This is a genomic window from Pseudomonas sp. EA_105y_Pfl2_R69 (assembly GCF_963970915.1).
In the GTDB taxonomy this organism is placed as follows: Bacteria; Pseudomonadota; Gammaproteobacteria; order Pseudomonadales; family Pseudomonadaceae; genus Aquipseudomonas.
In genome coordinates, this window is the sequence record NZ_CAXAOO010000002.1 from 1 (window position 1) to 56,335 (window position 56,335).

Annotated in this window: 50 protein-coding genes and 2 pseudogenes (1 of these 52 cut by a window edge); 20 read left to right on the plus strand and 32 right to left on the minus strand. The window is 63.1% G+C overall.

Annotated features, from left to right (window positions below; all coding sequences use genetic code 11):
* The 9 genes and pseudogenes from AACY13_RS05870 to AACY13_RS05910 all read right to left on the minus strand — a co-directional run.
* Nucleotides 1-456: pseudogene (locus AACY13_RS05870) on the minus strand (NAD(P)(+) transhydrogenase (Re/Si-specific) subunit alpha); the annotation flags it as partial.
* A gap of 91 nt (nucleotides 457-547) precedes the next feature.
* Nucleotides 548-1,894: a DUF1329 domain-containing protein gene (locus AACY13_RS05875; RefSeq protein ID WP_339460035.1), complete on the minus strand. Its 1,347-nt coding sequence runs from the start codon at nucleotides 1,892-1,894 to the stop codon at nucleotides 548-550.
* A gap of 21 nt (nucleotides 1,895-1,915) precedes the next feature.
* The gene (locus AACY13_RS05880; RefSeq protein WP_339460036.1) at nucleotides 1,916-3,736 is read right to left on the minus strand and encodes a DUF1302 domain-containing protein; all 1,821 of its coding nucleotides are present in this window, start codon (nucleotides 3,734-3,736) and stop codon (nucleotides 1,916-1,918) included.
* Between the two features lie 66 nt (nucleotides 3,737-3,802).
* Nucleotides 3,803-4,543: a TetR/AcrR family transcriptional regulator gene (locus tag AACY13_RS05885; RefSeq protein WP_339460038.1), complete on the minus strand. Its 741-nt coding sequence runs from the start codon at nucleotides 4,541-4,543 to the stop codon at nucleotides 3,803-3,805.
* Nucleotides 4,540-5,274, minus strand: coding sequence for an SGNH/GDSL hydrolase family protein (locus AACY13_RS05890; protein WP_339460039.1), 735 nt, complete (start codon nucleotides 5,272-5,274; stop codon nucleotides 4,540-4,542). The genes AACY13_RS05885 and AACY13_RS05890 overlap by 4 nt, the downstream gene beginning before the upstream one ends.
* Before the next feature lie 124 nt (nucleotides 5,275-5,398).
* On the minus strand, nucleotides 5,399-7,075 hold the full coding sequence (locus AACY13_RS05895) for an AMP-binding protein (protein WP_339460041.1): 1,677 nt from the start codon (nucleotides 7,073-7,075) through the stop codon (nucleotides 5,399-5,401).
* Between the two features lie 72 nt (nucleotides 7,076-7,147).
* Nucleotides 7,148-8,311: an FAD-binding oxidoreductase gene (locus AACY13_RS05900; protein WP_339460043.1), complete on the minus strand. Its 1,164-nt coding sequence runs from the start codon at nucleotides 8,309-8,311 to the stop codon at nucleotides 7,148-7,150.
* Complete coding sequence (locus AACY13_RS05905) at nucleotides 8,304-9,824, minus strand: phytoene desaturase family protein (protein WP_339460044.1); 1,521 nt, start codon at nucleotides 9,822-9,824, stop codon at nucleotides 8,304-8,306. The genes AACY13_RS05900 and AACY13_RS05905 overlap by 8 nt, the downstream gene beginning before the upstream one ends.
* 49 nt (nucleotides 9,825-9,873) lie before the next feature.
* Nucleotides 9,874-10,710: an enoyl-CoA hydratase-related protein gene (locus AACY13_RS05910; RefSeq protein ID WP_339460046.1), complete on the minus strand. Its 837-nt coding sequence runs from the start codon at nucleotides 10,708-10,710 to the stop codon at nucleotides 9,874-9,876.
* A 302-nt stretch (nucleotides 10,711-11,012) separates the two neighbouring features.
* Here AACY13_RS05910 and AACY13_RS05915 point away from each other — a divergent pair, with 302 nt between their 5' ends.
* The 4 genes and pseudogenes from AACY13_RS05915 (at nucleotide 11,013) to AACY13_RS05930 (ending at nucleotide 13,471) form a co-directional block, all read left to right on the plus strand.
* Nucleotides 11,013-11,642, plus strand: a complete 630-nt coding sequence (locus AACY13_RS05915) for a TetR/AcrR family transcriptional regulator (protein WP_339460047.1) — start codon at nucleotides 11,013-11,015, stop codon at nucleotides 11,640-11,642.
* 168 nt (nucleotides 11,643-11,810) lie between these two features.
* Nucleotides 11,811-12,164 (plus strand): annotated as a pseudogene (locus AACY13_RS05920) (radical SAM protein); the annotation flags it as partial.
* Between the two features lie 125 nt (nucleotides 12,165-12,289).
* Entirely contained in the window at nucleotides 12,290-12,892 is a 603-nt protein-coding gene (locus tag AACY13_RS05925) for a DUF4823 domain-containing protein (RefSeq protein WP_339460049.1), read from the plus strand.
* Between the two features lie 9 nt (nucleotides 12,893-12,901).
* On the plus strand, nucleotides 12,902-13,471 hold the full coding sequence (locus AACY13_RS05930; protein WP_339460051.1) for a DUF1285 domain-containing protein: 570 nt from the start codon (nucleotides 12,902-12,904) through the stop codon (nucleotides 13,469-13,471).
* Nucleotides 13,472-13,540: 69 nt separating this feature from the next.
* On the opposite strand, the gene AACY13_RS05935 is transcribed toward AACY13_RS05930, so the two are convergent.
* Nucleotides 13,541-15,205, minus strand: a complete 1,665-nt coding sequence (locus tag AACY13_RS05935; RefSeq protein WP_339460053.1) for an electron transfer flavoprotein-ubiquinone oxidoreductase — start codon at nucleotides 15,203-15,205, stop codon at nucleotides 13,541-13,543.
* 320 nt (nucleotides 15,206-15,525) lie between these two features.
* On the opposite strand from AACY13_RS05935, the gene AACY13_RS05940 reads away from it, so the two are divergent.
* Together AACY13_RS05940 and AACY13_RS05945 are read left to right on the plus strand one after the other, a co-directional pair.
* Complete coding sequence (locus tag AACY13_RS05940; protein WP_339460055.1) at nucleotides 15,526-16,275, plus strand: electron transfer flavoprotein subunit beta/FixA family protein; 750 nt, start codon at nucleotides 15,526-15,528, stop codon at nucleotides 16,273-16,275.
* Nucleotides 16,276-17,205 (plus strand): electron transfer flavoprotein subunit alpha/FixB family protein, encoded by a 930-nt coding sequence (locus AACY13_RS05945; RefSeq protein ID WP_339460056.1) that lies wholly within the window; start codon nucleotides 16,276-16,278, stop codon nucleotides 17,203-17,205. It begins immediately after the preceding gene.
* A gap of 117 nt (nucleotides 17,206-17,322) precedes the next feature.
* Here the strand turns inward: AACY13_RS05945 and AACY13_RS05950 are convergent, their stop codons facing one another.
* Entirely contained in the window at nucleotides 17,323-18,252 is a 930-nt protein-coding gene (locus tag AACY13_RS05950) for an alpha/beta fold hydrolase (RefSeq protein WP_339460057.1), read from the minus strand.
* A 111-nt stretch (nucleotides 18,253-18,363) separates the two neighbouring features.
* Between AACY13_RS05950 and AACY13_RS05955 the strand changes: the two genes are divergently transcribed.
* The 8 genes from AACY13_RS05955 (at nucleotide 18,364) to AACY13_RS05990 (ending at nucleotide 25,849) form a co-directional block, all read left to right on the plus strand.
* Nucleotides 18,364-19,191, plus strand: a complete 828-nt coding sequence (locus AACY13_RS05955) for a substrate-binding periplasmic protein (protein WP_339460058.1) — start codon at nucleotides 18,364-18,366, stop codon at nucleotides 19,189-19,191.
* 9 nt (nucleotides 19,192-19,200) lie between these two features.
* Nucleotides 19,201-19,554, plus strand: coding sequence for a DUF4398 domain-containing protein (locus tag AACY13_RS05960; protein ID WP_339460059.1), 354 nt, complete (start codon nucleotides 19,201-19,203; stop codon nucleotides 19,552-19,554).
* Entirely contained in the window at nucleotides 19,554-20,366 is an 813-nt protein-coding gene (locus AACY13_RS05965; RefSeq protein ID WP_339460060.1) for an OmpA family protein, read from the plus strand. The genes AACY13_RS05960 and AACY13_RS05965 overlap by 1 nt, the downstream gene beginning before the upstream one ends.
* Before the next feature lie 232 nt (nucleotides 20,367-20,598).
* The gene (locus AACY13_RS05970; RefSeq protein ID WP_339460061.1) at nucleotides 20,599-22,038 is read left to right on the plus strand and encodes an aminotransferase-like domain-containing protein; all 1,440 of its coding nucleotides are present in this window, start codon (nucleotides 20,599-20,601) and stop codon (nucleotides 22,036-22,038) included.
* Between the two features lie 78 nt (nucleotides 22,039-22,116).
* Nucleotides 22,117-23,865: a vWA domain-containing protein gene (locus AACY13_RS05975; protein ID WP_339460062.1), complete on the plus strand. Its 1,749-nt coding sequence runs from the start codon at nucleotides 22,117-22,119 to the stop codon at nucleotides 23,863-23,865.
* Nucleotides 23,862-24,443, plus strand: coding sequence for an RNA polymerase sigma factor (locus AACY13_RS05980; protein ID WP_339460063.1), 582 nt, complete (start codon nucleotides 23,862-23,864; stop codon nucleotides 24,441-24,443). The genes AACY13_RS05975 and AACY13_RS05980 overlap by 4 nt, the downstream gene beginning before the upstream one ends.
* Entirely contained in the window at nucleotides 24,440-25,198 is a 759-nt protein-coding gene (locus tag AACY13_RS05985; RefSeq protein WP_339460064.1) for a hypothetical protein, read from the plus strand. The genes AACY13_RS05980 and AACY13_RS05985 overlap by 4 nt, the downstream gene beginning before the upstream one ends.
* Nucleotides 25,199-25,597: 399 nt before the next feature.
* A complete protein-coding gene (locus AACY13_RS05990; protein WP_339460066.1) occupies nucleotides 25,598-25,849 on the plus strand; it encodes a hypothetical protein in 252 nt (83 codons plus the stop codon).
* A gap of 27 nt (nucleotides 25,850-25,876) precedes the next feature.
* Here AACY13_RS05990 and AACY13_RS05995 read toward each other — a convergent pair whose 3' ends face one another.
* From AACY13_RS05995 to AACY13_RS06030, 8 genes are all read right to left on the minus strand, one after another.
* Nucleotides 25,877-27,703: a long-chain-acyl-CoA synthetase gene (locus AACY13_RS05995; RefSeq protein ID WP_339460068.1), complete on the minus strand. Its 1,827-nt coding sequence runs from the start codon at nucleotides 27,701-27,703 to the stop codon at nucleotides 25,877-25,879.
* A gap of 132 nt (nucleotides 27,704-27,835) precedes the next feature.
* A complete protein-coding gene (locus tag AACY13_RS06000) occupies nucleotides 27,836-28,660 on the minus strand; it encodes an SDR family oxidoreductase (protein ID WP_339460070.1) in 825 nt (274 codons plus the stop codon).
* 93 nt (nucleotides 28,661-28,753) lie between these two features.
* A complete protein-coding gene (locus AACY13_RS06005; protein WP_339460071.1) occupies nucleotides 28,754-30,745 on the minus strand; it encodes an acetyl/propionyl/methylcrotonyl-CoA carboxylase subunit alpha in 1,992 nt (663 codons plus the stop codon).
* 54 nt (nucleotides 30,746-30,799) lie between these two features.
* Nucleotides 30,800-31,600, minus strand: coding sequence for an enoyl-CoA hydratase/isomerase family protein (locus AACY13_RS06010; protein WP_339460072.1), 801 nt, complete (start codon nucleotides 31,598-31,600; stop codon nucleotides 30,800-30,802).
* A gap of 189 nt (nucleotides 31,601-31,789) precedes the next feature.
* A complete protein-coding gene (gene atuD / locus AACY13_RS06015) occupies nucleotides 31,790-32,947 on the minus strand; it encodes a citronellyl-CoA dehydrogenase (RefSeq protein WP_339460073.1) in 1,158 nt (385 codons plus the stop codon).
* A 70-nt stretch (nucleotides 32,948-33,017) separates the two neighbouring features.
* Nucleotides 33,018-34,634: a geranyl-CoA carboxylase subunit beta gene (gene atuC / locus AACY13_RS06020; protein WP_339460074.1), complete on the minus strand. Its 1,617-nt coding sequence runs from the start codon at nucleotides 34,632-34,634 to the stop codon at nucleotides 33,018-33,020.
* Between the two features lie 4 nt (nucleotides 34,635-34,638).
* Nucleotides 34,639-35,508: an SDR family oxidoreductase gene (locus tag AACY13_RS06025; RefSeq protein WP_339460075.1), complete on the minus strand. Its 870-nt coding sequence runs from the start codon at nucleotides 35,506-35,508 to the stop codon at nucleotides 34,639-34,641.
* 2 nt (nucleotides 35,509-35,510) lie between these two features.
* Complete coding sequence (locus AACY13_RS06030) at nucleotides 35,511-37,310, minus strand: acyclic terpene utilization AtuA family protein (protein ID WP_339460076.1); 1,800 nt, start codon at nucleotides 37,308-37,310, stop codon at nucleotides 35,511-35,513.
* A 215-nt stretch (nucleotides 37,311-37,525) separates the two neighbouring features.
* Here AACY13_RS06030 and AACY13_RS06035 point away from each other — a divergent pair, with 215 nt between their 5' ends.
* The 3 genes from AACY13_RS06035 to AACY13_RS06045 all read left to right on the plus strand — a co-directional run bounded on the left by AACY13_RS06035 (nucleotide 37,526) and on the right by AACY13_RS06045 (nucleotide 39,927).
* Nucleotides 37,526-38,149, plus strand: a complete 624-nt coding sequence (locus AACY13_RS06035) for a TetR/AcrR family transcriptional regulator (protein WP_339460078.1) — start codon at nucleotides 37,526-37,528, stop codon at nucleotides 38,147-38,149.
* 106 nt (nucleotides 38,150-38,255) lie between these two features.
* Nucleotides 38,256-39,035 (plus strand): substrate-binding periplasmic protein, encoded by a 780-nt coding sequence (locus AACY13_RS06040; protein WP_339460080.1) that lies wholly within the window; start codon nucleotides 38,256-38,258, stop codon nucleotides 39,033-39,035.
* 67 nt (nucleotides 39,036-39,102) lie between these two features.
* A complete protein-coding gene (locus AACY13_RS06045) occupies nucleotides 39,103-39,927 on the plus strand; it encodes a substrate-binding periplasmic protein (RefSeq protein WP_339460081.1) in 825 nt (274 codons plus the stop codon).
* A gap of 43 nt (nucleotides 39,928-39,970) precedes the next feature.
* Here AACY13_RS06045 and AACY13_RS06050 read toward each other — a convergent pair whose 3' ends face one another.
* From AACY13_RS06050 to AACY13_RS06080, 7 genes are all read right to left on the minus strand, one after another.
* On the minus strand, nucleotides 39,971-41,371 hold the full coding sequence (locus AACY13_RS06050) for a hypothetical protein (protein WP_339460083.1): 1,401 nt from the start codon (nucleotides 41,369-41,371) through the stop codon (nucleotides 39,971-39,973).
* Nucleotides 41,346-41,522, minus strand: a complete 177-nt coding sequence (locus AACY13_RS06055; RefSeq protein WP_339460085.1) for a DUF2897 family protein — start codon at nucleotides 41,520-41,522, stop codon at nucleotides 41,346-41,348. The genes AACY13_RS06050 and AACY13_RS06055 overlap by 26 nt, the downstream gene beginning before the upstream one ends.
* A gap of 214 nt (nucleotides 41,523-41,736) precedes the next feature.
* The gene (locus AACY13_RS06060) at nucleotides 41,737-43,083 is read right to left on the minus strand and encodes a class II 3-deoxy-7-phosphoheptulonate synthase (protein ID WP_339460086.1); all 1,347 of its coding nucleotides are present in this window, start codon (nucleotides 43,081-43,083) and stop codon (nucleotides 41,737-41,739) included.
* A 98-nt stretch (nucleotides 43,084-43,181) separates the two neighbouring features.
* Nucleotides 43,182-43,910 (minus strand): sulfite exporter TauE/SafE family protein, encoded by a 729-nt coding sequence (locus AACY13_RS06065; RefSeq protein ID WP_339460088.1) that lies wholly within the window; start codon nucleotides 43,908-43,910, stop codon nucleotides 43,182-43,184.
* Nucleotides 43,910-44,692, minus strand: coding sequence for an SDR family NAD(P)-dependent oxidoreductase (locus tag AACY13_RS06070; RefSeq protein WP_339460089.1), 783 nt, complete (start codon nucleotides 44,690-44,692; stop codon nucleotides 43,910-43,912). The genes AACY13_RS06065 and AACY13_RS06070 overlap by 1 nt, the downstream gene beginning before the upstream one ends.
* The gene (locus AACY13_RS06075; RefSeq protein WP_339460091.1) at nucleotides 44,692-45,627 is read right to left on the minus strand and encodes a bile acid:sodium symporter family protein; all 936 of its coding nucleotides are present in this window, start codon (nucleotides 45,625-45,627) and stop codon (nucleotides 44,692-44,694) included. Before AACY13_RS06075 ends, AACY13_RS06070 begins: the two co-directional genes overlap by 1 nt.
* Entirely contained in the window at nucleotides 45,627-46,970 is a 1,344-nt protein-coding gene (locus AACY13_RS06080) for a flavin-containing monooxygenase (protein ID WP_339460092.1), read from the minus strand. Before AACY13_RS06080 ends, AACY13_RS06075 begins: the two co-directional genes overlap by 1 nt.
* 162 nt (nucleotides 46,971-47,132) lie before the next feature.
* Here AACY13_RS06080 and AACY13_RS06085 point away from each other — a divergent pair, with 162 nt between their 5' ends.
* Complete coding sequence (locus AACY13_RS06085; protein WP_339460093.1) at nucleotides 47,133-47,906, plus strand: spermidine synthase; 774 nt, start codon at nucleotides 47,133-47,135, stop codon at nucleotides 47,904-47,906.
* A gap of 389 nt (nucleotides 47,907-48,295) precedes the next feature.
* Here AACY13_RS06085 and AACY13_RS06090 read toward each other — a convergent pair whose 3' ends face one another.
* Complete coding sequence (locus tag AACY13_RS06090; RefSeq protein WP_339460094.1) at nucleotides 48,296-49,087, minus strand: crotonase/enoyl-CoA hydratase family protein; 792 nt, start codon at nucleotides 49,085-49,087, stop codon at nucleotides 48,296-48,298.
* 346 nt (nucleotides 49,088-49,433) lie between these two features.
* Between AACY13_RS06090 and AACY13_RS06095 the strand changes: the two genes are divergently transcribed.
* Complete coding sequence (locus AACY13_RS06095; RefSeq protein ID WP_339460095.1) at nucleotides 49,434-51,149, plus strand: DEAD/DEAH box helicase; 1,716 nt, start codon at nucleotides 49,434-49,436, stop codon at nucleotides 51,147-51,149.
* Between the two features lie 132 nt (nucleotides 51,150-51,281).
* Here AACY13_RS06095 and AACY13_RS06100 read toward each other — a convergent pair whose 3' ends face one another.
* Nucleotides 51,282-52,049, minus strand: a complete 768-nt coding sequence (locus AACY13_RS06100) for a DODA-type extradiol aromatic ring-opening family dioxygenase (RefSeq protein WP_339460097.1) — start codon at nucleotides 52,047-52,049, stop codon at nucleotides 51,282-51,284.
* A gap of 177 nt (nucleotides 52,050-52,226) precedes the next feature.
* Between AACY13_RS06100 and AACY13_RS06105 the strand changes: the two genes are divergently transcribed.
* Nucleotides 52,227-52,883 carry a thiopurine S-methyltransferase gene (locus AACY13_RS06105; protein WP_339460098.1) on the plus strand — a complete coding sequence of 219 codons (657 nt, stop codon included), beginning with the start codon at nucleotides 52,227-52,229 and terminating at the stop codon, nucleotides 52,881-52,883.
* A gap of 52 nt (nucleotides 52,884-52,935) precedes the next feature.
* On the opposite strand, the gene htpX is transcribed toward AACY13_RS06105, so the two are convergent.
* From htpX to AACY13_RS06125, 4 genes are all read right to left on the minus strand, one after another.
* The gene (gene htpX / locus AACY13_RS06110) at nucleotides 52,936-53,808 is read right to left on the minus strand and encodes a protease HtpX (RefSeq protein WP_339460099.1); all 873 of its coding nucleotides are present in this window, start codon (nucleotides 53,806-53,808) and stop codon (nucleotides 52,936-52,938) included.
* A 144-nt stretch (nucleotides 53,809-53,952) separates the two neighbouring features.
* A complete protein-coding gene (locus AACY13_RS06115) occupies nucleotides 53,953-54,405 on the minus strand; it encodes a hypothetical protein (protein ID WP_339460101.1) in 453 nt (150 codons plus the stop codon).
* Nucleotides 54,405-55,148 (minus strand): SDR family NAD(P)-dependent oxidoreductase, encoded by a 744-nt coding sequence (locus tag AACY13_RS06120; RefSeq protein ID WP_339460102.1) that lies wholly within the window; start codon nucleotides 55,146-55,148, stop codon nucleotides 54,405-54,407. The genes AACY13_RS06115 and AACY13_RS06120 overlap by 1 nt, the downstream gene beginning before the upstream one ends.
* Nucleotides 55,149-55,160: 12 nt before the next feature.
* Nucleotides 55,161-56,335: the 3' portion of a pyridoxal phosphate-dependent aminotransferase gene (locus tag AACY13_RS06125; protein ID WP_339460104.1), read on the minus strand. The gene runs 37 nt beyond the window's last position; 1,175 of the gene's 1,212 nt are visible here — the last part of the coding sequence; its start codon lies off the right edge, out of view; it ends in the stop codon at nucleotides 55,161-55,163.

The window sequence follows — 56,335 nt, forward strand, 5'->3', positions numbered from 1 at the left end:
CATAAAGCGCGGATAGTGGTGGGCGGCCAGCAGCACCGCCTTGTAGCCGGCGATATTGGCCTGCGAACTGAGCACGTCCAGGCTCTGCGCCCGGGAAGTACGCGGCGCGGCTTCCAGGGCGAAGGCGGTGATGCCCTGGGCATTCAGGCGGGCGATGGTCTCGTTGCTGAACGGATTGAGCATGCCGACCAACACCGCGCCGGCCTTCATATGGCTCAGCTCGGCATCGCTCGGGGCCACGACCTTTAATACCAGGTCGGCACCAAGGGCGGCGGCATCGCTGCCGATACTGGCCCCTACGGCTTCATAGGCGCTGTCCGGGATGCTGGCGCTGACGCCGGCACCGCTTTGAACGGTGACCTGATGGCCTTGGCCGATCAGCTTCTTGATGGTCTCGGGGGTCGCGGCAACGCGCGTCTCGCCGACATGGGTTTCGAGAGGAACACTGATGTGCAATTGCAGTCTCCAGTGATGTTCTAATTAGCGACGCGGCTCTATGGGGGGCGCGTCGCAGAGGGTTAGCTCCAAATGGTGGGAATCGACCCAATCAGCGCACGCCCGATTGGCGCAGGGCCGCCGGTGTGAAACTGGCCTCGGCTGGTTTGAAGTCGAACTCCCAGGCTTGCCGCTCCTCGTTCTTCAGACCCAGCGCCAGGTAGCGGCCCGACAGCAGGTCGTACAGCGCCTCGAAGGTGAACCAGGGGAGTTGCTGGTGGTAGTAGTACTGCGGGTGGCCCTCGGCCACACGCCACAAGGCACCCCGTCCGTCGTAGTGGTCGACCGTGGCGATCAACCAACTGTCCTCATCGATATAGAAGTCGCGCTTGGCATAGATATGCCGGGCTCCAGGTTTCAGGGTGGCGGTCACATGCCAGACCCGGTGCAGCTCGTAGCGCGCCAGGTCCTGATTGATGTGGCCGGCCTGGATGATCTCGTCGTATTTCAGCGTCGGCGAGTCGAGGCGATAGCTGTTATAGGGGATGTAGATTTCCTTCTTGCCATGCAATTGCCAGTCATAGCGGTCCGGCGCACCGTTGAACATGTCGAAGTTATCGGCGGTGCGCATGCCATCGGCGGCGGTGCCGGGGCCGTCGTAAGCTACCTGTGGGGCACGGCGTACCCGGCGCTGGCCGGCGTTGTACTGCCAGGCCTGGCGCGGTTCCTTCACCTGGTTCAGGGTTTCATGGATGAGCAGGACATTGCCGGCCAGGCGCGAGGGCGCGATTACCCGCTGCTTGAGGAAGAACAGCAGGTTGCCCGACTCGCGCATCTCATGGAATGGCAGGATCTCGTCCTGGAACTGCACCAGGCTGTAGGCACCGTTCTGCTGAGGAGTGACTTGGATAAAGCTGCGGCGGGCACTCACCGCATAGTGAGTTAGGTGGTTCCATATCACCTCGAGTCCCTCCTGCGGGATGGGGAAGGGAATGCCCAGATGGTAGTTCTCCAGACCGTTGCCACTTGCCGCCAGGGTTACTCGGGTGGCGTTGTCGCTGGTCGCGCCAAGCCAGTTGGCCGGCAGGTTGGCGGAGCGATGGGTCTTGTAGACCGGCATCCGGTAGCTGTCCGGGTAACGCTTGAGCAACGCCAACTGGCCGGGGGTCAACCTGTCCTTGTACTGCTCTGCGTTCTGAGCGGTGATGATGAACAGTGGCTGCTCGCTGGCGAAGGGATCGGCCAGGAAACCCTTGGCGTCGATGGTGCCGGTATCCTTTGGTAGGCCACCGGTCCAGGCGGGAATGCTGCCGTCGGCATTGCCGGCCTGCTCGGCACCCATAGGGGTCAACGTGGCACCGAGCCTGGCCGCCTCGCCAGGGGGCACCGCTGCGTAGGCTGGTATAACAAGTAGGCCGAGTAACAGGGGCAGGATGTGCAGGGAAGCTTTGATGTTCATTTTGTCGTGTCTCCCGATTGCCTAGAAATTCACGCCGAAGCTGAGCGCGATGAAGTCGCGATCGACCTGGGTGTTGTAATCGCCGCCGAAGAAGTTGGTGTAGGAGAGGCTGGCGGTGTAGGTGTTCTGGTAGTCTGCGTCGAGGCCGAGGCTGACGGCCTTGCTACCCTCGTTGAACACCGGGCCGTAGCCATCCACGTCGTGGGACCAGGCGATGTTCGGCTTGAGGTTGATGCCGGCGAGGGCGTTGCTGTAGTCGAGGATGCCGCGCACCCGGTAGCCCCAAGACGACGAGGTCAGGAAGCCGTGGTGCCCATACATCCGAGCTGCCAGCGCGTTGGAGGCCTGGCTGCCGTAGGGCGAGCCGTAGATGGAGTCGCGGCCGTAGCGCAGCTCACTCTGGTTTTCCAGCCCGCCGACGCGGGTGTAGCCGAGCTCGCCCAACAGGATCAGTCGCTCGGCACCTAGCACCTGGTCGAAGAAGTGGGTGAGGGTGCTCTGCAACTGGGTGACTTCCTTGCGGTTGTAGCCCCGGTTTTCCGCGCCGGCAAGGGCCAGAGCCGCATTCAGCCCCACCGCACCACCGCCGGCCGCCTGCGCCGCCAGGGCCGGACTGGCCAGCCTGCCGGTCATGTCGGTGGTGTTGAGCTGCAGCGGCATGTTCGGCCGATAGCTGATCTCGCCCTGCCAGGCGGTGCCGGTGGGCAGCGTGGTGGAGAAGCTCAGGCCGAACAGGCGGATGTCCTCGGGGTACTCCAGGTAGTAGTTGCCACGCCCGAGCAGAGTCGGCGCGGTCAGCGTCGGTGCCCCCGCCCCGGTGAGGGCGGTGAGGATGTCCGCGGTGCCGGCGTTCTGGTAGCTCACGTTGGGCGTGCGGCTGTGGTAGTTGATGAAGTAGCCAGCATATTCCGTCGAGTCGCCGAGCCAACGTAGGGCGATGCCGAACTGCCCCGAGTCGCGCGCATCGCGGTCGGCACCGCGCGGAACCATCAGCCCCTCCGGCGTCAGGCTTACGCCTCGACCGGCGAGAATCCCCGCGCCGGGGCCACCCGTCAACGCGGTAAGGGAGGCGGCGTCGAGTACGTGGTAGTTGCTGTCGCAACCGTCGGCCAGCACATCGTTCGGAGCGAAGAAGGTGCCGCAGTTGTCGATGATGGTCTGGTCCCACTCCAGTTGGTAGAAGGCCTCGGCGGACAACCTGTCGGTGATACTCTGTGACAGGTAAAGCATGTTCACCGGGATCAGGCCTTCCTTGATCTCCGCCCCCGGGCGGCGGAAGGCGGCTACATCGATCGGATTGATGGCGTTGATGCCGTTCCGAACGAAGGTGCTCTCGCCCCAGCTCACCACCTGCTTGCCGAGGCGTACGGTGCCCGGTAGTTCACCGAGGGTGTAGTTGTGGTAGACGAAGGCATCGAGCAGCTCGTAGCCGGACGACTTGGCACCCTCCTTGCGATTGTGGTCGCCGATGTTCTTGTGCGGATGGCTCTCGTCCTTCAGCTCGAAGTCATACCAATACTTGCCGCGAAGGAAGACGCCGCTGTTGCCGTATTTGAGTTCGAGGTCATGGATGCCCTTGAAGATCTTCGAGAAGGTCTCGCCACGCTTGAAGTTGAGGCGGCCATCGTCGCCGGTCTGGGTGAAGCCGGTGCCTCCGTTGGCGGTACCGATCATGTCCTTGTCCGGCTTGGCTGTGGACCAACTGGCCCCGATAGACAGGGATGAATCGAATTGCCCTTCGATCTCGCCAATCTGGAAGCCAGCGGCAAAAGCCGGTGAGCTCGCTAGGCCTATGGCGAGGGGCAGTGCTGCTAAGCACCAGAGCGTTGTTGTTTTTGTCATTCACGCTACTCCATGGATTATTGTGGTGGGATCACGGTCTGCGGCGTTCACTCGTACGGCGCAGGCCTACAGGGTTGCTCGGGACCGACCTCCTTCCCGGAGGCTGGCCCGGGGGGGCGCTGGTTGGAAAACGTTGATATTTGCACTGCTAAGATTTGGGCGTAGAAAAGGGCTGCAGGTGTGCCTAGTCGCCACGCCGACATGACGCAACTTGCCAGGCGGCAGCACACAGGCCAGCAGGTCCTCCACTAGCGCCATCAGTTCTTCTCGCGGTGCCCCTTCCCGCGCCTGGCTGGAAAGTACCGGCAGGAATAGGCTCAGTAGGCGGGCTAGGCGCAGTGGGTCGACAGCCGTCGACAACTCGCCGCCGAGCAGCCCTCGATCAAGGCAGGCCAGCAGTGCCTGCAGTGTCTCCGCGCGCTGCTCGGCAAGCAGGCGCTCGGTGCTAGTACCGTTCAGCTCGCGCTCGGCTAGGCAGGACTCGACCAGGCAGCCCCTGGGCTTACCGTCCGCTGTGTAACGCAGCACCACCTGACGAAAGAACCGCCGCACGGCGTGGAGGCCGCCGTCCTGCAGCAGTTGCCGGCTGGGTAGCAGCTCCTCGCGCAGGTAGATATCGAGGGCACGCCGGAACAGGCGTTCCTTGGAGCCAAAGGCGGCATACAGGCTCGGCGAGCAGATACCGCCCATGGCCGATTTGAGTCTGGTCAGCGTGGCCCCGGCATAGCCGTACCGCCAGAACTCGAGCATGGCCTGGTGCGCGGCCCAGTCGGGATCGAATCGGCGAAAACGGCCACGACGGATCATTGTTGCTGTCCCCTGCAAGGCTTCCCGGACGGGGGTCTAGCACGCAGGAGGGCCGCAACCTCATCGGCCCACATCGAGTAGATTGACGGCCCTGGATGGAAGCCGTCCTGCGCCATCCGTTCGCCGAGCAAGGGGTATTCGGTGTCCAGCAGGACGGTGCCGGTGCGCCGCCGGGTCAATTCGGCGAGATGTTGGTTGAAGCGCTCCGCCCGTTCCCCCAAGTACCAGCGCAATGGCTGTGGGAGGGAGGGAAACGCATGCAACGGTGGAATCCGGGACAGCACCACTTGGCGAGCCTCGAACTTCCATTGCAGCAGGTCGACAAGGCGCGCCATGGAGGCAATCCAGGCCTTGGCGGAGACACTGCCGGTGACGTCGTTGACACCCACGGACACCAGAACGACATCGAAGTGCTCGGCCGCACTTCTCTCGAGCAGTTGCACCACTTCCCGGGTATCGAGCCCGGACTGGGCAAGTAGCCTCCAGGACACCGTGAAGTCACCAGACAATCGCGTTGCCAGCTTGCCGGCCAGGGCATCGTCCTGGCTCGCTACACCCACGCCCGCGGCGGCGGAATCGCCGAGGATCAGCAGGCGTAGGCAAGGGCCTGTGCCACTGATGCCTGCCCGCTCGCCGGCAGGTTCCGGCAGCCTAGGCGTGAGCCAGCGGGTATATAACCCTTGGGCCAGGATCAGGGGGGCCAGAGTCATCTTGGACAGGGTTTCGATCATGATGCAGCTCCTACGGCCCAGGGTGCCAGGGCACCCTCTCCTGAATAAAAAGAACGGGATGGAGTGGGATATCCCGCCGGCCATTTCACGCTCGGGTTCATATGGCCTAAAAGCAGTTGCACCCTCAGCCTTCCGCGCGCAACTCCGCACGGAGGATCTTGCCGATGGGTGACTTGGGCAGTTGTTCGCGGAAGACGATCTGCTTCGGCACCTTGTAGGCGGTCAGTCGCTCACGGCAGTGGCGGATAATTGCCTCGCCATCCAGCCCGGGCCGCCGCAACGCGACGAAGGCGCGTATGGCCTCGCCGGTGGCCTCGTCCGCCACACCGATCACCGCCACCTCGCTCACGTCCGGGTGTTCGGCGATGACGTCTTCCACCTCGTTGGGATAGACGTTGAAGCCCGAGACCAGGATCATGTCCTTCTTGCGGTCGACGATGCGGATGTACCCCTGCTCGTCCATCACCGCGATGTCCCCGGTGCAGAACCAGCCATCCGCAAAGGCATCGGCAGTCTCGTCCGGGCGGTTCAGGTAGCGTTCGACGATATGCGGGCCACGTACCAGCAATTCACCAGGCGTTCCCGTCGGGAGCTCGTGTCCATCGGCGTCCGCTATGCGCACCTCGCTCCCTGGCATGGGCAGACCGACGGTGCCTGGCCGCGATGTCGGTCCTGGTGGGTTGAATGACACGAAGCAGCTTGTTTCGGTCAGCCCGTAGCCCTCCAGAATCGGGCCGACCACCGCCTGCCAGCGCTCGGCGGTACTCGGCCGCAACGAGGTGCCACCGGAAACGGCCAGCTTGAGCTTGGGTGGATTGGCCTGCAGCCAAGGTTCCGCCAGCAGGCCGGCATAGAGCGTGTCCACCCCCGTCATCCAGCGTACCGGGAACTTGTCGAACACCGGGAACACGTTGGACAGCGGGCGAGGGCTGGGCACCAGCAGGTTGCGCCCACCGCGGCGGAAGAACAGCAGGAAGTTAAAGTTGAAGGCGAAGATGTGGTACAGCGGCGGCACGGTGGCGATCACCTCGCCGGGCTCGATGTGCATGTCATGGGCATTGATGTAGTCCTCGGCCATGCGCAGTACAGCGCGCAGATTGGCATGACTTAACACCGCGCCCTTGCTGCGCCCCGTGGTGCCACCGGTGTACTGGTAGAGCGCCACAGGATGGGGCTGGACCTGCACAGGGGCATGTCCGCATCCGATGGACAACGCTTCGCTGAAACGTCGGTGGGTGATGCTCGGGGTGAGATCGCCACCGCTGTCGGCAGCCAATTTCTGTTGAATGGATGTACCAACTGCTGGCGGGAAGAAGTCACCCAGGCTTGTGGTGACCAACCGTACACCACGTTCGGCGATAACCGCTTCAGCACGGCCGACGAATAGGTCGCAAGCCACGAGTAGCTTGGCACCGCTGTCGCTCAGTTGCGCTTCCAGTTCGCGAGCGGTGTACAGCGGGTTAACGTTGGTGACAATAAGACCCGCTTTCCATGCACCCAGCACAGCAAGGGGATAGTGCAGGCTATTGGGTAGCTGAATCGCTACCACATCGCCATGTACCAATCCTTGGTCCACCAGCAGGTAGGCGGCAAAGGCATCCGACAGCTCGTCCACCTCGGCGAAAGACAGGTCTGCGTGTAGGCCACTGGGCAACACAATGGTGAAGGCCGGTGTCTCAGCGAACTGCTTGGCCCCCTGCCGGGCAAAGTCGGCGATGTTTCCCATCAGTTCCTGGGGGTCGACGCGGTAGCCACGCAGGCTTGGCGGATAGCTCTGTTCCCAGAGATTAGTCGTGGTCATGGCTAGTGCTCCTTTGTTCTTATTCTGCAGGTATTGCTCGCTCCGCCCGACGATCCCAGGCGGCAACGGCGGCTAGAGCTGGATTTCGATATCCCCGGTGGGGAACGCTACGCAGGAATAAATCCAGCCGAAGTCCCGGTCGGACTTGCGCAGATGGGCCTCCTGCGGATTGAATACGGCACCGGAGACCAGCTTGACCCGGCACAGGCTGCACTCGCCCGAGCGGCAGGCGTTCTCGGTGCCGTAGCCATTGCGCTCCAGGGCATTGAGCAGCGGTTCGCCGACACGGCTCCGGAAGCTGCCGCGCCCACGTACCGTCACGGTGACCTCGTCGTCCAGTGAGACCCCCTCGGGCCATCCCTTCTGCTCGTTCGGTGCCTTGGGCGCACCATTGGCCTCTACGCGGATTCGACGGCGCTTGACGCCCAACGCGGTGAGCAGTTCGACGCAACTATCGTTGAACGGGGTTGGGCCACAGACGTAGAACATCTTGTCGCCGATCTTGTCGAGCAACTGTTCGAGCACCGCCTGCGTCAGACGTCCGGTGTAGCCCTGGTACCCAGTGGGGGGGCGGGAGATCACCTCGCTCAGGGAGAAACTCTCGTGACGCATGGCCAGCCCACGGAACTCCTCGTCGAAGATCACGTCATCGATGTAGCTGTTCACGTAGATGAGGTGGAAGCGATGCGGCAGGCCACGGTCGAGGATGTCCAGCAGGATGCTGCGTGCGGGTGCGCCACCCGAGCCGCCAGCGAGGAACACCAGGTCTTCGCCGTGGAACAGTGGGTTGTGATGGAAGGTGCCCATCGGGCCAGAGCTAAGGAAGTGCTGCCCTACCGCTACGCGATCAAGCAAATAATTCGAGACAAAACCATCCTTTGCCCGCTTTACGGTGAGGTCGTAATAGACCCGCTGAGAGGGTGATGACGAGATGGCGTAAGGCCGTGCCGTCGACACACCATTGATCTCGGTGAACAGGTTGATGTACTGCCCGGCTTGGAATGGCGGCAAGGCACTACGGTCGGCGGCGACCAAGCGCAGCGTTTTGGTGGTGGGCGTTTCTTCAAGCACTTTGGCGACTTCCAGCTTCAGTCGCTTGGGATGCAATTGGACGACGGTGCTCGCCACTTCACCTTTTACCTCATAGAAGTCGGTGCCGCTTTTCTCCAAAGCTTCCTTAACTTGCCAAGCTTCCCGGAAACCGGCCACTTCGTTCAGCAGGTTCTGTTCAGACATGCTCCACCTCTTTGACTTTTAACTGTTTGAGCACCGCCCGGGCGGTGGACTCACCGGCCATATAGGTTGGCTGGAAACCGCCCGCAGAAGTCCAGGAACCGGCGATGTAGAGCCCCGGCACGCCGTCCAGACGCTCGCGCAGCAGAACGGAGTCCTGAGCGCTCTGCTGGAAGCCATAAATAGCCCCACCGGGACTGTTGAGGTAACGCATCATGGTCAGCGGCGTGCCCACCTCAACTTCTTCGATGTGCTGGCGTACCTTGGGGTAGACCCTCTCGATCAGAGTGATGAGCTTCTCGGCAAACTCGTATTTGGTACGGGCGTAGTGCTCGGGTGCCACCGACTTCCACGCATCGCCGTACTGCAGGCAAATCAGCATCACCTGGCTCTTGCCGGGTGGCGCAGCGCTTGGGTCTTCGAAGTTGTAGCAAGTGAGCATCCCGCCTAGCGGGGTCTGCAGCGTCCCCATGCGGTCATGGATCTGATCCTCGTCCATGGTCTCGTAAATGAAACTGGAGGCCGCAGTCACACCCAGCTCCTGCGGCGTGCAGTCCAAACCCAGGTAGATGACGAAGGCCGAGGTGCCCATGCGTCGAGATTTGAAGTCTTGCTGAACCTTAAACGGCGGCTGGTCGAGGTCGAGCAGCTCGTTGAAGGTGATCAGCGGGCTGGCGTTGGACACCACCGCGTCACAGGAAACGATCTCGCCGCCCTCCAGGCGCACGCCGCTGATCCGGCCATCCCTTGTGAGGATCTTCTCGACGCCACAGTTGAAACGCACCTCGCCACCGGCCTCGCTGAACGACTCCACCAGTGCGCTGGACATGGCCTGGGAACCACCCTTGATATGCCAGGGCTTGAACTCTGCATAGGCATAGAGCATTGCGGCCAGATCGGGGAACGGCAGCATGCTCGGCGGCACCCCGAGGTAGAGCCAGTAGGTACCCAGCACACTTTTCAGCTTGGTATCGCTGAAGAACTCGTCCAGCACATCCTTCACCGAACGGAAGCCGTACTCCACGAAGTACGGGCACATCGACTTCAGCATGGCCTCGCTGTTCGACCGGTGCGCCTGCGGCAGGGTCATGAAGCTTTCCAGGGTAATCTTCTCGCAGAGCACCAGAAAGTGCTCAATGGCGTCCTGTTCCACCGGGAACAGCTCCTGCAGAGTGCGACGCAGCCCGGACCAACTGGCCGGCAGGATGACATCGATTTCTCCGGGCACCACCAGGCGGTACAGCTCGTGCTCCTGGACGAACTCGACCTTGTCCATCACCCCCAGCTTGTCGAACAGCTTGCGCATGACGAACGGCTTGTCCTCTGTGCCCATGCCGCTGAGCTGGTGCAGGGCAACCTCGAACTCGAAATCGCCGCGTACGAAGGAGGTGGCACAACCACCGGGGATATTGTGGCGCTCCAGCAACAGCGTCCGGCAGCCACCACGCTGCAAGGCAGTCGCGGCGGTCAGCCCGGCGTTGCCGGCACCGATCACGACGGCGTCGTAGTGCTTCATATATATACCTCGAACTTATCAGCGATAAGATTTAGTCAAAAAAACACCCTTAAAGGGCCTGTCCCAGCTCAAGCAAGTCGGCAAACTGCGCTGGCGTTCCGGATGCCCGGGCCTGCACAGAGCGCAGAATGTCTTCTCCGCTGAGGATGGCGCTTTGCAGCAGCACGGTGTGCTGCAGCGATTCGTAGACACCATGGTCGCGGCTATAGAGCATTGCTCGCTTGATTGAGCTGATAGCCACCGGTGGCCGTTCGGCAATGCGCCGAGCCATAGCAAAGGCACCCTCAAGCAATGCCTCGTTGCTCGAGAAAACTTTGGCCAGTAGACCCAAACGATATGCCTGAGCGGCATCCAGCGAGTCGCCGGTCAATGCCAGGTAACGCGCCACGCCTGCGGGGATCAGGCGCGGTAGCCGTTGCAGCACACCCAGGTCGGCCATCATGCCTATGTTGGTTTCTTCGATACGGAACTTCGCCTGCTCAGAGGCGACACATAAATCGCAGGCGGTGATCAGGTCAAAACCAGCACCTACGCAGGCACCTTGGACTGCCGCGATTATCGGGAAGCGGGCGCGCTCCAGCGCATTCACCGCGTCCTGCATTTTCTCCAAGCCGGCTTGCATGGCCTCACGCTCGATGGCGCTGGTCGCATGGAACTCTTGGGACGACGCGAATATCTGCAGATCCAGGCCGCCACAGAAGACCTTACCCTGTGCCGAGCACACCATCACCCGCACCTTGCCCGAGCGGCTCAAGCGATCAATCACTGCCGGCAGCTCACTCCAAAATCCCAGGGTCAGACTGTTGGCTTTATCGGGCCGACTCAATTGCAGGTGGGCAATTCCGCCCTCTACGGAAACATTGAAACACTCGTGGGATGAGTCCATGGTCGATTCTCTTGGCTGGCAGTGGAGGTCAGGCGAACCACTTTATGGGAAAGCCGATCATGGGCTTCACCAGGCTCGTATGAGTGGGAGGTTGGGTCAGTTCAGGCGTTGTTGTGGTCATTAACTTGCTCTTGGTGAGGCCATGCGCATCGGCTCGAAAATTATTGCCGTAGGGTCGCCCCTTTCGGCCTCGTTTCAGCTTGAGGTTATATGTGCATCTTATCACTGTCAAGATACTTTGCTATGATAAGATCAAGGCGAAGTCACACCCGTCCGAACAGCCCTCAGGGGACAATCGAAGCATGACCAGAACCACTAGCCGTACACGCGAGACCTACCATGTAGGCAATCTGGCCCCTCAATTACTCAGCGCTGCGCGGGAAATGCTCGAGGAAGTTGGGCCCACCAAGCTCTCGCTCCGGGCTGTTTCGGAGCGGGTCGGGGTCAGCTCGACCGCCGCCTATCATCACTATGCCAACAGGGCAGAGCTGATCGGCCAACTGGCTGCTCAGGGGTTTCGAGAGCTGGGCAAGGTTCTCGCGGCCAGGGGCGACCACAGCGGCGGCATGCAGAAATTACGCAACGCCAGCCTGGCTTACTTCAGCTTCGCCCGCGGCAACCCTGCGCTTTACCAGCTCATGTTCGGCCCGGAGTTTGCCGACTGCGAAATGATGCCTGAGCTGCGCCATGCAAGAGATGACGCCTTCGGCGAGCTGAAGCAAATCATTGCAGAACTGCTGGCGCGGGATATTGAAAGCGTTGAGGTTCGCCGTGCATCCCTATCTAGCTGGTCGTACATACACGGTCTGGCTTCGCTGGTCATTCACCGCGTGTTGCACTTCCCGTCGGGCATAAGCGATGAGCGATTTGTGGACAGCACGATGGAGGGGTTCGAGCACCTGTTCAAGGCCACTAGCAGCGCGCCTTCCTAGGCATGGCCTAAAGTAGACCCTTGCGTTTTCTGGTCATCTTGCTATCAGGCGCTGTGACCTGATTGATCAGCTTTCTGATTGCAGTTGCTGTGTTGCTGTTGCCGCGAGCGAGCTGATCGTTCATCAGCGAATTTTTGAGCGTGCTGAATGAGTTGGGACGGTACTCGGGGGGCGCTGCTGAGCGAACAGCACGCGGATAATTCGGCGCGCCTGATGAACGCGGCGCAGCCGGAGTTCCTCTCGACCCTGGTGGTCAGCTTTCCCCAAGGCGAGGCGCGTTTCCGCGAAGGCTTTGCCGATTTCCAATCGCTCGGCCAGCATGAGCTGTTCGTCGAAGTCGAACGCCTGCTGCAAGGGCTGGAACTGCGCGATACGGTGTTTCGCAGCGATCATGCCTCCAACTACCTGGTGCTCAAGGGTACTCTTGGCGCAGACAAGCAGCGCCTGCTGGCTCAGGTGCGCCGGGCCATTGAGCAGCCGCAGGAGGCGCGCTTGCGCCAGGAGTGGCAGCGCGGGCTTTAGGGGGGCGTTGCCGTAGCGTGGCCGCGCATGAAGCGGCAACAGGCCACTATGAGTGGCAGCTGGCGTGAAATCTGCATCTGGGCGCTATCCGCCGGTTTTCCGTCACCGGCCGCTGGAGAAACCTGATGCGTAGTCTGTTGCTGATAATGGGTGTGTTGCTGCTTGGCGGCTGTATGAAGGCCAGTGACCTGGCGGATGAGGCGATCTATCAATTGCGCGATGTCGGTGTGCTTGACCACAGCCAGACGCGCCGGGCCAGTCCTTGGCGTTTGCAGACCGACTCCTTTATCTATATTGCCCAGGGTCACTTCACCCCACCGGGCGGTGCCAACCCGCGGCCCAATGTGGTGGCCGAGGAAGCCTACAAGGGCTTTGTCGAGTATTTCCCCATGGTCCGCCGTGCCCTCGGGCCGTTAGGCCTGGAAGAAGCCCTGGAGCAGGCCCGCGAGGCGGGCGCGCATTATCTGCTCTATAACCGTTTTGCCTATGCCGATGACCGCATCGGCACGGTGGAGGAGTGGGAGGATCAGGAGGCGCTGGACCGTCTGGGCACCGATCGCGGGGTGATTCAGTTGATGCTGATCGAAACCAATACCCGTTATATGGTCGATACGGCGCGGATTCGTAGCCGCGGTGGCTTGCTGACGCTTTATGATGCCAAGCCGGAAGAGCTGATCGGTCCCGCGCTGCGGGACTATGCACGGCGTTTGCTGGGTTTGAGCGATTGAGGAAGGCTGATGAGTGATACGGGCAAGGCCGGCGACCTGCTGGCGCAGATTCCCAAGACCGCGGACAAGGGCTTGCCGCCGGTGCACCTGTGGCATCCGGAGTTTTGCGGCGATATCGACATGCGTATCGCCCGCGACGGCACCTGGTTCTATATGGGCACGCCGATCGGGCGCAAACCCATGGTCAGGTTGTTCTCCACCATCATCCGTCGCGATGGCGATAAGTATGTGCTGGTGACCCCGGTGGAGATGGTCGGTATCCAGGTCGATGACGCACCCTTCGTGGCGGTCACCTTGCAGGTGGAAGGTGAAGGCGAGGCTCAGGTGCTGCGCTTTATCACCAATGTCGAGGACGAGGTCGTGGCAGGTGGTGAGCACCCGCTGCGGGTCGAGCTCGACGCCCTGACCGATGAGCCCGCGCCCTATGTGCATGTGCGAAGCAATCTTGAGGCCCTGATCCACCGCAATGTGTTCTACCAGTTGGTCGAGCTGGCGGTGCCGCGCGAGATCGATGGCCAGACCTGGCTCGGGGTGTGGAGCAGTGGAGAGTTTTTCCCGATTGGCCCGCAGCCAGACTGAGTTTCTCCCCGGTTACGGTTGAGTTCAGCGTAATAAAAAAGGCTCCCAAGGGAGCCTTTGTTTTGCGTCTTACATATTGGGGTAGTTAGGCCCGCCGGTGCCTTCAGGTGCCACCCAGTTGATGTTCTGGGCTGGATCCTTGATGTCACAGGTCTTGCAGTGCACGCAGTTTTGCGCGTTGATCTGGAACTTCTTCTCGCCGTCTTCCTGGGTCACTACCTCATACACGCCGGCCGGGCAGTAGCGCTGCGCCGGTTCGTCGTACATCGGTAGGTTTTTGCCCAGCGGAATGCTCGGGTCGGTGAGCTTCAGGTGGCAGGGTTGTTCCTCTTCATGGTTGGTGTTGGAGAGGAATACCGAGCTGAGCTTGTCGAAGCTGAGTTTGCCGTCCGGTTTCGGGTAGCTGATCTTCTGCGCCTCTGCCGCCAGCTTCAGGCAGGCGTAATCCGGCTTGGTGTCGTGCAGAGTGAAGGGGAGCTTGCCGCCGAAGATGTTCTGGTCCAGCCAGTTGAAGCCGGCACCCATCAGTGGGCCGAATTTATGCATCGCTGGGGCGAAGTTGCGTGTGCTGAACAGCTCGTCATACAGCCAGCTGGCCTTGAACGCGTCGACATAGCCGGTCAGCTGATCGCCGCCTTCCTTGCCTGCAAACAGCGCGTCGGCCACGGCCTCGGCGGCGAGCATGCCGGACTTCATGGCGGTGTGGCTGCCCTTGATCTTGGCCACGTTCATAGTGCCGAGGTCGCAACCGATCAGAGCGCCGCCGTTGAAGACCATCTTCGGCAGCGAGTTGATGCCGCCTTTGGCCAGGGCGCGGGCCCCATAGGCGACGCGCTTGCCGCCTTCCAGGTACTGGGCAATCACCGGGTGGTGCTTGTAACGCTGGAATTCATCGAACGGCGACAGGTGCGGGTTGCTGTACGACAGGTCGACGATCAGGCCAACCACCACCTGGTTGTTTTCCAGATGATAGAGGAAGGAGCCGCCAGTGTTTTCGCTCGCAACGATATCCAGCGGCCAGCCGGCGGTGTGCACCACCAGGCCTTGCTCGTGCTTGGCAGGGTCGATGTCCCAGATTTCCTTGATGCCGATGCCGTAATGCTGGGCGTCGGCTTCGGAGTCGAGGTCGAATTTCTTGATCAGCTGCTTGCCGATATGGCCGCGGCAGCCTTCAGCGAACAGGGTGTACTTGGCTCGCAGTTCCATGCCCGGGGTGTAGTAACCCTCTTTCGGGTTGCCTTCGCGATCGACGCCGAGGTCGCCGGTGAGAATGCCGTAGACCGAGCCTTCTTCGTTGATCAGCGCTTCCTGGGCGGCGAAGCCTGGGTAGATTTCTACGCCGAGGTTTTCCGCCTGTTGGGCCAGCCAGCGGCACAGGTTGCCCAGGGAAATGATGTAGTTGCCATGGTTGTGCATGGTCTTTGGCACGAAGAAGTCCGGAACCTTGCTGGCCTTCTCGGCATTGGTGAGCACGTAGATATCGTCGCGCTTGACCGGAGTGTTCAGTGGCGCGCCGAGTTCCTTCCAGTCGGGAAACAGCTCGTTCAGGGCGCGGGGTTCGAACACCGCACCGGAAAGAATATGCGCACCGACTTCGGAGCCTTTCTCGACCACGCAGACGCTGATTTCTTTGCTGGCTTCGGCGGCTTTCTGCTTCAGTCGGCAGGCGGCGGACAAACCAGCAGGGCCGGCGCCGACGATGACGACGTCGAATTCCATAAATTCGCGTTCCACAGGCTATCTCCTACTCAGGACTCTCTAGTTTTATTTGACTGGCAGGCTCGTTCCATGAGCGATGCTGGCGCATTATATCCAGACCCTTCGGATGGGCCAATACAAACGTTTGTTTGAATTTTCTGTAGGGCTGTTAGAATCTTACTACATCGCAGACGATTGGCCGGTCCGTTGTATTGACCAGTTCGGGTCGTGCGGTCAAGATACGGGCGGTTTTGTGTCCGCCGTTATTGGTTGACTCCCGGTTCCGGCCGGTTAGCAGTTCCCGCCATGTTCGCTTCTGGCGACATTCTTATTCACCGGAGAGTAACGAGGAATCCATGAAGGTTCTTGTAGCTGTCAAACGAGTGGTCGACTACAACGTCAAGGTTCGCGTCAAAGCGGACAACAGCGGCGTTGATCTTGCCAACGTCAAGATGTCGATGAACCCTTTCTGCGAAATCGCCGTGGAAGAAGCTGTACGCCTGAAAGAGAAGGGCGTGGCGAGCGAAATCGTCGTCGTAACCATCGGCCCAACCACTGCTCAAGAGCAGCTGCGTACCGCCCTGGCGCTGGGTGCCGATCGTGCCATCCTGGTTGAGTCCGGCGACGAGCTGAACTCCCTGGCCGTGGCCAAGCTGCTCAAGGCAGTGGTCGACAAGGAGCAGCCTCAGCTGGTGATCATGGGCAAGCAGGCCATCGACAGCGACAACAACCAGACCGGCCAGATGCTGGGCGCGCTGACCGGCTTCGGCCAGGGCACCTTCGCCTCCAAGGTTGAAGTAGCTGGCGACAAGGTCAACGTCACCCGCGAAATTGACGGCGGTCTGCAGACCGTTGCGTTGAACCTGCCGGCTATCGTGACCACCGACCTGCGCCTCAATGAGCCGCGCTACGCGTCGCTGCCGAACATCATGAAGGCCAAGAAAAAGCCGCTGGAAACTGTTACTCCGGCTGATCTGGGCGTTTCCACCGCCTCCACCGTCAAGACTCTGAAAGTCGAAGCGCCTGCTACCCGCAGTGCCGGCATCAAGGTCAAGTCCGTGGCTGAACTGGTCGAGAAACTGAAGAACGAGGCGAAGGTAATCTAAATGACTATCCTGGTTATCGCTGAACACACCAATGCCGCCCTGGCTCCTGCCACCCTGAACACCGTGGCTGCTGCCGCGAAGATCGGTGGCGACATCCACGTACTGGTTGCAGGTGCCGCTTGCGGCGCTGCTGCCGAAGCCGCTGCCAAGATCGCTGGCGTGACCAAGGTACTGGTTGCCGACAACGCCGCTTTCGCTCACCAGCTGCCGGAAAACGTTGCGCCGCTGGTTGCCGAACTGGGCAAGGGCTACAGCCACATCCTGGCTGCCGCTACCAGCAACGGTAAGAACATCCTGCCGCGCGTCGCCGCTGCACTGGACGTTGATCAGATCTCGGAAATCATCGCCGTCGAAAGCGCTGACACCTTCAAGCGTCCAATCTACGCCGGTAACGCCATTGCCACCGTGCAGTCTTCCGCTGCCGTTAAAGTTATCACCGTGCGTAGCACCGGTTTCGACCCGGTTGCGGCCGAAGGCGGCAGCGCTGCGGTTGAGGCGGTTGCAGCTGGCGGCGACGCTGGCAAGTCGGCTTTCGTCGGTGAAGAACTGGCCAAGTCCGATCGTCCGGAGCTGACCGCTGCCAAGATCGTCGTTTCCGGCGGCCGCGGCATGCAGAACGGCGACAACTTCAAGCACCTGTACGCACTGGCCGACAAGCTGGGCGCTGCTGTTGGCGCTTCCCGCGCCGCGGTCGACGCGGGTTTCGTACCGAACGACATGCAGGTCGGTCAGACCGGCAAGATCGTTGCTCCGCAGCTGTATATCGCCGTCGGTATCTCCGGCGCGATTCAGCACCTGGCCGGCATGAAAGATTCCAAGGTGATCGTTGCGATCAACAAGGATGAAGAAGCGCCGATCTTCCAGGTGGCCGACTATGGCCTGGTGGCGGATCTGTTCGAAGCCATCCCCGAGCTGGAAAAACTGGTTTAAGTCAGTTTCCCCAGTCCACAAAAAACCCGCTCACCGAGCGGGTTTTTTGTGTTCGGCACATCCATGCGCTTCACCCCTGCGGGGCTTGCGCGCAAGAACGTTGCCGGCGTTTTTGCGCTAATCCGGCAGCGCCTGGAGAAAGGCCCGGTAGTGCTGCGCGGTCTGCTGCGGGCGCTCAATCATCGGTGCGTGGCCGGTTGCGGGCATGACCACGATGGTGGGCTGGCGCAGCAGCGGGCGCATGACCTCGGTGCTGGAGACGTGCAGGGCACGGTCCTCGGCTCCCCAGATCACCAGGGTAGGTGCCTGAATCTTCGCCAGCTCGGGCTCCAGCGGGATATAGCGCTCGATCAGGTGGGCGAATACCCGGTCATAGTGGGCGCTGTTGGCGATCGCCTGTTCGGCGAAATAATCCTTGATCGATGCGGGCAGCGCCGGCGGCTCGACGAAGACGAACTCCAGCAGGCGCTGGAAGTCCTCGGGCTGGCGCACCACCAGTGGGTTGGGCTCGCCGCGTTGGAGTAGCTGCATCAGCTCGCTGGGTTGCGGCGAGGTGATGCCGGCGTTGTCCAGCAAGGCCAGCGACAGCACCTGGTCCGGGTAGCGCGCGGCATATAGCGCACTGATATGCCCGCCCATGGAATTGCCGATCAGGTGCAGCTTGTCGATCTGCAGGGCCTGCACCACATTGGCCAGGCGCTCGGTCTGGGTGCCGACATCGTAGCTGCCGGTCGGCTTGTCGCTAGCACCGAAGCCGGGCAGGTCGAGGGCGATCACCCGGTAGTCCTGGCTGAGGTGGCGGGCGAAGCGCAGCCAGTTGTCCTTGTTGGCGGCAAAGCCGTGGACCATCAATAGGGTTTGTGCATCGTCTGGGCCGCCCTCGTAGTAATGGATGTTAAGATCGCCCACTGCGATCTGCTCGAGGCTCAGGCCCGCTCGTTGCCGCTCCACCAGCTGCATGCCGGCCAACAGGACGGCAGGGGACAGGTAGAGCAGGGCGGCTGTGGCCAGAAGCAGCGAGAACAGGCCGATAATCAGTTTTTTCATGACAGCTCTTTATCGCGTCGATTGGGACGCGTATTAAGCTAGCACGAAGCCTCTGTCTCCCGGCGCGTGTCCGTAGACGCCCCACCCAAGGTTCAGTCGAGAAGTTTGCCAATGCTTGAGCGCGGTTTAGTGAAGTCCTTTGTGTTGTCGCTTGGCCTGCTGGTGCTGCCGGGGCTGGCCGCTGCCGCAGGCAAGTGCGAGCGCCTGGTGGCGACCGGTAATCCGGATTACCCGCCCTATTTATGGCGCGACCCGCAGAACCCGCAGCAGCTGATCGGAGCCAATGCCGACCTGCTCAAGCACCTGGCCACGGAGCTGGGGCTGGTGGTCGATGTGCTCGACAGTGGAGCCTGGCCGCAGCCCCTGGATGAGGTGCGCAGCGGACGTATCGACCTGCTGGCCGGTGCCGTTCTCGATGCTTCGCAGCTCGATGCGATGGACTATGTGCATCCCGTCGCCTATGTCACGCCCAGCGTGGTCTGGGTGCGTCGCGACGCGGCGTTTGCCTATGCCGGCTGGGAGGATTTGCGTGAACACACGGGCGATACCCTGGCGAGCAACAGTTTTGGTGCGCAGTTCGACGCCTATGCCAAGAGTCAGCTGACCTTGGAGCGGGTTTCCAGCCTGACCCTGGCCTTCCAGAACTTGCTGCTCGGGCGCACCGACTATGTGCTCCATGAGCGTTACCCCGGTCAGGCGCTGGCCGATACCCTGGAAATGCAGGATGACCTGCTGGCCCTGGAACCAGCGGTTTCCAGCGAGGGTCTGTATCTCGCGCTGTCGCACAACTCCGCCTGCAACGAACCCTGGCTAAGGGGCGGGCTGGCGAAGAAGATGCTCGAGGCGGTGGCCGCAGGGTTACCCGAGGTCTTGCTGCAGCGCAATCTGCAACTCTGGAAAGAGCAACAGCTCATACCCGCCAGCGACGTTATTCAGTAGGAAAGTCTTGTGATCTATCGACGTTTTTGCACAGCGCTCGTGCCGCTGCTGCTCAGTGCCTGTGCCACCGATCCCGCGCCCGTCGAGCAGTTGCGCCTGACCGAGCAGGCGCTTGCCCAGGCTCAGGCCCTGGGGCTTGCGGCGGAACAGTCCGCGGCGTTGGGGCAGGCCGAGGAGAAGTTCGCCTTGGCCCAGGCCGCCATGCAGGACGAAGACTACAAGCAGGCGCGTATCCAGGCCGAACAGGCCGAACTGGATGCCCGCCTGGCCGAGGCCCAGTACCTGACCGAGAAAAGCGCGCAGCAGTTGGTCGAGCTGAACAACCGCATCAGCCGTTTGCGCAAACAGCTGGGGGGCTTGTAATGAAGACTTTGCCAGCACTGGGTAGCGTGCTTCTGGCGGCGACTGTGCTCAGCGGTTGCGCGTCTTCGCATTCCGCCAGCGAACAGGCACTGCAAGCCGCGAATGGGAGCTTTCAGGCGGTCAAGGAAGATCCCGATGTGCTGCGCAGCGCGGCCAAGGATCTGATTCGTGCCGGCGAGTCCCTGGCGCGCGCCGATCGCCTGTCGAGCTACTGGGGCAGCGCCGACGATGTGACGCACTATGCCTACCTGAGCCAGCAGTACAGCGCGATTGCCGGGCAGAAGAGCGCGCTCAACCTGAACCAGGAACGCGCCGCCAAGCTGGAGCTGGAACGTCAGCGGCTGCAGCTGGCCCTGCGCGAGGTCAAGTTGCTCAGCGTGCAGGAGCAGAGCGACTGGCTCGAAGAGCAGATGGTCAGCCTGACGACCAGCGAGGATGAGCGTGGCCTGGTGATGACCCTGGGTGATGTGCTGTTCGATGCCGGGCACGCCGACCTCAAGGCCTCGGCCAATCGCACGGTGCTCAGGCTGGTGCAGTTCCTTCAGCTCAACCCACGGCGCATCGTGCGGATCGAGGGCTACACCGACAGCCGTGGCGACGCCCAGGAAAACCTCGAGCTGTCCCGGGCCAGAGCCCAGGCGGTGGCCGATGTACTGGTCGATCTGGGCATCGATGCCAAACGCATCGAAGTGCAGGGCCATGGCGAGAGCTTTCCGGTCACTGAAAACGCTTCGGCCAAGGGGCGGGCGCAGAATCGTCGGGTGGAGATCGTGTTTTCCGATGAGCAGGGCCGTTTAGGCTCGTCGCGTTAAAGCGCTGCATCCTTGATAGACCCCGGTTTCCGGGGTTTTTTTATGCCCGCCATCTCCGCTGGTCAGCCAGCGACTCGTCGCCAGGCAGCGCCGTACAATCCGAACAGCTACCGATTGAACCGTTACAGTCCTGGCGGGTTGGCACTGTATCGCCCACAATTCACTGAACTGTACCGGTGCAATTCTAAAAGCCCGGTTTACTGTTTCGGTTCAGCCAAGCAGGAACGCGGTCATGACCAATCTGTTGCTCTATCAGCGTATCGCCCAGCAACTGGCGGAAGATATCCGCCGCGGTGTCTACCAGCCCGGTGAGCGAGTGCCCTCGGTGCGCAAGATGAGCGCACAGCTTAGCGTCAGCCACGCGACTGTGTTGCAGGCTTACGCCAACCTGGAGGATCAGGGCCTGATTCGTGCCCGCCCGCAATCCGGCTTCTATGTGCATCAGACCCCGGCCCTGACCGCGCCGACCCCGGATATCGCTCGGGTCGAGCGGCCCAGCCTGGTGACGCGCAGCAGCATCATCAATCAGGTGCTCACCGAGTCGCGCCGCGAAGGGGTATTTCCCCTGGGGGCTGCGGTACCCCATGTCGATTACCTGCCGGTACGTGCCCTGCATCAGCAACTGGCCAAGGTCACCCGCTTCCACAGTGCGCGGGCCTTCAGCTATATGTTCAGCCCGGGTTTCGAGCCGCTGCGCCGTCAGGTGGCGATCCGCATGCGCGATGCCGGGGTGGTGGTCGACCCGTCCGAGGTGGTGATTACCCACGGCTGCGTCGATGCCCTGCAGATGAGCCTGCGGGTGCTGACCAAGCCGGGCGATCTGATCGCCGCCGAGTCACCGACCTACTACGGTCTGCTGCAACTGGCCGATTTGCTCGGTCTTAAAGTCATCGAGATTCCCAGCGACCCGACTACCGGCATCAGCCTCGAAGCCCTGCAACTGGCGGCCAACCAGTGGCCGATCAAGGCGCTGGTGCTGACCGCGCGGTTGAGCAACCCGCTGGGCGGCACCATTCCCGAGGAGCGCCAGCGCCAGTTGCTGCGCCTGGCCGGCGACTACGATATTCAGATCATCGAAGACGATATCTACGGCGAGCTGATGTTCGAGCAGGGGCCGACCAAGGCGCTCAAGTCCCATGATCGCGAGGGGCGGGTGATCTATTGCTCCAGCTTCTCGAAAACCCTGTCGCCGGGTGTGCGAATCGGCTGGATCATCGCCGGCAAGTACCAGGATGAAATCCAGCGCCTGCAGACCTTCAGCACCCACTCGGCCTGCAGCGTGACGCAGATGGCGGTAGCGGCCTATCTGGAGAACGGCGGTTACGACCGTCACTTGCGCTTTATCCGCCAGGAATACCGCAAGAACCTCAGCGCCTTCCAGCTGGCGGTACAGCAGTACTTCCCCGAAGGCACGCAGATGAGCCGGCCCAAGGGCGGCTTTATCCTCTGGGTCAGTCTGCCGGCACGGGTCAACACCAAGGACCTGCATGTGCGAGCCCTGCAGCAGGGCATCAGCATCGCGCCGGGGCTGATCTTCAGTAATACCGAGCAGTTCAACCACTGCATCCGCCTCAATTGCGGCATCCCGTGGAACCGTGAAGCCGAGCGCGCCTTGATGACCCTGGGGATGCTGGCCGGGCAGCTGTGTCAGGAAGGCGCTGCAAGTTTTTAGCAGCGGCTTAACCCGAGTTGGATAAGCGCTGCGTCTACCTGAGCGAATGGTTCGTTCGATCGCTCAGGAGATGCCGCCATGCCCGTTTATCCCTCACTGCTTGCCCGTCCTCTGCTTGCCGGTTTTGCCGCAGGCGTACTGATCAGCCTCGGCGCGTGCAGCGCCGCCAACCCTGAGCTGCCTGCCAGCGAGGCTGGCAGCCCGTTGCTGAGCGATCAGGCCCATAAGCGTGAACGGGCCGAGCTGCATGAGCAACTGGCCGCTGCCCCAGCGCAGCTGCAACGCAAAAGCCAGGTAGCAGGCAACGCCGTGATGCCCAGCGTGGCCTATGCGCCGATGCCGATGTCTGTGCAGGCCGATGCCTTGCCGTCGGGCTACCGTGACGAGAACCGCGAGCAGTATCAGAAACTGGCGGGCAACCCCGTGCATGCCGTGGCCGAGACGCCGGTGTCGACCTTTAGCATCGATGTGGATACTGGCAGCTACGCTAATGTGCGGCGCTTCCTCAATGGCGGGCAGTTGCCGCCGCAGGACGCGGTGCGCCTGGAGGAGCTGGTCAACTACTTCCCCTACGCCTACCCGCTGCGCAGGGGCGATGCGCCGTTTGGCGTGCACACCGAGCTCGCGGCCACGCCGTGGAATCCCGAAAGCCGCCTGCTGCGTATCGCCATCAAGGCTTCGGACCTACGGGTAGACGAGCTGCCGCCGGCCAATCTGGTGTTTCTGGTGGATGTCTCCGGCTCGATGGATCGCCGCGAAGGCCTGCCCCTGGTGCAAAGCACCCTGAAACTGCTGGTCGAGCAACTGCGCGCTGAGGACAAGGTGTCGCTGGTGGTCTATGCCGGCTCCTCCAGCGTGGTGCTGGAGCCGACTGCCGGCAGCGACAAGGCCAAGGTCCGCGCGGCCATCGACCGGCTCACTGCAGGCGGCTCCACCGCCGGTGAGTCGGGCATTCAGCTGGCCTACGAGCAGGCGCAGCAGGGCTTTATCGACGGTGGCATCAACCGCATCCTGCTGGCTACCGATGGCGACTTCAACGTCGGTATCAGCGATTTCGAAACCCTCAAACAACTGGCCGCCGACAAGCGCAAGACCGGCGTCTCCCTGACCACCCTGGGTTTTGGTACCGATAACTACAACGAGCGGTTGATGGAGCAACTGGCCGATGCCGGCGACGGCAACTACGCCTATATCGACAACCTGCGCGAGGCGCGCAAGGTGCTGGTCGATCAGCTCAGTTCGACCCTGGCGACGGTGGCCAGCGATGTGAAGATCCAGGTCGAGTTCAACCCGGCCGAGGTCAGTGAGTACCGCCTGCTGGGCTACGAGAACCGCGCACTGAAGCGCGAGGACTTCAGCAACGACAAGGTCGATGCCGGCGAAATCGGTGCAGGCCATACCGTCACCGCGCTCTATGAAGTGGTGCCGGTGGGTGGCAAGGGCTGGCTGGAGCCGCTGCGCTATCAGCAAGCGGCCAAGGCGGGTAGCCAGGCGGGCGAACTGGCCTGGCTGCGGATTCGCTACAAGGTGCCAGGGCAGGTCGTCAGCAAACTGCTGGAACAACCGATTCAGGCCGCCGCTGTGCCTGCTATCGGCCAGGCCAGTGAAGACCTGCGCTTTGCCGCCGCGGTGGCCGCCTTCGCCCAGCAGCTCAAGGGCGATACCTACACCGGGCGCTTCAGCCTGGCCGATAGCGCCGAACTGGCGCGCAAGGCCAAGGGCGACGACCGCTTTGGCCTGCGCGCCGAGTTCGTGCAGCTGGTGGAACTGGCGCAGAGCCTGCAAACTGATCAGCACCGTTCAACCAGCGCACGAGTATCGCAGTGAATCGACCCCTCACGGATGACGACGCCGCCTTGTTGCGGCGTTACCGCCGCGGTGATGCGGCGGCTTTTGCCGAGTTGTACCAGCGCCACCGACTCGGCCTGTTCCGCTTTCTGCTCGGCCTGTGTGGCGACCATGCCCTGGCCGAGGAGGTGTTCCAGGAGACCTGGATGAGCCTGATCCGCAGTCAGAGCGAACAGCGCGATGCGGTGCTGTTCAAGACCTGGCTGTACCAGATCGGTCGCAACCGCCTGATCGACACCTGGCGCAAGCAGGGTCGGCACCAGGCGGGGCATGCCGAGTACGACGAACAGCAGCATGCCCCGCACGACCCGCAGCCGGGCCCCGAGCAACAGCTCAGCCTGAGCCGCGATCAGCAGCGTTTGCAGGCCGCCCTGGCGGATTTGCCGGCAGAGCAGCGCGAAGTGTTTCTGCTGCGCGCCCATGGCGATCTGGAGCTGGCCGAGATCGCCGAGCTGACCCAGATACCTGCCGAGACGGTAAAGAGCCGTCTGCGTTATGCCCTGCAGAAGTTACGTCGGCTGCTGGCCGATCCGGCTGCCGAGGAGTTGCCTGTATGAACCACGATCAACACATGTCCGATGAGCAGGAACGGCAGATGCTCGAGCATTTCCGCCAGCACAGTGGCGGCGAGCCCAGCGCACCGCTGGATGCGCAGATTCTCGCAGCCGCCAGCGCCGCCGTGCGCAGCGCGGCCACAACCGAGGTCAAGCCGGGTTTGCGCGCGCGCCTGCACAGCTGGTTGTTCGGCGCTGGCGGCCGGCAGCGCTGGTCGGTGGCGTTGGCCGGGGTAGCCTGCCTGGGGATTGGCGTGAGCCTGACCTGGCGCACCTTCGAGCAGGCTCCGGATGCTTTCGATGCCGTGCCCAGCGCCGCACCCATGGCTCCGGCTGCGGCGAGGCAGGCACCCCAATCCGCGCCGATGTCCGCGCCACTGGCGGAGTCCGCCGCGGTTGCCGATGAACCGGTGCGCTCGCGTGCGGCGCAGTCTGCACCGCTGATCCAGGGCTACAGCGCCGATGCCGCCAAGGCCGAGAAGAAGCTTTCGGCCGGCGCGTCCAATCAGCTGTTGCGCGAAGAGTCGGCGGCCGCCGCGCTGCATGACCATGAGCCCGCCGCGTCAGCCCCCGAGCAAACGGCAGAAGCCGCAGACCGTCAGGCCGAGCTGCACTTGCGCAGCGAGTTGCAACGCTTGCTCAAGCTGCGCCGTGATGGCTGGACGGATGAGGCCGATGCCTTGCTGTTGCAACTGATGCGTGAGCACCCCGGACTGGATATCGACGCGCAGTTGCGGCAACTGCAACAGGCTGACTGAAACCTCGGCATGTGCAAGCGGTGGCCATCCCAGTCGATGGTCGCCGGCTAACCCCAGTCCAGAGCCTTACGCTGTTACCTGTCGTACAGATTGCAGGCTTGCCAGAGCGTGAGGCAGGGGCGAGCATAGTGACTTGTGTCACTGCCTTTGTACCTGCCCATGCCCCTTATTCGAAGTCTTGCACTGCTACTGTCACTGTTGTCGTTAGCCGCCTGTGAGCAGGCAGCCAACCCGCCCGCACAACCCCAGAGCGCAGCCGTGGAGGCTCCAGCGACTGTTCATGACGAGGCGCTCGACGCCCAGCCAGCCGCGCCTGCTGTGAGCCCGTCGACGCTGGATAGCGCCCCAGCGCCGAAGGCTCCAGCCGCGGCACGGCCCAAGCCGACACCGGCGGTCGTTGTGCCCAAGCCCGAGCCCAGTGAGCCTAAAGCGCCGCTGGACCTGAGCCTGCACCCCGATGTGTTTGAATCATTGCAGCCGCTGGAGCCCCCCAGCGATTTGTCGACCACCTTGTTGCCACCGCTGTTTGACGAGAATGCCGCGCCCGATAGCCCCTTTCAGCTCAATGGCAAGCTGATTACCAACGAGCGCGGTGACGACTACTGGCAGTCGGTCGAGGGCGCGCAGCTGCAGTTCGAGTTCAAGCGCTAGCAGGCGGCTTCGATAGGTTGCCGGCAATCAGAAACGGTAGGCCTGCTCACTGATGGCGTTGAATAGACTGTGGTCCAGCGGAGTAAAGCGCTGTTCGCCAGGCAGGCGTACCCATAGCGGCTCCTGAATCGCTGCGGGGTTGTAGGCGGCCTGTTTGAGGTCGCTCTTCTTGTATTTGAAGGTGCCGGTGGTCTCCACCTCGCCGAGTAAACGGATAAACAGCGGCGCAGCGTACACCGGCAGTTCGGCATCCAGATGCGTGGCAAGGGCGGCGTCATTCAGTTGCTGGCCTTCGCTCAGACGCAGCGCGGCCATGCCGCAGCGGCCATTGGTGCCGGGGATTTCCACCCCGTAGACCACCGCATCCTCGACACCGGGGAAGGCACCCAGGACGTTTTCCACCTCGGTGGTGGAGACATTTTCGCCCTTCCAGCGGAAGGTATCGCCGAGACGGTCGACGAACTGCGCGTGCTTGCAGCCGATATCGCGCATCAGGTCGCCGGTGTTGAACCAGGCATCGCCCTTCTTGAATACATCGCGCAGGATCGCCGCCTCGCTCTTGGCCGGGTCGGTGTAGCCGTCGAACGGCCACTTGGCACTGATCTCGCTGATCAACAGACCCGCTTCGCCCTTGTCGGCCTTCTGCAGAAAGCCCTTGGCGGTGCGAATGGCGCAGTCGTTCTCCAGGTCGTAGCGCACGATGGCGTAGGTGGCGGGAGAGAAACCCACGGTATTGTCGAAATTGAACACGTTGGTAAAGCCGATATTGCCTTCGCTGGAGGCGTAGAACTCGGTGATCTGCTCGACCCCGAAGCGCGCCTTGAATTCGGCCCAGATCGAGGGCCGCAGACCGTTGCCGATCATGCAGCGCAGGCTGTTGTTCTGCTCGGCGGCGCACTCGGGCTGATTAAGCAGGTAGCGGCACAGCTCGCCGATATAGCCGAAGCAGGTGGCCTGATAGCGCTGCACATCCGACCAGAAGGCGCTGGCGGAGAACCTGCGACGCAGGGCGATGGCCGCGCCACCGGCGATGGCGGCGCTCCAGCACACGGTCACGGCGTTGTTGTGGTAGCAGGGCAGGGTGAGGTAGAGCACGTCCTGAGTGCTCAGGGTCAGGCCGGAGTGGCCGAAACCGCCGTAAGCCTTGATCCACTTGCCATGGCTCATGATCGAGGCCTTGGGCAGGCCGGTGGTACCGGAGGTGTAAATCAGAAAGCAGGGGTCTTTCATCTTCACCCTGGCGCTGTCCGGCGGGTTATCGCTGGCCTGGCTGCGCGCCAGCTGCATCAGATTGGTCCAGCCGTCGGGTGTCTGGCCGGCATCGCTTAGGCAATCCTGATCGGCAATCCAGTAGCGCGGGGTACTGGGGTTATCCAGTTGCCCGGCGACCTCATCGAAGGCGGCCAGCAATTCGTCGCCGATCAGCATAAAACCCGGCTTGACCAGATTGAGGCTATGGGCCAGCACCTTGCCGCGCTGGGTGGTGTTGACCAGCGCGCCGACCGCGCCGAGCTTACTCAGGGCGGCGAGGATCGCCAGCAGTTCCAGGCGGTTTTCCAGCATCACCGCCACCACGCTGCCATGGCGCACACCGTCGGTCTTGAAGGCCCAGGCCAGGCGATTGGCCCAGGCGTTGAACTGGGCATAGCTGAGGCTGCGCGACTCATCCAGCAGCGCCGGGCGTTCGGGATGCTGCCGCGCCGTGCGCTCCAGCGCCCAGGCCAGCGACAGGTTCTTCTCGCGATTGCGAATGCCGGCGTAATACAGGCCGCGCAACATGCGCGGCACACGCGGCAGGTGCTGGGGTAGACGGGCAAGGAAACGCAGCGGGGAAATCAGGTCGGTCTGGCTCATGGCTCTCGCGCTTATGGTTGTTATGCGGGGGCGAAGCCCAACTCTAGTCGCCGGCATGCGCTTGTGCCATGGCTCTGGCGCAAGCCTGGCAAGGCAGATCGGCAAATAGCCGACGCTGTGACCCGGCTGGTATCAATCGACAAACAGGTCCGGAATCAGCGCGCCGCCTTGTGGATCGAAGCGGTAGTGCTCGAAGTCGCCGACACCCTGCTCGCGTAGAATGTCTTCGTCGATCAGCAAGCGGCCGGTGATGCTACGCCCGCTACTGCTGAGAATGGCATGGGCTGCGTCGGCCATGATCGCCGGGCTGCGGGCGCGCTTGAAGGCGTCGCGGCTGCCCAGTTCGAATTCGATGGCGGCGGTGGCGATCATGGTTTTCGGCCACAGCGAGTTGACGCTGATGCCGTACTTCTTGAACTCCTCGCTCATGCCCAGGGTGAGCATGCTCATGCCGTACTTGGTCACGGTGTAGGGGCCGTGCTGGGCAAACCACTTGCTGTCCATGTTCAGCGGCGGCGACAGGTTGAGGATATGGCCGTTGCTGCCCTGCTTCAGGTACGGCAGGGCGGCCTGGCTGCAGACCATCACCGCGCGGGTGTTGATCTGGAACATCAGATCGAAGCGCTTGGGTTCGAGCTTCTCCACGCCGACCAGCTTGATCGCGCCGGCGTTGTTGATCAGCACGTCGATGCCGCCGAAGTGCTCGGCCGCCTGGGCCATGGCGGCCTTGACCGCGTTTTCATCGCGGACATCCACTTGCAGGGCCAGGGCTTTACCGCCAGCGGCTTCGACCTCGGCAGCCACCGAATGGATGGTGCCGGGCAGCTTGGCGTGGGGCTCGGCGCTTTTCGCCGCAATCACGATATTGGCCCCCTCACGCGCCGCGCGCAGGGCGATTTCACGACCGATGCCACGGCTGGCTCCGGTGATAAACAGGGTTTTACCTTGCAGTGACATAGGGCTTCTCCAATTTTATTTTTATGTAGGGTGGATGGCGCTCTTCTCATCCACCGTGCGGCGTGATGGTGGATGGATAAAGCGCCATCCACCCTACTGGGCGTCTAGGGCTTCGATCTCGACCAATAGTTGACGGTTTTTCACCTGGTCGCCGCGGCTGACGCCAACCCGGCGGATCACGCCGTCGATGCTGGCCTTGAGCGGGTGTTCCATCTTCATTGCCTCCAGCACCAGCAGCAGTTGGTCCTTGCTGACCTGGCTGCCTTCCTCGACCAGCACCTCGACAATCGCGCCGTCCATCGGTGCCTTGACGCTGCCCGAACCGGCACCGCTAGCACCATTGACCGGCAGATGGGTGATGTCGGTGAGTTGCAGGTTGCCGTTATGGCCGTACAGCCAGAGGTTTTCGCCTTGCAGATGATAGGCCAGGCGCTGGCGAATGCCGTCCAGCTCGAGGGTGGCCCAGCGGCCGTCGCTGGCCAGCAGCCTGAGGCTGACCTGCTGTTCGCCGATCTTGGCCAGCAGGCTCGGCTGTGGGCCATCGGCGAGTACTTCGAGCTCCACGGCAAATGGCTGCTCGCCCTGTTTGAGCAGAAAACGCCAGGGCGCGCTGCCGGCATTGCGCCAGCCGGCGAGCCCCGGCTGATGGGCGCGGGCATTGGCCGATTGCTGAAACAGCAGGGCGGCGGCGGCGGCCAGTTCGCAGGCAGCGGGCGGCTGCGGGCTTAGGCTCGGGTCGCTGGCGAAATGCTCGGCGATAAAGGCGGTGGTGGCATTGCCGGCGGCAAACTCGGGGTGCCCCAGCAGGTTGGCGAGAAAACGCTGGTTGCCGTTGACCCCCAGCAGCACGCAATCCTCCACCGCGCGTATCAGCTTGCGCCGTGCGTCCTCGCGGGTCGCGCCATAGGCGATGACCTTGGCCAGCATCGGGTCGTAGAACGGCGTAATGGCCTGGCCTTCGACCAGGCCGTGGTCGATGCGAATGCCTTCGCGCAGCGCCGGCTCCCAGCGCAGCGCGGTGCCGGTTTGCGGCAGGAAATTCTGCGTGGCGTCCTCGGCATACAGGCGTACTTCCATGGCGTGGCCGGTCAGGCGAATCTCTTCCTGCTTGAGCGGCAGCGGTTGGCCGGAGGCTGTGCGGATCTGCCAGGCGACCAGGTCCTGGCCGGTAATCAGCTCGGTAACCGGATGCTCGACCTGCAGGCGGGTGTTCATTTCCAGAAAGAAGAATTCGCCGCTTTGATCCAGCAGAAACTCCACGGTGCCGGCCCCGACGTAGTTCACCGAGGCCGCCGCTTTCACCGCGGCCTCGCCCATGGCCTGGCGCAGCTCGGCCGTCATCACCGGGCAGGGCGCTTCCTCGACCACCTTCTGGTGGCGGCGCTGCACCGAGCAGTCGCGCTCGCCCAGATAGACGATGTTGCCGTGCTGGTCGCCAAAGACCTGGATTTCCACATGGCGCGGCTGGATCACCGCGCGCTCGAGGATCAGCTCGCCGGAGCCGAAGGCGTTCTGCGCCTCCGAGCGGGCGGTGCGGATCTGCGCCAGCAGCTCGCTGGACTCTGCTACCAGCCGCATGCCCCGGCCGCCGCCACCGGCGCTGGCCTTGATCATCAGCGGATAACCGATGCGCTCGGCCTCGCGGCTCAGGGTGTCATCGTCCTGGGCAGTGCCTTCATAGCCGGGGATGCAGGGCACGCCGGCCTCGAGCATGGCGATCTTCGACAGGCGCTTGCTGCCCATCAGGTGGATGGCTGCAACTGTCGGGCCGATAAACACGATGCCGGCGGCCTCGCAGGCGCGGGCGAACTCGGCGTTTTCCGAGAGAAAACCGTAGCCGGGATGGATCGCGTCGGCCCCGGTCTTCTGCGCCGCCTGGATGATGTTGGCGATCACCAGGTAGGACTGGTTGACCTGAGCCGGGCCGATGCACACCGCCTCGTCGGCTTGCTGCACATGGCGGGCATCGCTGTCGGCTTCCGAGTAGACGGCCACGGTGCGGTAACCGAGGTCCTGGGCGGTGCGCATCACCCGGCAGGCGATTTCCCCGCGGTTGGCGATCAGAATCTTGTTAAAGGCGGGCATCTGGGTGCTCCTGCTGAGTCGTAAGCCTGGCGATCAGGTCATTTGGAGAGGGGCTTATTCAGCAGCCCACTTCGGCGCGCGTTTCTGCATAAAGGCCAGGGTGCCCTCGACGCCTTCGGCCCCGGTGACGGCGGCGGCGAACTGCTCGGCGGCGCGGTCCAGCAGCGGGCCGAGTGCTTCGTTTTCTGCGGCCAGCAGCAGGGCCTTGGTCTGGGCATTGGCCTGGGGCGCGCACTGGCGGACCTGGCTAAGCACCTGCTGCAGGCGGGCGTCCACCGCTTCGCTGTCCGTTTCGCTAAAGTGCACCAGGCCCAGGCGTTCGGCTTCGCTGCCATTGAAACGCGCGGCGGTCAGGGCCAGGCGGCGGGTCTGGGTCAGGCCGATGCGCCGCACCACGAAGGGGGCAATCTGCGCCGGCAGAATCCCCAGGGTGGTTTCCGGCAGGCCGAACTTGGCGTCCTGCTGGCAGATGGCGATATCCGACACGCAGGCCAGGCCGAAACCACCGCCCAGCACCGCGCCCTCCAGCACGGCAATCAGCACCTGTGGCGCGCTCTGCGCTTCTTCCAGCAGGCTGCCGAAGGCGCGGTTGAGACTGCGGTAGGCATCGCCACCGGCCGCTCTGGCACCGGCCATATCCTTGATATCGCCGCCGGCGCAGAAGTGCCCGCCGGCACCGCGCAGCACGATGGCGCGAATGCTTGAGTCATCGCGCAGGCTTTCCAGCGCCGCACGCAGCTCAGTGACCATGGCCAGGCTCATGGCATTGCGGCTGTCCGGGCGATTGAGGGTGATATGCAGTACGCCGGCATCCAGGCTTAGTAGCAGGGTTTCGCAATCGGGTAGAACAGGCATCCGGTAATCCTCGAACAGGGCGCAGGGACGTAGGAGGGGGCGGGTCGCGCAGGTTGAGCGCAGCGATACCCATCAGTGTGTAGGGTGGATCACGCTTTACCGATCCACCGTGCGGTGTCTTGGTGGATGTAAACGGCGACATCCACCCTACGGATCAGCCTTTATGGCTTGCCATCCCTGGTGACGAGCCTATTTTTTCTTGCCCGGCAGAATGCCCATCAGCTTGCAGATAATGCCCAGCATGATTTCGTCGGCACCGCCGCCAATCGACACCAGGCGCACGTCGCGGTAGGCGCGGGCCACCGGGTTCTCCCACATATAGCCCATACCGCCCCAGTACTGCAGACAGCTGTCGGTGACTTCACGGCCGAGGCGGCCGGCTTTGAGCTTGGCCATGGAGGCCAGGTTGGTCACATCCTTGCCGCGTACGTACTGCTCGGTGGCCTGGTAGACCAGGGCGCGCAGGCACTCGACTTCGGTCTGCAGCTCGGCCATGCGGAAGTGGATCACCTGGTTGTCGATCAGCGCATTGCCGAAGGTCTTGCGCTCCTTGCAGTAGTCGATGGTGGCGTTGATGCAGTGCTCCAGACCCTTGATCATGTTGGCCGCGCCGAACAGGCGCTCTTCCTGGAACTGCAGCATCTGCATCATAAAACCCGCGCCTTCGTGGCCGATGCGGTAGCGCTGCGGCACGCGCACGTTGTCGAAGAACACCTGGGCGGTCTCCGAGCTGCGCATGCCGAGCTTGTCCAGGTGCGGGCTGATGCTGATGCCCGGGGTTTTCATCGGCACCACGATCAGCGATTTGTTGACGTGGGCTTTGTCGTCGCTGGTGTTGGCCAGCAGGCACATAAAGTCGGCCGATGGCGAGTTGGTGATCCACATCTTGCTGCCGTTGATCACGTAGTCGTCGCCGTCTTTCTTTGCGGTGGTTTTCAGCCCGGCCACATCCGAGCCGGCACCCACTTCGGAGACGCCGATACAGCCGACCATTTCGCCCGTGATCGCCGGACGGAGGAATTCTTCGCGCAGCTCATCGGAGCCAAAGCGCGCCAGGGCAGGGGTGCACATGTCGGTCTGCACGCCGATGGACATCGGGATACCACCGCAGATGATGGTGCCGAACTCTTCCGCCGCGACGATCGAGTAGCTGTAGTCGAGGCCCATGCCGCCGAACTTCTCCGGCTTGGAGATGCCTAGCAGGCCGAGGTCGCCGGCCTTCTTGAACATATCGTGGATCGGGAAGCGGCCGTCCTTTTCCCACTGCTCGACGTTTGGGTTGATTTCCTTGTCGACAAAGTTACGGACCGTGCGGCGCAGCTCTTCGTGTTCTTGGGTGAAGATCATTGTTGTTTTCCTTGTAGGGTGCGCTGTGCGCACCGTGATCTTGGCTGGTGCGCACGGCGCACCCTACGGGTTAGAAACGGGCCACACCAAAGGTGCTGGGTTTTAGGGGGCGCAGATTGGCCTCGGCACAGATATCCAGCAGGTAGCCGAGCAGCTTGCGCGTATCGCGTGGGTCGATCAGGCCGTCGTCCCACAGGCTGGCGGTGCCGTAGAGCGCGGTGGACTGGCTGTCGAGTTTCTGCGCGGTGACGGTTTCCAGCATGTCGAGCATCTTCGGGTCGGCTTCCTTGCCTTCCTTCAGGTGTTTTTCCTCGGTGACGATGCGCAGCACCTTGCCGGCCTGAGCACCGCCCATCACCGCGGTCTTGCTGTTGGGCCAGGCGAAGATAAAGCGTGGGTCGAGACCGCGGCCGCACATGGCGTAGTTGCCGGCACCGTAGGAGCCTCCGACCACGATAGTCAGCTTCGGCACCGTGGCGTTGGCCACCGCCTGGATCATCTTCGAGCCGTGCTTGATCACCCCGAGTTGTTCCGACTCGGTGCCGACCATAAAACCGGTGGTGTTGTGGAAGAACAGGATCGGCGTGTTGCTCTGCTCGCACAGTTGGATAAATTGCGCCGCCTTGGCCGCACCTTGTGGGGTGATCGGACCGTTATTGCCGATAAAGCCGCAGCTCTGGCCCTCGATCTGCAAGTGGCCACAGACGGTCTGGTTGTCGAACTCGTTTTTGAAATCGAGAAAGTTTGAGCCGTCGGCGATGCGGGCGATAATTTCACGCACGTCGTAGGGCTTCTTGGCATCCGCTGGCACCAGGCCGAGCAGTTCTTCGATCGGATACAGCGGTTCGCTGTAGGCCTTGGCCGGGCGCGCCGGCAATTGGGCATTCCACGGCAGCATGGCGAGAATCTCGCGGGCGATGCGTACGCCATCGGCGTCGTTTTCCGCCAGGTATTCGGCGGTGCCGGCGACCTGGGCGTGCATCTCGGCACCGCCCAGCTCTTCGTCGGTGGCGATTTCGCCGGTGGCGGCTTTCAGCAGCGGCGGGCCGGCGAGGAACATCTTGGCCTTGCCACGCACCACCACCACATAGTCCGACAGTCCCGGTTGGTACGCTCCGCCGGCGGTGCTGGAGCCGTGCACCACGGTGATCTGCGGCAGGCCCATGGCGGACATGCGCGCCTGGTTGGCAAAGCCGCGCGCGCCTTCGACGAAGATATCGGCGGCGTAGTTGAGGTTGGCGCCGCCGCTTTCGGTCAGCGCCACCACCGGCAGCTTGTTCTCGACGGCGATCTGCTGCAGGCGCAGGGTCTTCTTCAGCCCGGTGGGGGAGATGGTGCCGCCCTTGATCGCGCTGTTGCTGGCGCTGACCAGGCAGCGCACTCCGGCGATATAACCGATGCCGGAGATGATCCCACCGCCAGCCTGGGTGCCGTCCTTGTCGTCGTGCAGCTTGTAGCCGGCCAAGGAGGCCAATTCTAGAAACGGCGCGCCGGGGTCGAGCAGCAGGTTGAGGCGTTCGCGCGGTAGCAGTTGGCCGCGTTTCTCGAATTTGGCCTTGGCATCAAACGCCTTGTTCAGGCAGTTCTGCTCGATCTGGCGAAAGCTGGCCACCGCGGCGAGCATGGCTTCGCGGTTGTTGGCGAAGTCCGCGCCCTGCACGTCGATCTCGGATTGGATAACCGGCATTGCCTTACTCCTGATCTTTCAGCACATCGGGCAGGTAGGCCCGGTGGAAGCCGTTGTAGGTTTCGCTGTTCTTCGCCTTGCCCAGGGTCCAGGCCCGCGTGCCTTGGCTGGCTGCGCCGTCGATGCGGATGGTATTGCCGCTGATAAAGTTGGCTCCCGGGGTGAGCAGGAAGACGATGGCGGCGGCTACCTCCGATTCGCTGCCGATGCGTTGCAGCGGCACGTGATCTTTGAGCGAGCGGATCATGTTCTTCATCGACTCGGGGTAGGTGTCCATGCCGCTGGAGGCGATCCAGCCCGGTGCCACGGCATTCACTCGCACGCCGGCATGGCCCCATTCGTAGGCGGCGGTCTTGGTGAAGTTCTCCATACCGGCGCGCGCCGCGCCCGAGTGGCCCATGCCCGGCATGCCGCCCCACATGTCGGCGAGCATATTGACGATGCTGCCGCCGTGCTTGCTCATGCTCTGCAGGAAGACTTCCTTGGCGATCAGGAAACCGCCGACCAGGTTGGTGCGCACCACGGTCTCGAAGCCTCTCTGGTTGATGCCGATCAGCGGCGCGGGGAATTGGCCGCCGGCGTTGTTGACCAGGTGGTGGATCTGCCCGCGCTCGGCGACCACGGTTTTGACCATGGCCTTGACCGCTTCTTCGTCGCGGATATCGCAGGCCTGAAAGCTGGCTTGGCCGCCGTCTTCGATGATTTCGCCGCAGGTGGCTTCGAGCTTTTCCAGCTTGCGCCCGACCAGCACCACGTGGGCACCCAGGTTCGCCAGCTCATGGGCGGTGCAACGGCCGATGCCGCTGCCGCCGCCGGTGACCATGATGGTCTGGCCGCTAAATAGGCCGGGTTTAAAGACCGAGTCGTAGCTCATTGTTATTGTCCTTGTTCGAGGCTAACGGCCAACGCCTTGGGCACCGGTATCGGGAATTCCAGCAACTGTTGGGCGAAGGCCTTGCCTTGCGGGTCGATGCGCAGGGAGGCGACGCCGCCGCCGCCCAGGGCGTTCTCCAGCAAGAAATTCAGGCTATGGCTGCCGGGTAGATACCAGCGACTGACCTTGCCGGTTTGCGGGTCGAGCGTGTGCTGCATCCATTCGGCCACGGCAGCCTCGGTCAGCGCAGCGGCGATCCAGGCCAAGTACTCGGGCTTTCTGGCCATTACGCCGATATTGCTGTGGTTGCCCTTGTCGCCGGAGCGCGCCACGGCCAGCTTGATCAACGGCAGCGTGGTGTCGGCCTGGCCGCTTGGCAGCGGGGCGGCGCTGTCGGCGGCGATCTGCGCGCTATCCAGCACCGCGATCTGCGGCAGGGTCACGGGTGTGCGTTCACCGTTCAGTTCTACTTCTAGAGCGCAGACACTTTTGTCGGCGAGAAAGCTAAACAGGCGGATTACCGGGTAAACGGTAGGGCGGCCGCCGACGATGCCGGTCAGGCCCGGTGCCATGCCGGTGGCAGCCTGGGCGATCTCGCGGGAGAACAGCACCAGCGCTTCCTTCTTGGTATGGCGCACGGCGATCTTGATCACCACTTCGCGGCTGTCGATGCGCTGGCCGTGGGGGCCGTAAGTGGCCTCGGAACCGAGCAGTTCGATGCTGACTTCCTTGTACGGCCCCCAGCCGCGCTCGGCGAACAGCTCTTCGGTTTTGTTGATGATCGCCTGGCTGACCCGCCGGGCTTTCTTCACCGCATCGATGCCGGCCATCAGGCAGCTGGCGGTGCAGCGGAAGCCGTCCGGATAGGTGGCGCTGACCTTGTACTGAGCAGTCGGCGGCAGGCCGCGTGCGCCTTTCAGTTCAACGCGGTTTGCGCCGACCTGGCTGAGTTGCACCCGGGTGAAATCGCAGAGTACGTCGGGCAGGTAATAAGCCCGTGGATCGCCGATTTCATAGAGCATCTGCTCGCCCACGGTAAAAGGCGTGACCAAGCCGCCGGAACCATCCGGCTTGGTCACGACGAAACTGCCATCGGCCGCCACTTCCACCACCGGGAAGCCGATATGTTCGTAGTCCGGCACGCTTTCCCAGTCGGTAAAGTTGCCGCCGGTGCACTGCGCGCCGCATTCGATGATATGCCCGGCCAGCGCGGCCTGGGCCAACTGGTCGTAGTCGCTCCAGCTCCAGCCGAACTCATGCACCAGGGCGGCGCTGACCACGGCGCTGTCGACCACGCGGCCGGTGATGACGATATCGGCACCGAGCTGCAAGGCTTCGACTATGCCCGGCGCACCGAGGTAGGCGTTGACCGAGACGCAGAAGGGTGGCAACGGTGCACCGCTGAACATCTCCACGGTACTGGCCTTGGTCAGTTCAGCGAGCTTGGGCTGCAGGTTGTCGCCATGCAGCACGGCGATCTTCAGCTTGACCCCGGCCTGCTCACAGGCAGCGCTCAGGGCGGCGGCGCAGGCGCTGGGGTTGACCCCGCCGGCGTTGCTGATCACGCGGATCTTCTTCTGTGCGATGTCCTGCAGCAGCGGTGCCAGGGTTTCCACGAAGTCGGTGGCGTAGCCGGCGTCCGGCTTCTTCATCCGCGCGCCGGCCATGATCGACATGGTGACTTCGGCCAGGTAGTCGAATACCAGATAATCCAGTTCGCTGCCTTTTACCAGCTGGGCGGCGGCGGTGCTGGTATCGCCCCAGAAGGCGGAGGCGCAGCCGATGCGTACGGTTTTAGTCATTGGAATAGTTCCGCAACACATGAATAAGGTGATTTGAAGGCTACCAAGCAAGCGCTTGGTTGAAAAGCCCTTGATTCAATCTTTCTCAACCAAAGTATGGCCAAGCGCTTGCTTGGGTGGCTTGCGCAGCATAAATTTCACCAATAACGACAAGCACTTGGCTCAAACGCCCAGGGCGTTGGATTCAAGGCAATAAAAGTTGGAGAGTACTTAGCGTGGATGATCAACAAGCGCAGGCGGTGATGCAGGAACTGGTGGCCAGCGGGCAGATCACCGATCCAGATAGTGCGCGGGGTAAGTTGCTGCAAACCGCGGCGCACCTGTTTCGCAGCAAGGGCTACGAGCGCACCACGGTGCGCGATCTGGCCAGCGCCGTGGGCATTCAGTCCGGCAGCATCTTTCATCACTTCAAGAGCAAGGACGAGATCCTGCGCTCGGTGATGGAGGAGACCATTCGCTACAACACCGCGCTGATGCAGGCCTCTCTGGCCGAAGCGAGTGATCTGCGCGGCCGGGTGCTGGCGCTGATCCGCTGCGAGCTGCAGTCGATCATGGGCGGCACCGGCGAGGCCATGGCGGTGCTGGTCTACGAATGGCGCTCGCTGTCCGAGCCGGGCCAGGCGTTTATCCTCGAACTGCGCGACAACTACGAACAGCTCTGGCTGCAGGTGCTGGGCGAGGCCAAGGCCGCCGGCTACTTCAAGGCCGACCCCTTTATTCTGCGCCGTTTGCTGACTGGCGCGCTGAGCTGGAGCACCACCTGGTTTCGCCCGGAAGGGCCGATGACGCTGGATCAGCTGGCCGAAGAGGCGCTGTCGTTGGTGATCAAGGACGTTTGAGTTAGACGGGATGGCTTTGGGCTAGTATTTTGGCGTCGAGGGACGGGTTGTACTCCTAGGGAATTCAATGGTCGTTTTTGTCCGCTGTGGAGCGTGTCTCTTGTACATGCTGGTGCGATGTCTGTGTCTCGGCTCTCTGCTGTGCCTCGCTCTGCCGGTATGGGCCGCCGAAGAGGTACGGGTCGGTGCCTATCACTTTCCGCCTTATATGGTTAAGCCGGAGAGTGCCGAGCCGAAGGGTCTGGTGCCCGATTTGCTGGCCGCACTCAATCAACTGCAGACAACCTACCGGTTCGTTCTGGTGGCGACTTCGACCATGCGCCGTTACCGCGACCTGGAGAGTGGCCGCTTCGATCTGATCCTGTTCGAGTCCCCCCAGTGGGGCTGGCAGAATACCTCGCATGCCGCGTTGAACCTGCATATCGAGGATGCCGAGGTGTATGTCGCGCGCGCGCAGCCGGGCCGCAATCAGGGCTATTTCGATGAGTTCAAGGGCAAGCGCTTGGCCCTCTACAGTGGTTATCACTATGGCTTCGCCGACTTCAACTCGGACCAGCAGTTTCTGACCGAACGCTTCGATGCACGGCTCACCTATTCCCATGACAGCAATCTGATCATGCTGATGCGCGGTCGAGCGGATATCGCGGTGATTACCCATTCCTATCTGCGCCTCTACCAGGACCGGTATCCGGAGCTGCGTTCGGCCTTTCTGGTATCGCAACGGGTCGACCAGTTCTATCGGCATCAGGCGTTGTTTCGTCCGCAGGCCCCGGTGACGCCGGAACGCTTTGCCGAGCTGTTGCAGGCCCTCAATAGGGACGGCCAGCTGGACCGCTTGTTGAAGCGTTATCACCTGTTGAACCCGCCGGGGGCGCTACGTGACTGAATTTGCACTATTCGGTCAGCTTTTGCTGGGGTACGCTGGCTACCGGGTAACTTAAGAAGTTGGCTATATGCCTGTGTCCATTGCTAGCTTGATCAGGATTTGTGCTCTGGCACTGGCGTTGTCGGTGTCCGCGCCCCTGGCCGCCGAACAGGTGGTGCACGTCGCCGGCGTGTATTTTCCGCCCTATGTATTCAAGACCGACGAGCAGTCGCACAGGGCGGGTTTGCTCGCGGACCTGCTGGACGCGCTGAACCGGCAGCAGGCTGATTTTCGTTTTGTCATGGTGCCGACCTCGATCAAACGCCGTTTCGGTGATTTTCAGCAGGGGCGAATCGACCTGGCCATTTTCGAAAACCCGGCCTGGGACTGGCAGGAAATTGCCCATGACGCCGTGGATATGGGCCTGGAGGACTCGGAGGTGTTTGTCAGTCGGGCTGAGCCGGGGCGCGATCAGCGCTTCTTCGAGCGGTTGGAGGGCAAGCGTCTGGCCCTGTATCACGGCTATCACTATGCCTTCGCCGACTTCAATGCCGAGCCCGAGTACCTGGTCAAGCGCTTCCAGGCGACCCTGACCCATTCCCATGACAGCAACCTGCTGATGGTCCTACATGGGAGGGCGGATATCGCGCTGGTGACGCGCTCCTATATTGGCGACTTTCTCGAGCGCCACCGCCAGTACGCCGGGCAACTGCTGATCTCCGAGCGTGTCGATCAGCGTTATCGCCACCATGCGCTGCTGCGCCCCGGTGCGCCGATAAGTGCCGAACAGTTCGGCGCGCTACTTGAAGCGCTACGCCGCAATAAGCGCTTGGCCGAGATATTCGGCCGCTATCAGGTGACGGTCGTCCCGGCGGCGGCGGATACCTCGCTGACCGCTGGTGCCGGGAACTAGCCGCTGGTTTTCAACGCTTATCATGCGATGGCCAGCCAGGGCCCTATGGCTGGTGAAAGTAGCGCTCAAGCAGATGCGGATCGTCGAAGTGCGCACGGCCGATAAAGGCGGTGGCGTGGCGTCCCCACTGGCGCATGGCACCTGGTGACCTGACCCCGGATGGCCACAGTAGCCAGCGTTCCAGGCGTTGGCTGCCGGCAATCAGGCCGTCTGCGCGGTACAGGCTACGCTGGCCCCGAGGGTGCGGCAGCTGACGCAGGTGGTCGAGGGCCAGGCTCTGGTAGCTGACCCCGGGATAGGCTGAGCGGCGCTCGTCGACCCACGTCAGGCTGTGTTCGCCCGCGCTCAGCCAGAGCGTGGCGGCCCGGTCGCCCGCGAAGTTCAGGCGGTGCGCCTGGCGCGCTTCTTCACCCGCGGGCTGCCGCAGTTGCAACGCTGAACCAGCCGGCAGGTAGAAGCTGTGCCAGCAGCCGCAGGGGTGGATGCTGTCGTAGAGCACGGCATGCCCTTGTCGGTCCAGGGTAACGCGCCAGATCAGGCCGTCCAGCTCGCCGCCGAACAGATCCAGGGCATGGGGTTTGGGCCGCCGGCTGAACCAGAATTGGTAGCTCAGCTGCAGGTGCCAGCGCCCCTGCAGGCGGCTCCAGCCGCTGTGCCGATATAGCCGAATATGCTGCTGATTGAAGCCCCGCGTGCCATCGGCGCGGTACTGGGGGCTGCCGAGCCTGTCGCTGCGGCTGGCCTGTTCGACCTTCAACCAGGGGGCATGGTGCTGGAAGAGGGCCTCGAGTTGCGCCTGCTGGGCCTGGGGCAGGCCCAGGGCATCCTCGCCCAGGCGGATTGAAATCGCCTGCGTTTGGCTCGGCAGCGGTTGGTAGCCCAGCCACTGCGCGCCATCTGCGGGGGCTGAGGCCCGGGCCGCGCTGTGCTGCCAGGCGGTCACGCCCCTGGCGAAGAGCGTTTCGAAAAGCGGGTAGAGACCCACCACGCGTGCCCAGGTGCGGTAATCGTCGGCCACCTGGGCCGCTGCGACTGCCCGGGCAAAGGCGGCCGGGTCGTCGATCAGGCGCTCGACCTGACGGCTACGGCAGGTACTCAGCGCATGCTGGCGCTGCGGGCTGCTCCACAGGTGCCGTGGCCCGTCCGCCAGTTGCGCCAGCTCGATCGTGCTGGCTTCGGCGTCCCGTGCGGCCAGGCGCTGTAACCACAATTGGCGTTGCGCCCGGCTCTGCGCACTTGTGCCCAGGGCCGCCAGGGTGCGCTCGCTGCGCAGGCCGACAAAGCCCTCCAGGCGCTGATACTGCCCGTCCCGGTGAGCCCGGGTGGCGCTGTGCAGTTGCTCGAACAGCGCCGTGCAGCTGTCGCCGTTCGTAGCCAGTGGCAGCTGCGAACAGCCCAGCAACAGGACGCATAGCAGGCTAGCGCTGCTCAGCGTCCTTGGCATCCTGGGCGTCCATCTCGAGGTTGCGTTTACGCACGATTTCCCGCTGCTCGGCGGTCAAGTGGACGTCTTTGGCGGTGCGCAACAACACGAGCAGGCCGCCGACAATAGAACCCAGCACGAGCACCAGCAGTAACCAGATGTACCAAGGCATGATCCATTCCTCCACGTAGACTTCACCATATCGCGCCTGGACCGGTTTGTCAGACGCGCTTGGTGGTGGGCCTCGCCTGCTTCATTGCCTGGCGTCAAAGGGTGCCGACCGCCGTTGCCGCAGTAAGCGCCGCAGCGAGCGGGTCGATGGCGCTTGCACGAGCGCTTGAGCGGATCGAGGATTGCTCGCGGGCCATGCCCGCGAACAGCAGCAGCTAGCGCCGCACCTGCTTGAGGGTTTCGGCGATCAGGAAGGCCAGTTCCAGCGACTGGTCGGCGTTCATTCGCGGATCGCAGTGGGTGTGGTAACGGTCCGACAGGCTGTCCTCGGTCACCGGCCGCGCGCCGCCGATGCATTCGGTGACGTTCTGTCCGGTCATTTCGATATGGATGCCGCCGGCGTAGCTGCCTTCGGCCTGGTGTACGGCGAAGAATCGCTTCACTTCGGCGAGGATCTGCGCGAAGTCGCGGGTCTTGTAGCCGGTCGAGGCTTTGATGGTGTTGCCGTGCATCGGGTCGGAGCTCCACAGCACCTGGCGGCCTTCGCCCTGCACCTTGCGCACCAGGCGCGGCATATGGGCTTCGACCTTGTCCGCGCCCATGCGCACGATCAGGTTGAGGCGACCCGGGTCATTGTCCGGGTTGAGGATGTCGATCAGGCGGATCAGTTCGTCAGGGTCCATGCTCGGGCCGACTTTGACCCCGATCGGGTTGCCGACGCCACGGAGGAATTCGATGTGGGCCCCATCCAGCTGACGGGTGCGGTCGCCGATCCACAGCATATGGGCCGAGCAGGCGTAGTCGCCGCCGGTGAGGCTGTCCCTGCGCACGAAGGCTTCTTCGTAGTTGAGCAGCAGCGCCTCGTGGGCGGTGAAGAAACTGGTCTCGCGCAGTTGCGGCGAAGTATCCATGCCGCAGGCGCGCATAAAGGCCAGGGTTTCGTCGATGCGACCGGCCAGGTGGCTGTACTTCTCGGCCAGGGCCGAGTTGGCGATAAAGTCCAGGTTCCACTGATGCACCTGATGCAGGTCGGCGAAGCCGCCCTGGGCGAAGGCGCGCAGCAGGTTCAGCGAGGCGGTGGACTGGTGGTAGGCCTGCAGCAGGCGTTCCGGGTCAGGTACGCGGCTCTTCGCATCGAAGTCGATGCCGTTGACGATATCGCCGCGGTAGGCCGGCAGGGTCACGCCGCCGATGGTTTCGTCGTTGGCCGAGCGCGGCTTGGCGAACTGCCCGGCCATGCGTCCGACTTTCACCACCGGGCAGCCGGCGGCGAAGGTCATGACGATGGCCATCTGCAGCAGCACCTTGAAGGTGTCGCGGATCTTCCCCGCGGAAAACTCGGCGAAGCTCTCGGCGCAATCGCCGCCCTGCAGCAAAAAGGCGCGGCCCTGGGTGACCTCGGCGAACTGGCGGCGCAGTTCGCGGGCCTCGCCGGCAAATACCAGCGGCGGATAGCCGGCCAGGGTTTGCTCGACCTTGCCCAGGTGGGCGGCGTCCGGGTACTGCGGTTGCTGCTGGATAGGCTTGGCTCTCCAGCTTTCGGGGCTCCAGGGTTGCGACATTGCGGTTCTCGGCTTCTGACAATTCGGGCGAATGGGCATGGTAACCGATAAGCCCGGCGCTTCAAGCCGATGGGCGCGATAGAGCGATTGCATAAGGCCTAACCGGCCAGCAGCAATACCCCCGTAGCCAGCAGCAAGCCATAGATGGCGATACGGAAATGCTGTTCGTTAAACCGCCGGTGCAATCGCTCGCCCAGCCAGATGCCGATCAGCAGCAGTGGGGCGTAGCTGGCAACTTGCGGCAGGGCCGGCAGCAGGCGGCCGTCGAGCAGGAAGGCCAGCGTCAGCAGGCTGTTGAGGGTGAACCAGACGGTTACCAGGGTGGCGCGCAGGCGCGCCTTGTCCAGCTGGCTGCCAGCCAGGGCGAACACCAGCAGCGGGCCGCCGGAGGCGAACAGGCCGTGGCTGATGCCGGCCCCCAGGCTAAGCAGCCGGCCCAGCCACAGAGGCCGAGGCGGTTCAGCGGCGGCGTGGCGCAGACGCCACAGTTCGCGGGCGGCAAACCACAGCACCAGCGCGCCAAACAGGCGCTTGGCCAGGGCGGCGTCCAGCCAGGGCAGCAGGGCGTAACCGATAAGCGTGCCGAGCAGCATGCCGGGCAGAATCATGCCCAGCAGCAGGCGGCGGTCGATCATGTATCGATGCCGCCAGGTCAGGTAGCCGGTCATGCAGATATTCAGTGGTACCAGGACCGGCAGCAGCTGGTCGATCGGCAGCAGCAAGGCTCCCAGCGACAGGGCGATTACGATGCTGCCGAATCCGCTGATCGCCTCCAGGGTGTAAGCCAGCAGGATAAAGCCGGCCAGGGCCAGCCAGAGCATATCCATCAGCCCATCTCCGCGGCGAAGCGTGCGCTCATCTTGCGGTAATAGAGGCCGGGGGCTATGCGCCAGAGCAGGCTGGCCAGCCAGCTGCCGCGGTCGGGAAACAGTCGTTCAAGGCCTTGCGCCTGGGCCTGGAGGATCTGCCCGGCCATCCAGTCGGCACCGCGTACCTGGCCGATGGTCGAGCGGCCGTGCCGCGCCGGCTGGCCGTCGCCGCCCAGGGCGTGCTGTTCGATCGGGGTGTCGAGAAAACTTGGGTACACCAGCAGCATGCCGATGCCATCGCGGGCGGCCTCGGCGCGCAGAACCTCGAAGAACTGGCCGAGGGCGCTTTTCGCCGCGCAATAACCGGCGCGGCCGAGCACCGGCATCCAGCCGGCCATGGAGCCGATGGCGATGATCTTCCCGGCGCTTTTGCGCAGCAGTGGCAGGGCGCACAGGGTCAACTCCACGGGGGCCTGATAATCGACTGCCATGACTTTGCGCAGCACCGCCGGATCAGTCTGCATGGTGGGCGAGCGATGGGTGATGCCGGCGTTATTGATCAGTACGTCGAGGCCGCCGAAGCGCTCGCTGCAGGTCTGCAGCAATTGCTGATGCAGGTGCGGGTCGGTGATCTCGCCGGCCAGCCCGATTACCCGCTCTGCGCCCAGCTCATTCACCCGCGCGGTCAGGCCGCTTGCGTTGATATCGGTGAGCAGCAGGTGGCAGCCTTGGCGGTGATAGGCGCGTGCAAGCTCCCAGCCGAGGCCGCTGGCGGCCCCGGTGATCAATACGCTGTGCATTATTCTTCTCCAGCGTTAGCCAGTGCGGCAGAGGGTGGCAGGGCGGCGGCCGGGGCGCGGCGTGACCAGATAAAGGCCAGGGTCAGGCCGCTGACCAGGTGCCAGCAGCCCCAGAACGCGGCGATCAGCAGCATGCCGCTGGCCTGGGGGAAGAAGGTGAAGATGATCGCCAGGCCCAGGGCCGAGTTCTGGATACCCACCTCCAGGGTGATCGCCCGGCGATCCGCGGCCGGCAGGCCGGACAGCCGCGCGCAGCCGTAACCGACCGACAGGGCCAGGGCGTTATGGGCCACCACCAGCCAGAAGAACAGATGGAAATGGCGGATGAACTGGTCGAAGTTGCGGCTGAAGGCCAGGGTGACAAAGGCCAGCATCACCAGCAGGGTGAAGATGCGCAGCGGTTTTTCCACTTTCGGTGACAGGCTGGGAAAGCGCCGGCCGATCCACATGCCGGCGATCAGCGGCAGGCCGAGCACCAGCAGCACCAGCAGCAGCAGGCTGACCGGGTCCATGGCGATTTGCGTCAGCAGCGGCCGGGTCAGTGGGTTGAGCCAGGCGTAGAAGCCGAAGTTCAGCGGCGTCAGTACGCTGGCGGCCAGGCTGGATACGGCGGTCATGCTCACCGATACCGCGACGTTGCCGCGGGCCATCCAGGTCATGATGTTGGAGAAGCTGCCGCCGGGGCAGGCGGCCACCAGCATCATGCCCAGGGCCAGCATCGGCTCGATGCGCAGCGCCCAGCAGGCCAGGCAGGTCAGCGCCGGGAGCAGGACAAACTGCGCGAGCAGGCCGATCAGTGGGGCCTTGGGCTTGCGGGCGATACGTTTGAAGTCGTCCAGGCGCAGGTCCAGGGACACGCCGAACATCATCAGCGCCAGGATCAGGTTGATCAACACCAGGCTGCCGGGGTCGAACTGGATGTTTAGCGTATCCACTAGCGGTTTCCTGGTGCATGCAGGGTGGGGGTGGCGGTTGTACGGCTCGCCAGGCCGTTGCGCAGTGCCGCACTGTGCTGCGCGATGCTCTGACGATAGCTGTCCTTATGCACGTAGTAGGCCATGCGTTCCAGTTGCAGGTAGTGATAGCCGCCGTCCAGACGCATGCTTGCCCGCTCGCGCTTGAGCGCCTGGAAGTCCCTGGCCGCCTGGCTGCCGGCCTGCAGGCCCTGGATATACAGCGCCACCAGCTCGGCCTGCTCGTCGCGGCCCTGCCAGCCGAGGCCCGAGGCCTCGACCATGCCCAGCATAAACAGGTCGTCGTACTCGGGGTGGAACACGTTCAGGTACAGCTGCGGCGCGCCGGCGCTACTCGGCCAGTTGAGGTGCGCGCGGTCGATAAAGGGGTAGTCGAGCTTGTAGCCGGTGCCTTGCAGAATCAGATCGTACTCGGCCTGCTCGCCATCGCTGAAGGTCACCAACTGGCCCTCGACCCTGGCCACATCGCGGCGCGCCTTGATATCGCCATGGCCGAGATGGTGCAGCACCAGGGAGTTCATCACCGGGTGCGATTCGTAGAGCTTGTAGTCCGGGTCGGGCAGGCCGTACTGCGACGGCTTGCCGACCAATGCGCGCACCAGCAAGCCGTCGAGCCACTGCTTGAGCGGGCGCGGCAGCTTGATCGCCCCGCCCAGGGTGTCGGTGGGGCGGCCCAGAGTGAACTTGGGCAGAAAGTAATAGCCGCGGCGTACCGAGAGGTCCACCGAGGCGGCGCGGTGCACGGCGTCCACGGCGATATCGCAGGCGGAGTTGCCGCAGCCGACCACTAGCACGCGCTTGCCGTCGAACACCGCCGCCGAGCGGTAGGCGCTGGAGTGCATCAGCTCGCCGCTGAATGGGCCCGGCAGCGCCGGCTGGTTGGGTGTGTGCAGGGTGCCGTTGGCCATCAGCACGCCATCGAACAGCCATTCGCGCTGTACGCCGTCCTGCTCGCTGATCAGTTTCCAGCCTTGCTCCAGGCGCTGGATTTCGACGACCCGGGTGCTGAACTGGTAATGCGCATACAGGCCGAAGTGCTCGGCGTAGTCGCGGAAGTAGCGGCGCATTTCGCTGTGGTGCGGGTAGGGGGCCACTTCGTCGCGCATCGGGAATTCAGTGAATTGGGTGGTGCCCTTGGAGGAAATCAGGTGCGCCGACTCATACATGGTGCTGTGTGGGTTCTCGATATCCCACAGGCCGCCGACATCCGCGTGCAGTTCGAAACCGACAAAGTCGATGCCGTGCTTGTGCAGTTGGCGAGCTGTACACAGGCCCATGGGGCCGGCACCGATAATGGCGTACATGGCAAACCTCGATATTCGTCTTATTGTTTTAATGATTCAGCATTCGAGTGGCTGAATGGCGCTACGGGTAATTATTGCGTGACCCGGGGGGCTTGCCTCAATGACAATTAGCGCCTTTCCCCCGGCCGAAATGGTCGGGGATGTCATGGTGGAGAGTGCGGGATGCCTGGTTTACCCCCGGTGGAGCAAATGCCGGAGCCATTGCTGATTGCCGAAGTGCGCGACGCCTTCGGGGTGATTCAGGTGGTCGAGATGGGCGCATACCGCTTTCTCGAGTTCGGCGAGGCGATCGAGCAGAGCTGCGTCTATATGCCGGATCCGAGTTGGCTAGAGTACGACTACACCCGCGCCATGCTGCTCGGCGCGCTGTGCCATGAGCAGCCGGAAAGCGCGCTGTTTCTCGGCCTGGGGGCCGGCAACCTGACCCAGGCCTGCCTGAAGTTCCTGGCGCTGGACGATGTCGAAGTGATCGAGCTGCGCCCGGATGTGCCGCGCCTGGCCATGGCGCACATGGGCCTGACCGACGATCCGCGGCTGACCATCCGCATCGGCGATGCCCTGGAGCTGTTGGGCAGTGCGGAGAAAACCGATCTGCTGTTCGTCGACCTCTACACCGACCATGGCCCGGCGACCGGGCATCTGGCCTGGCGCTTTCTGGAGGATTGCCAGAAGCAGCTCAACCCCGGCGGCTGGCTGATCATCAACCAGTGGGCTGGCAACGACGGCAAACCCCTCGGCGCGCCGCTGCTGCGCGGCCTCTACCATCGGCATTACTGGGAGTGCCCGGTAAAGGAAGGCAATGTGGTGCTGCTGGTGCCGGCCGATCTGGAGCAGCAGCTCGATCAGGACGAGTTGCTGCGCCGCGACGACCTGCTGGCACCGCGACTGGGTTACTCACTGCGGTCGTTGATACAGGCGCTGCGCCCGGCGACCTGAGAACCTATTGACGGTCTGCTGCGCGTCGGCCCTGCCGCGTTAAAGGCCGGCTCGGCAAGCCGCTTGCGGCTAACGCGCTTCAGCGCGGCCCGAAGGGCGAGTGAAGCGCGTAGTGCTCATGTACAAAAGTACACTCGCGTGCGAGCCCAGTCCGCTTGATTCGCTACGCTCACCCTACGGGCCAGCCGTTGGCTGTTACTCCGCTGCGCTACGTGTCTCGCCGTTTTGACCAGCCGGAGGCTGTTACTACGTAGCGCCTTGCAGGACTCTAGCTCGCGAGACCGTAAAGCAGGTTCTGAGCAGGTGCCGGATGGGTAGGGTGCGCCGTGCGCACCGGCGCAGGCCATAGGTTCCGGTGCACCCTAGGGGATTGCACTGCTCGGTGCTCTTCAGCGCCCCTTAAAGTCGCCCGGGCGGCGCTCCAGCATGGCGCGTACGCCTTCCTGGGCATCCTCGCTGGCCATCAGCCGGGTGACGGTCGGGTGCAGGCTGGCGGCTGCTGCTGCTTGGCCTTCGACCACCGCCTGGCGCGCCGAGGCCAGGGTGGCCTGCACGCCCAGCGGTGCCTGGGCGGCGATGCGTTCGGCCAGGGCGATGGCCCGAGGCAGCAGGTCTTCACTGGCCTGGACCTGCTGGATCAGGCCCAGGCGATAGGCTTCGTGGGCATCGAACTCATCACCCGTCAGCAGCCAGCGCATGGCATTGCCCCAGCCGGCCGTCTGATGCATGCGCAGGGTCGCGCCGCCGAAGGGGAAGATCCCGCGTTGCACTTCCATCTGGGCAAAGCGGGTGTTGCTGGCGCACAGGTTGATGTCCGAGGCCAGCATCAGCTCGATGCCGATGGTGTAGCAGTAGCCCTGAGCGGCCACTATCACCGGCTTGCTGACCCGCGGCCCGCCAAACACGCCCCAGGGGTCGCAACCGTCCTTGGGAATTTGCCAGCCGGCGGCAAACTGCGCCGCTACATTGGCCAGGTCCAGGCCGGCGGTAAAGTGTTCGCCATGGGCGAACACCAGGGCCACCCGTGCCTCGCTGTCGCGCTCGAACTCGCCATAGGCCAGGCACAGGTCATCGAGCATGGGCATGTCGAAGGCGTTGCGTTTGCTCGCCCGGTCCAGGCCGATCAACATGATCTGCCCGCGTTTTTCACGGCTGACGCGGCCGTTGGTGCTTTGGGTCATGACGCTGAGTCCTTGTATCCAGTGAGGGGCTGTTGGTCGTTGCCGCATGGCGCTTGCAGGCTAGCAGAGGATGATCCAATGGCGGGCCACAGGCTTTATTTGCGCTTTATTTATGACCTATTTATGGAAAAGCAGGCACATCGGCCAGGTTTTCCGGTATAGTGCGCGCCGGTCAATTCTTGGCCACGTTCAGGTAGCACAACTCGCCCGAAGGTTTACTTTGGCAGTTAGTTCGCATTGCGGACTATCCTTGACGATTCATTTATCACTACGTTTTCGCAAATCCCCGCCGACATGGCTGCCAGGGTGACTCTCGGGTCTTACACGGCATGCGCAGCTTTGGAGCATGGGTCTTTGCGGATGCACTAGAGGCAGACCCATGACCCAGGAAATCGGCGGCTTCGCCGCACTCGGACTTCACCCCAATATTCTCGCTGCTCTGACCGCCGTCGGTTACGAAGAGCCGTCGCCGATTCAGGCGCAGGCCATTCCGGTAATCCTTTCCGGCCAGGACATGATCGGCCAGGCGCAGACCGGTACCGGCAAGACCGCCGCTTTCGCCCTGCCGATCCTGTCGAAGATCGACCCGGCCAAGCGTGAGCCGCAGGCGTTGATCCTCGCGCCGACCCGCGAGCTGGCCCTGCAGGTGGCCACCGCCTTCGAAACCTATTCCAAGCAGATGCCTGGCCTCAATGTCGTGGCCGTTTACGGTGGCGCTCCCATGGGCCCGCAGCTGAAAGCCATCCGCCAGGGTGCACAAGTGATCGTGGCGACCCCGGGCCGCCTGGTCGACCACCTGCGCCGCGACGAGAAAGTGCTGTCGACCATCCAGTACCTGGTCCTCGACGAAGCCGACGAAATGCTCAAGCTGGGCTTTATGGATGACCTCGAAGTGATCTTCGAAGCCATGCCGGCCAGCCGTCAGAGCGTGCTGTTCTCCGCGACTCTGCCGCATTCGATTCGCGCTATTGCCGAGAAGCACCTGCGTGAGCCGCAGCACATCAAGATCGCCTCCAAGACCCAGACCGTGACTGCTATCGAGCAGGCCCACCTGATGGTCCACGCCGACCAGAAGCACGCCGCCGTGCTGCGTCTGCTGGAAGTTGAAGAGTTCGACGCGCTGATCGGTTTCGTGCGCACCAAGCAAGCCACCCTGGATCTGGCCGCCGCGCTCGAAGCCAAGGGCTACAAGGCTGCCGCACTCAACGGCGACATCGCGCAGAACCAGCGTGAGCGTGTGATCGAGTCGTTGAAGGATGGCCGTCTGGACATCGTCATCGCCACCGACGTGGCCGCTCGCGGCCTCGACGTGCCGCGCATCACTCACGTGATGAACGTGGACATGCCCTACGATCCGGAATCCTACGTCCACCGTATCGGCCGTACTGGCCGTGCCGGTCGTACCGGTCGCGCCCTGCTGCTGGTGACGCCGCGTGAGCGCCGCATGCTGCAGGTGATCGAGCGCGTCACCGGGCAGAAGGTCGGTGAAGTCAAGCTGCCAGACGCCAAACAGGTGCTGGACGCGCGGATCAAGAAACTGACCAACAGCCTGGCTCCGCTGGTTGCCGATGCCGAAGCCAGCCACGGTGATCTGCTCGATCGTCTGACTGCCGACATCGGTTGCAGCCCGCGCGCCCTGGCCGCCGCCCTGCTGCGCAAGGCCACCAATGGCCAGGCGCTGACCCTGGCCGAAGTCGAGCGCGATCAGCCGCTGGTACCGAACAGCAGCGGTCCGCGTGAGCGTAGCGAGCGCGGTGACCGTCCTGAGCGTCCCGATCGCGAAGGCAGCCGTGAGCGCCGTGCCCCGGTGCCGTTGGCCGAAGGCCGTGCCCGTTGCCGTACCGCTTTGGGCGCACGCGACGGTATCGCCGCGAAGAACCTGCTGGGTGCCATCCTCAACGAAGGCGGCCTGGTCCGCGAAGCCATCGGCCGCATCCAGGTGCGCGAGAGCTTCAGCCTGGTCGAACTGCCGGAAGAAGGCCTCGAGCGTCTGCTGACCAAGCTGAAAGACACCCGCGTCGGTGGCAAGCCGCTGAAGCTGCGTCGTTATCGCGAAGATTGATCCTTCGCTGAATAAGAAAGCCCCGCCTAGTGCGGGGCTTTTTTATGGCGTGCCATCCATGGCCGCCACCCTTCGGGCCGTCGCGACGCGACGTTAAAAATCGCTTCTGGCGATTTTTTATGCCTGAGCTTTTCAGCTGAAACTGTAGATATCCATCCCCAGCGCCCCGAGGGTAAAGCCGCTGTGCTCGACCTTGAACTGTCCGCCTGCGCCCAGGGCGAAGAACAGTGGCAGCAGGTGTTCGTCTGTGGGGTGGTTGCGCGCGGCATGGGGCGCTTGCCGGCGGTAGTCCTGCAGGGCGACGTGATCCTGCGCAGTCAGTTTGTCGACGATCCAGTCGCGAAAGGCCTGGGCCCAGGGCTCGATCTGCTCTGGCCCGGCTTGCCAGTCCAGCTCGCCGAGGTTGTGGGTGATGCTGCCTGAGCCGATCAGCAGCACGCCCTGGGCGCGCAGGCTGGCCAGGGTCTGGCCGACCTGGCGCTGCAAAGCCGGCCCCTGCTGGCTGGGCAGCGAAACCTGGACCACGGGAATGTCGGCTTGTGGGTACATCAGCGTCAGCGGCACCCAGGCACCGTGATCCAGCGGTCGTTCGGCATCGCGTTGCGCCGGCAGGCCGGCTTGCGTCAGCAGGTTGACGATCTCGCTGGCCAGTTGCGGCGCACCGGGGGCTGGGTATTGCACCCGGTAGAGTTCGGCCGGAAAGCCACGAAAGTCGTGCCAGGTGTCCGGTTTGATGGCGCTGCCGACCCGTAGTTCGCGGCTTTCCCAGTGCGCCGAGACCACCACGATGGCACGTGGCCTGGGCAGCTCCCGGGCCAGGCGGGCGAGGGCGGGGCCGCTGACACCGGGTTGTAGGGCCAGCATGGGGGAACCGTGGGAGATAAACAGGCTGGGTAACATGGCGTTCTCCTGATCGAATACGCTTATCTTCTATCAGTTAATACGGCCATAAAAGCGTAAATATCCGGGTTTTTTAATCGGATTAGTAGATCTGTTGATCTGGGCTGGCCAATGGTCGGTTGGTTTCGGTCGGCACTTTCCGGCAGGATTGGCCGATCAATACTTCTCGGAGTCGATATGCACGCGGAATTCTGGCAGGCGCGCTGGGCGCGCAGCGAAATAGGTTTTCATTTGTCCGAGGTCAATCCCTACCTGCAGCGCTATTGGCCCGACCTGGGCTTGGTGCAAGGCTCGCGGGTGCTGGTGCCCCTGTGTGGCAAGAGCCTGGATATGCTCTGGTTGGCTGGCCAGGGTTATCGGGTATACGGGGTCGAGCTGGCACAGAAGGCGGTGGAGGACTTTTTCGCCGAACACCGGCTACAGCCCATGATTACCGAGGAGGGGGGCTTCAGGGTCTATCGGTGTGAGGCACTGGAAATCTACTGCGGCGATTTCTTTGCGCTGACGCCGCAGCACGTCGCCGATTGTCGGGGCCTGTATGACCGCGCGGCGCTGATTGCGTTGCCGCCGGAGATGCGTGCGCGCTATGTCGCGCACCTCGCGGCTATTTTGCCGTCGGATTGCCGGGGGCTGCTGGTGACCCTGGACTATGAGCAGGCGCAAATGGACGGGCCGCCCTTTGCGGTGTCCGACGGCGAGGTGCAGCAGTGTCTGGCCGGTACCTGGCAGGTTGAAGCGCTGGAGTGCTGCGATGTGCTGGGGCAGAACTGGCGGTTTCTCCAGCGCGGTTTGCAGCGCCTGGATGAGCGGGTGTATCGGCTGCGTAAAGACTGAATCTCAGCCACAAAAAAGGGCGACTCAGAGTCGCCCTTTGTGCTTTTGCTACTTAGCCGCGCTGGCGCAGGGCCTCGATACGGTCTTCCAGTGGCGGGTGGCTCATCAGCAGGCCTGCCAGGCCGTGCTTGAGGCCGCCGTTGATGCCGAAGGCGGTCATGCTGCTCGGCATGGTAACCGGCACTTCCTGTTCGGCGCGCAGGCGCTGCAGGGCGGCGATCATCGCGCCGGTGCCGGCCAGGCGGGCACCGGCGTCGTCGGCCTTGAACTCGCGCTTGCGCGAGAACCACATGACGATGGTGCTGGCCAGTATCCCCAGAACAAGCTCGGCGAAGATGGTCGCGACGAAGTAGCCGATACCCGGACCGTCTTCGTTCTTGAGGATGACCTTGTCGACGAAGTTGCCGAAGATCCGCGCGAAGAACATCACGAAGGTGTTCACCACGCCCTGGATCAGCGCCAGGGTGACCATGTCGCCATTGGCTACGTGGCCGATTTCGTGGGCCAGTACGGCGCGCACTTCATCGGGCGAGAAGCGCTCCAGCAGGCCCTGGCTGACCGCTACCAGGGCGTCGTTCTTGTTCCAGCCGGTGGCGAAGGCGTTGGACTCATATGCCGGGAAGATGCCCACTTCCGGCATCTTGATCCCGGCTTCGCGGGACAGTTCTTCCACGGTCTGCAGCAGCCACTGTTCGTGACGGGTGCGCGGTTGGGTGATGATTTCGGTCTTGGTGCTCATCTTCGCCATCCACTTGGAGATGAACAGCGACACCAGCGACCCGGCAAAGCCGAAGACCGCACAGAAAATCAGCAGGCTGCCATGGTTCTGGCCGGTAAAGCGATCGACCCCAAGTAGTTTCAGGGTGATGCTGGCGATGATCAGCACCGCAATGTTGGTGGCCAGGAACAGCATAATGCGCATCATGGTGTATTGAGACTCCTCACGGGAAAGATCTATCGGGTCGCTGAAAAACCTGTTCCGGCGCTTCGCCTGGTTTTTCAGCGACCACTATTGGTTATGCCGGCTATATAAGGGCGGCCCCCCTGGCACTTCAACCCGGGGACTATTTCAAACTATGTCGCTTGCGCCGTTCAGGCTGCTTTCGAACAGCAGCCGACTGAGGCGCGAGATGCGTTCGCCGTGGCGCTGTCCCAGGGCTTCGCGCAGCTGGAAGGCCAGGGTGGCATGCACGCGACGTACGCTGGGCGGCAAGGCCTCGCCCTCGCGCAGGGCGTGGGGTATGGCCCGGGTCAGGCGCAGAAAGCCCTTTTCGCTAAGCACCGCCTGGTCCAGGGCGTCGTAGCCGATGGTCGAGTCGAAGCGGATATAGCCTTCCTCGGCCAGCCACAGCAGCGCGCCCAGGCAGCTCTGGTGGCGGGGCGTGGGCAGGCCGAACTCGTCCGGTTCCTCACGGCCGATCAGGTCTTCGACATACAGCGCGGCCTTGCGCGGAAATACCAGGTACAGGCTCAGCAGGCCGGCGGCCGCGTCCTTGTAGAATTCGTCGATCTGCAGGTCCATCAGAATTTGCCGATCATCGAGGTGGGCAGGTAGGGCAGCAGGCGGCCCAGCAGCGCCCAGGGCCAGCCCGGGACATAGGCGCTGGCAGCGCGCTTGTCGATATGCCGGGCGATCAGCCGGGCTCCGCGCTCGACATCGATCAGGAACGGCCGGTTGGCCATGCCGCTGTTCAGTGGCGTGTCGATAAAGCCCGGCAGCAGCAGCGTGGTGTCGATGTTCTTGCCCAGCAGTTCGGCGCGGGTGGCCTGCATATAGTTGATCAGCCCGGCCTTGCTCGCCGAGTAGCCGGCGGTGTGGGGCAGGCCACGGGTGCCCGCCACCGAGGCGACGGCCACCAGGTGGCCGTGGCCTTGCTGGCGGAAATGCGCGCAGGCCGCATCGAGGCAGGCAATCGCGCCAATCAGGTTGGTTTCCAGGGTCAGGCGGGTGCGTTCGAAGTGGCCGCCACCGGCCTTGCCGGTCAGGGCGATGCCGGCGTTGGCAATAAGGCCGTCCAGCCCGCCGAGTGCGTTTGCCGCTAGGCCCACGGCGTCCTGGCAGGCGGCGTAGTCGGTCACATCCAGTGGCAGGACCACCACCTTGCGCTTAAAGCGTGCCTGCAGTTCGGCGGCGAGCAGGTGCAGGCTGTCTTCGCGGCGCGCCGCCAGGGCCAGGTCGTAACCCTTGGCCGCCAACTCGCGGGCCAGTGCAGCGCCGATGCCGGAACTGGCCCCGGTCAGCAGATAGCGTTTGCCCTGGCTCATGGCGTTCTCCGCTTACTGTTGGTAGGTCTTGAGGAAGCTGCCGATGCGGCCGATGGCCATTTCCAGCTCATCCACCCGTGGCAGGGTGACCACCCGGAAGTGATCCGGCCAGGGCCAGTTGAAGGCGGTGCCCTGGACGATCAGCAGTTTTTCCGAGAGCAGCAGGTCTAGGACGAATTTCTCGTCGTTATGGATCGGACAGACCTTGGGGTCGATCTTGGGGAAGGCGTATAGCGCGCCCATGGGCTTGACGCAGCTGACCCCGGGAATGTCGTTGAGCAGCTCCCAGGTGCGGTTGCGCTGCTCCAGCAGGCGACCGTTGGGCAATACCAGATCGTTGATGCTCTGGTAGCCGCCCAAGGCGGTCTGGATCGCGTGCTGGCTCGGCACGTTGGCGCACAGGCGCATATTGGCGAGGATATCGATGCCTTCGATATAGCTCTGGGCGCGGTGCTTGGGCCCGGAAATCGCCACCCAGCCGGAGCGGAAGCCGGCCACGCGATAGGACTTGGACAGGCCGTTGAAGGTCAGGCAGAGCACGTCTGGGGCCAGCGAGGCGGTGCAGACATGCTCGGCTTCGTCGTAGAGGATCTTGTCGTAGATCTCGTCGGAGAACAGCACCAGGTTGTGCTGGCGCGCCAGTTCGACGATGTCCATCAGCACTTCTTTGGAGTACACCGCGCCGGTGGGGTTGTTCGGGTTGATCAGCACCAGGGCCTTGGTGTTCGGCGTGATCTTGGCGCGCATGTCGGCGATATCGGGGAACCAGCCGGCCTGCTCGTCGCACAGGTAATGCACCGGCTTGCCGCCGGACAGGGCGACCGCAGCGGTCCACAGCGGGTAGTCGGGGGCCGGGATCAGCACTTCATCGCCGTTGTTGAGCAGCGCCTGCATGGCCATCACGATCAGCTCGGAGACGCCGTTACCGAGGTAAATGTCCTCGATCGTGATGCCCTCCACCTGCTTCTGCTGGTAGTACTGCATCACCGCCTTGCGCGCGCTGAACAGGCCCTTGGAGTCGCTGTAGCCCTGGGCCGTCGGCAGATTGCGGATCACGTCCTGGAGAATTTCTTCGGGCGCTTCGAAACCGAACGGTGCCGGGTTGCCGATATTCAGCTTGAGGATGCGGTGGCCTTCCTCTTCCAGGCGTTTGGCGTGCTTGAGCACCGGTCCGCGAATGTCGTAGC

Coding starts and splice junctions, on each gene's coding strand:
- AACY13_RS05875 (WP_339460035.1), bottom strand. CDS start 1,894: ATGAACATCAAAGCTTCCCTGCACATCCTGCCCCTGTTACTCGGCCTA.
- AACY13_RS05880 (WP_339460036.1), bottom strand. CDS start 3,736: ATGACAAAAACAACAACGCTCTGGTGCTTAGCAGCACTGCCCCTCGCC.
- AACY13_RS05885 (WP_339460038.1), bottom strand. CDS start 4,543: ATGATCCGTCGTGGCCGTTTTCGCCGATTCGATCCCGACTGGGCCGCG.
- AACY13_RS05890 (WP_339460039.1), bottom strand. CDS start 5,274: ATGATCGAAACCCTGTCCAAGATGACTCTGGCCCCCCTGATCCTGGCC.
- AACY13_RS05895 (WP_339460041.1), bottom strand. CDS start 7,075: ATGACCACGACTAATCTCTGGGAACAGAGCTATCCGCCAAGCCTGCGT.
- AACY13_RS05900 (WP_339460043.1), bottom strand. CDS start 8,311: ATGTCTGAACAGAACCTGCTGAACGAAGTGGCCGGTTTCCGGGAAGCT.
- AACY13_RS05905 (WP_339460044.1), bottom strand. CDS start 9,824: ATGAAGCACTACGACGCCGTCGTGATCGGTGCCGGCAACGCCGGGCTG.
- AACY13_RS05910 (WP_339460046.1), bottom strand. CDS start 10,710: ATGGACTCATCCCACGAGTGTTTCAATGTTTCCGTAGAGGGCGGAATT.
- AACY13_RS05915 (WP_339460047.1), top strand. CDS start 11,013: ATGACCAGAACCACTAGCCGTACACGCGAGACCTACCATGTAGGCAAT.
- AACY13_RS05925 (WP_339460049.1), top strand. CDS start 12,290: ATGCGTAGTCTGTTGCTGATAATGGGTGTGTTGCTGCTTGGCGGCTGT.
- AACY13_RS05930 (WP_339460051.1), top strand. CDS start 12,902: ATGAGTGATACGGGCAAGGCCGGCGACCTGCTGGCGCAGATTCCCAAG.
- AACY13_RS05940 (WP_339460055.1), top strand. CDS start 15,526: ATGAAGGTTCTTGTAGCTGTCAAACGAGTGGTCGACTACAACGTCAAG.
- AACY13_RS05945 (WP_339460056.1), top strand. CDS start 16,276: ATGACTATCCTGGTTATCGCTGAACACACCAATGCCGCCCTGGCTCCT.
- AACY13_RS05950 (WP_339460057.1), bottom strand. CDS start 18,252: ATGAAAAAACTGATTATCGGCCTGTTCTCGCTGCTTCTGGCCACAGCC.
- AACY13_RS05955 (WP_339460058.1), top strand. CDS start 18,364: ATGCTTGAGCGCGGTTTAGTGAAGTCCTTTGTGTTGTCGCTTGGCCTG.
- AACY13_RS05965 (WP_339460060.1), top strand. CDS start 19,554: ATGAAGACTTTGCCAGCACTGGGTAGCGTGCTTCTGGCGGCGACTGTG.
- AACY13_RS05970 (WP_339460061.1), top strand. CDS start 20,599: ATGACCAATCTGTTGCTCTATCAGCGTATCGCCCAGCAACTGGCGGAA.
- AACY13_RS05975 (WP_339460062.1), top strand. CDS start 22,117: ATGCCCGTTTATCCCTCACTGCTTGCCCGTCCTCTGCTTGCCGGTTTT.
- AACY13_RS05985 (WP_339460064.1), top strand. CDS start 24,440: ATGAACCACGATCAACACATGTCCGATGAGCAGGAACGGCAGATGCTC.
- AACY13_RS05995 (WP_339460068.1), bottom strand. CDS start 27,703: ATGAGCCAGACCGACCTGATTTCCCCGCTGCGTTTCCTTGCCCGTCTA.
- AACY13_RS06000 (WP_339460070.1), bottom strand. CDS start 28,660: ATGTCACTGCAAGGTAAAACCCTGTTTATCACCGGAGCCAGCCGTGGC.
- AACY13_RS06005 (WP_339460071.1), bottom strand. CDS start 30,745: ATGCCCGCCTTTAACAAGATTCTGATCGCCAACCGCGGGGAAATCGCC.
- AACY13_RS06010 (WP_339460072.1), bottom strand. CDS start 31,600: ATGCCTGTTCTACCCGATTGCGAAACCCTGCTACTAAGCCTGGATGCC.
- atuD (WP_339460073.1), bottom strand. CDS start 32,947: ATGATCTTCACCCAAGAACACGAAGAGCTGCGCCGCACGGTCCGTAAC.
- atuC (WP_339460074.1), bottom strand. CDS start 34,634: ATGCCGGTTATCCAATCCGAGATCGACGTGCAGGGCGCGGACTTCGCC.
- AACY13_RS06025 (WP_339460075.1), bottom strand. CDS start 35,508: ATGAGCTACGACTCGGTCTTTAAACCCGGCCTATTTAGCGGCCAGACC.
- AACY13_RS06030 (WP_339460076.1), bottom strand. CDS start 37,310: ATGACTAAAACCGTACGCATCGGCTGCGCCTCCGCCTTCTGGGGCGAT.
- AACY13_RS06040 (WP_339460080.1), top strand. CDS start 38,256: ATGCTGGTGCGATGTCTGTGTCTCGGCTCTCTGCTGTGCCTCGCTCTG.
- AACY13_RS06045 (WP_339460081.1), top strand. CDS start 39,103: ATGCCTGTGTCCATTGCTAGCTTGATCAGGATTTGTGCTCTGGCACTG.
- AACY13_RS06050 (WP_339460083.1), bottom strand. CDS start 41,371: ATGCCAAGGACGCTGAGCAGCGCTAGCCTGCTATGCGTCCTGTTGCTG.
- AACY13_RS06055 (WP_339460085.1), bottom strand. CDS start 41,522: ATGCCTTGGTACATCTGGTTACTGCTGGTGCTCGTGCTGGGTTCTATT.
- AACY13_RS06060 (WP_339460086.1), bottom strand. CDS start 43,083: ATGTCGCAACCCTGGAGCCCCGAAAGCTGGAGAGCCAAGCCTATCCAG.
- AACY13_RS06065 (WP_339460088.1), bottom strand. CDS start 43,910: ATGGATATGCTCTGGCTGGCCCTGGCCGGCTTTATCCTGCTGGCTTAC.
- AACY13_RS06070 (WP_339460089.1), bottom strand. CDS start 44,692: ATGCACAGCGTATTGATCACCGGGGCCGCCAGCGGCCTCGGCTGGGAG.
- AACY13_RS06080 (WP_339460092.1), bottom strand. CDS start 46,970: ATGTACGCCATTATCGGTGCCGGCCCCATGGGCCTGTGTACAGCTCGC.
- AACY13_RS06085 (WP_339460093.1), top strand. CDS start 47,133: ATGCCTGGTTTACCCCCGGTGGAGCAAATGCCGGAGCCATTGCTGATT.
- AACY13_RS06090 (WP_339460094.1), bottom strand. CDS start 49,087: ATGACCCAAAGCACCAACGGCCGCGTCAGCCGTGAAAAACGCGGGCAG.
- AACY13_RS06095 (WP_339460095.1), top strand. CDS start 49,434: ATGGGTCTTTGCGGATGCACTAGAGGCAGACCCATGACCCAGGAAATC.
- AACY13_RS06100 (WP_339460097.1), bottom strand. CDS start 52,049: ATGTTACCCAGCCTGTTTATCTCCCACGGTTCCCCCATGCTGGCCCTA.
- AACY13_RS06105 (WP_339460098.1), top strand. CDS start 52,227: ATGCACGCGGAATTCTGGCAGGCGCGCTGGGCGCGCAGCGAAATAGGT.
- htpX (WP_339460099.1), bottom strand. CDS start 53,808: ATGATGCGCATTATGCTGTTCCTGGCCACCAACATTGCGGTGCTGATC.
- AACY13_RS06115 (WP_339460101.1), bottom strand. CDS start 54,405: ATGGACCTGCAGATCGACGAATTCTACAAGGACGCGGCCGCCGGCCTG.
- AACY13_RS06120 (WP_339460102.1), bottom strand. CDS start 55,148: ATGAGCCAGGGCAAACGCTATCTGCTGACCGGGGCCAGTTCCGGCATC.